Origin of the sequence: Natribacillus halophilus, assembly GCF_900100185.1 — a bacterium.
Lineage (GTDB): Bacteria > Bacillota > Bacilli > Bacillales > Marinococcaceae > Natribacillus > Natribacillus halophilus.
Map to the genome: position 1 here is coordinate 27,424 of NZ_FNEN01000006.1, position 53,201 is coordinate 80,624.

The following is a 53,201-nucleotide window of genomic DNA, read 5'->3' on the forward strand; positions in this document are numbered from 1 at the left end:
GGCTTACCCGCTCCTCTTTTGGGGGATGATTTCGGCGATTTCATACCTCGCGGGCTTGCCCGTTCCTCTTTTGGGGGATGATTTCGGTGATTTCGGCAAGCGACACCTCTCAGAAGGCGATGAGCTACATGAATGGTTTCACTCGACTCAAATGACACCGTTCGACAGCCGATCAGCTACCCGAATGGTTTCACCCAACTGGCCCCCACCCCCATTGAGGTACAACAACACGATTATCTCGGCGATCCCGCAAATATATCGGCGATCTCACCCCGACCCTCCCGCCCATGCTAATAAAAACACCCCAGCGGGGAGGCTGAGGCTTGTCTCTCTTAATCGATATGCGGATAATGACGCCCCTCGACATGATGTAAGTCCTCATCGTCATCATCATCGCGAATCAATTGTTTTATTTTCTCCACCACTTGCGGGGCGAGCTCGAGCAATTTCTCATAAAAATGGGTTTGGTTATCGAGATGAATCATTTTAACACCGGCTGTGCCGACGACGAGAAAAGCGATGGGGGTAATGGAGACACCTCCGCCACTGCCTCCGCCAAAGGGGAGACTTTCTTCGTCATCATAGTTTTCAGTTCGTTCCGTTACAATTTGGCTTCCGCCGGCGGCAAAGCCAAAACCTACTTTCGACACCGGGATAATCACACTGCCATCCGGAGTTTCGACAGGATCGCCGATGATCGTATTCACATCAACCATTTCTTTAATGTTTTCCATGGCTGTTTGCATTAAGCCTTGAATCGGATGCTCTGACATGAACGTTTATGCCTCCTTCGATACATTTCGATCCTCAGGTTTATGTTTAGACGCTGGTTCATCCTTTATTCGGGCGTGTATTAAAACCTGGATCAACGCACGCATAGCATTCCCGACAGAGAAAGTTACTATACAGGAAAGCGAGGTATGAAAAAAAGCAGCCTGAAACAAGGGCGTCACTTTTAAATCGGGCAAATGCCTGACGCTCATTTTCTCGGCAACAAGAGCGAACAAAGCGGATTTTCCCGTCCAGGCAACCCCCGAAAGGGTCCCTGTAGACGCGGCATCACCGGTTCCGATCACGGTTTCCCACCGGAATTCCCTGACACGGACGTTTTTCAGAAAGCGACGGAGGATTCGTGTGAAGCCAGCGACATGATGCAACGTCGTTTGCATGTATTCCCGTTGCTTTTCCACATCCTTCAGCGTCCCCTTCTTTTCTTGCTTCTTTTTTTTCTTTTTACTGAATAAGCCCGACGAATAAGCCTCATAATCCATGGAAAAAGAGTCTTCATCCATTTTCATCGTCGGTACTTCCCACTGCTTTTTAATGAGTCCCCGCAAAATGGAAACCGTCAAGCTCCCGTCATTATCTTGCCCCTGTTGTTGATAGCTAATGTGAACCCTCACACGAAGAAACAGGCACAAAATCAGTAAAAACGTAACGATGATGAAACCCACGAGCACCCATGTCATATAAATCACCGTTTTTATTTGCAGTATAGTCATTAGCGAGCGAGCCTAAACTATGCCGTATGGATTTGCCTTAATGAATCATACTAATAAAGCGGAAAGGAGGCAATACAGCCATGAACAAAAATGTAGGAACGCTCGACGCCATTATGCGCATTACGTGCGGTTTCACGGGGTTAGCCTGGGGGACATCGAAAATGAACAGGCATTCGGACCGGACGTTACCTGTGCTTGTTTCCTTTTATTCGGCAATGAAGGTAGCAGAAGGCATCACGCGCTATTGCCCGATGTTGGACATGCTCAATATGAACAGCGAGAAACTTTTGACGCAAGAGGACGCCAGCGATAACGAACAAAATCCCCACCCTTCTCCTTAAAAACACGAAACCGCGTGCCTTACGGCACGCGGTTCTCATCTTCTCCTGTTTCCTCTATACGATCGTCCCTGACGCTATTCTGGCGACGATCGAAGACGACCCTTGTGTCGGCAAGCATATCATGGACACCTGCTTTCTGCGGGTGAAAAGCTACGACGATGTACATAAGGTTGGTAAAGCCAAGCACGCGATGAATCATGCGTCCCGCCACTTCACGAAAGAAAACATCTCCCCATGTGAGCGGATTTCCGTCTTCCCTGCGTACACGGAGTCCAAAGATCATTTTCCCGAGCGTTTGCCCGATCAGTTTCGTCATGACCGCAAAATAAATATAAGCGACAATAGCGGTTAGGACGCCGACGACCGTGATCCCAAAAAATAATGTCGGAGAGGCATCCAGGAACATAAAAATGGGCCTGATAAACAAAGCATTCAGTGAAAAGACGATAATCAAGTCAACAATATAAGCCCAAAACCGCATCCAAAAGCCGGCATATATACTCATTTCAATGACTTGCGTCGGTTTGACTTCTTCACCTTGCTCCCGATGTTGCCCAAGCCCTTCTTCTCTTTCATCGTAAGGTATGTCCAAGATTCACCCCTCCTTTATTGTTCGTATAGGTACATTAATCTTGGTGAGCTCTCCCGTTGAAGCACGGACACGAGGTCTGATACGTCATCACCCCTGATCTCGTTGACGACACCACCTAATAACGATGCAAAGCCCGCTTCGGATTGATAGCGTACGACTTCAGGGTTGGAAAGCCCCAGGTTTTCCTGCATGGTTTCAAGGGTGTCGTCGAGACTGCCCACTCCATCAATGAGACCATTGTCCAGCGCTTGATTTCCCGTGTAAATGCTGCCATCCGCTAAATCTCTTACCTCATCTTCAGGCATATCGCGTCCTTCCACAATGACGTCCACGAATTCATCGAGCATTTCATCGGCCATATCCTGGAGCATAGCCTCTTCGTCATCTTCCATCTCACGGGTCGGACTCAGAATATCCTTATAGGGGCCTGTCGTAATGGTGTCATCTTCAATCCCAAGATCTTCAAGCAACTCGGAAAAATTCAGACCTCCAATGCCGCCCGACAGCACAACGCCAATCGATCCGGTCAATGTTGACGGATGAGCGGAAATGTAATCGGCGGGAGCGGCTACATAATAACCTCCGGAAGCGGCCATTCCGCCCATGGATATGTAGACATCCTTGTCGAATTCTTCTTGTGCGGTAGTCACTTTATCGTGAATTTCGTCACTTTCGATCAGCCCTCCGCCCGGGCTATCGACTTCGATAACGATCCCGTCAACCGTCTGATCTTCCATAGCGCCATCCAGCATATCCAGGAACTGCTGATGATTATAGTCTACAGGTGCAAAAGGGTTATCTTCCCCTAAATCCTGAATGGCTCCTTCTAATTCAAGAACGACAATCCGGCCGTCCGTCCCTGTCTCCTCAATTTCTTCCACATATGGCTCATCAACAGCTGCTCCTTCAAAGACCTCTCCAAAATCGGCGGTAGCGATGGTGGCAAACATGTTAAACATCAAGGCTATGCCCAATACGGCTACGGCTACAAGCAACGCCACCCAGCGTTTGACGTTCATGTCATTCCTCCTCTATGTATTCCCATAAATGTCCCATAAGTACGAATAAGTTCAACTGCCCATCAGAGAGGGAGAACCATCTCCGATGGACGTTTCATCTTATAGGAAATGACCTCGATTTATTGTCCCAGACCCTTCCTTAAAATGCAATCATTTCATTGGTCTCAGAGCAATTCCGCGAACGCCTCGTTCGACCGGTTCTCAGCGTCAATGACGAATGTTTCCCGGTTCGAGACGGCTGTGTTGATCTTCTCGTCCATGTCCAAAAACGATTCATAGAAGCGGGCTTTTTCTCTTTTCGGTTTCGTCTTTGATTCCGCGGGAAGGAAAATCGTGCAGCAGTCTTCATATGGCAATATCGAGGTTTCATACGTGCCGATTTGTTTGGCAATATCTGTCACCTCGACTTTGTCCATCGTAATTAACGGACGCAAGACCGGAGTATTTGCCACTTCCTCGATCGTGTGCATGCTCTCGAGCGTTTGTGACGACACTTGACCGAGGCTTTCACCGTTAACGATGGCAAGGGCTTCTTGTTCCCGGGCGACTTGTTCACTGATTCGCATCATTACGCGCCGCATAATCGTCATTTCATAGTTCATCGCGACCTCTTCGTGAATATATTGCTGTAGGTCGGTAAACGGAATGACATGCAGACGGACAGAACCACCGTAGTCCGCGAGCACGCGGCTTAAGTCGATCACTTTCTGCTTGGCCCGCTCATTTGTAAATGGCGGACTGTGAAAATGAATCGCTTCGATTTGTGTCCCTCGCTTTAAGGCGAGATAGCCGGAAACCGGACTATCAATCCCTCCCGAGAGCATAAGCATCACTTTTCCGGATGAACCAACCGGCAAACCACCGGGACCGGAAATTTTGCCGGCGCTAATATAAGTGCCTTGTTCCCGCACTTCCACGAGCAATTCCACATCCGGATTGTGAACATCGACAGTGATGCCCTCGCTGTTTTTTAAAACATAGCCTCCAACGTCATGATTCAATTGCTGCGAGCGGATGGGGAAAGATTTATAAGATCGACGGGCATTAACTTTAAACGTTTTTGCCGATTGGTTTTGATTCATCACCTCCAGGGCGGTTGCCTGGATATCAATAAGCTCATGGCTCGTTTTTAAGGCATAGGATAACGACACGATCCCGAAAATATGCCGGAGTTTTTTCATGATCGCTTCTGCGTCTTCATTATGAATGTCCACGATTAATCTTCCGGTCGTCCGCTTTGCTCGCGCCTGTGGAAAAGGTGCGAGGGCACGATTGATATTGCCTTTTAACGTCCGTTCAAATGTAGCGCGATTTTTTCCCTTCAACGCGATTTCACTGTAACGTACAAGGATATGGTCGACGTTCATGCTTTCACCTCTTTCACGCGGCGGATCTCCGGAACAACCTCGTCCAGCGCCTCCAGAAGTTGTTGTATATCGACTTCAGTCGTATTGTAACCCAGGCTGAAACGTAAGCCTGTCTCGGCGCGTTCCCCGGGACCAAACTGGGCATCGAGCACTTCGCTCGCCGTTTGCAGGCGTGCTGAACAGGCCGATTTCGAAGAGACATGGATATCTTTCTTCGAAAGCGCCTGGATGACAATTTCAGGACGAGTGCCCGAGATAGAAACGTTAATAATATGAGGGGCGCTTCCTTCTTCCGGTGTATTGATGAGCATGCCCTCCCGTTTTCGGAGCGCTTGCATGAGTTCATGTTTATGGGTTTGTAACGCTTGTTTGGCTTCTGAGTAACGCTCATAAGCCAGACGTAATGCTTTTGCGAATGCCACAATGCCTGGCAGATTCTCCGTCCCTGAACGCAGGTTCTGCTCCTGACCTCCCCCGTGGAGCAAAGGTTCAATCTGGACCCCTTCACGGATATAAAGCATTCCCGTGCCTTTAAGGCCATGGAACTTGTGTCCGGATAGCGTGCACAGGTCAATGCCACTGTTATGAAGGTGTAACGGCACTTTAGCCGCCCCTTGAACGTGATCCACGTGGAAACGAATTTTTTCCCGGGTTTTTAGCCATTCCCCGATTTTTTCTACAGGTTGAATCGCTCCCGTTTCATGATTTACATGCATAATGGATACGAGTATCGTCTCTTCGCGACTCGCATCTTTAACATCTTGCAAACTGACGAACCCGTCGTTATCCACAGGCAGGTACGTGACCTCAAATCCGTTTTTTTCCAAATAACGGCAAGTGTTCAGCACCGATGGATGCTCAACGGCGGTCGTAATAATATGATTGCCGCGCCTGCGACGAGCATAGGCAACCCCTTTAATCGCGAGATTATTCCCTTCCGTACCTCCGGATGTGAAGATCAGTTCATTTGCTTTTATATCCAATATGCCCGCGATCGACTGCCTCGCCTGGCGCAATAAATGCTCCGCTTCCGAACCGTAACCATGCAACGAAGACGGATTGCCAAAATAACGAAGAGCCGTTTTTTGATACGTTTCCAGCACTTCGGAAAAAGCTACAGTCGTCGCACTGTTATCTAAATAAATCATCGAGTCGTTCTCCTTATTATAAGGCTGATACGGCTTTATATTATAGCATACAGTGGAGCTTGACCAAAAATTAGGGACACCAACCGAAATCGTTAGTGCCCCAAGTCATCACCGAACCCTATCTCACTTTATCCAGAGCTACTTGCCGCTGGCTTCGCTTGCCCCATTCTAATTGCAAGTTAGTGAATGCATTCGGAACGAGCCGTTCAAAAGCTTGTGACGTATCGCGAATCGCGTCCTCGTAAAAACCATTTCTAAATTGTCTTTCAGCATCATTAAGAATGGGATTTAGTTCTTCGAATTCGCGACGGTAGCGATTGCCAAATTGCAATAGGCGTTCCGCCCAATTGGCTTCATCAATAATCTTATCGAGGGTATCAGCGGCTGCCTCCATTTGTTGTTGGCTCTGTTCAAGCGCATCCTGTATGCTCCTCATCTCCAGAGGCGTCATTTCCAACAACGCCGTCGCTTTTTCCAGTTCCTTGCCTGCCGCATCCAGCTGATCGACAAGCATTTCCGGGACGGCCGGAAGTTTGCTTTTTTGCATCTTATAATGGGTTTCCTTCAACCATACCCGCAACACTTTCAATTGTTCCATCGCGCGTCTTTCTTCTCCGCGCATTTCCTGAAGTCGCTCCAGCGATTCCGTGATGTTTTTTTCCGTCGCAGCCATTTGCTCATCCACATTTTTCACGGTCGTTTGTAAGTCCACATAAGATTGTTTGTGATCGACATAGAGGTCTTCCAGCACTTGCTGGTCCTTTTCGGCATCACCAATTTCTTTTTTTATCAACTCAAAATTTTCTTTGTCTTTATCAGAAAGATGATAATTGACTTCAATATTGGCTCGCTCCTGGTCTAAATTGGACATCGCATCAACAAGGGTTTTATGACGTGTCCTCAATGACTCCAGCCCTTTTTCCACTTCATGCTTTGCCTCGACTTCCTCTTCGATCGTCCGGTAATTTTGTTCGATCGTTTCCTTGATTTGCTGCAGCTTTTCACTGACATTATCCAGTTCCAGGGCGTTTACCTTTTTTTTCAGGTCTGCCAGTGATGCATCGATGTCCTTGAGATCATCATGAATGGTAAAATGTTGAAAAGAAAAGGCTTGCTCTTCCATCTCCCGTACTCCCGAGCGTAATTCCCGAACTTGTTTTGGAATCTCGACATCGATCTCATGTAAATATGCGGGAATGGTTTCAACTTGTCCCTGTAGCCGTTCCAACGTTTCCTGTAAAAATAACAAGCGTTCGCGCGCACGCATATAGTTGCCGCTTTCGGTCTCCTCATAGAACATATCCAGCTCTTCCTGGCTTTTTTTCAACGCTTCTTCCAGGGGAGCGGCCGCCTCACCTAGCGCTCGCCATTGGCGGGACAACAAGGAACGGACCTCTCTGTAAGTTTCCGTAACCTTTTCAATCTCCTCACGGTTCTTTTCTTCACTGTTGACGAGTTGCTCGACTTCATGGCGAATCTCGGATATTTCTTTCTCGATCTCCTTTAAACGATTCTCCGTCTCCAGAAGTTTATCTTTTGCGCGGCGAAACTGATATTTATTCGCGATTTCTTCAATGTCAAACAATTCCATTTCCATTTCCGGAAGGCGTTCATCAACGATCTCATCCCAGGCCTGACGCCATCTCTCAAATTTTTCTTCGGTTTCTCCGGAAATCGTCAATCCTTTCACGCGGCTGATTTCATCAGCGACAGGCGCACCCATAACCTCGCCTTTGCGCTGATCCAAATTGTCTACCCTTTGATAAATATGCCGACGATTAAATACCCCATAGGCAACGACCAAAGCAATAACCACAAAAATCGCGATGAAAAAATACACCATTATCCTCACTCCAGTTATCCGTAGCGTTCCTTTATATGTTTCGACTCTTCATAGGAAAAAATGTCATATATTCTATGATAACATGGATTTTGGGATAATAGTTACAAGTTTGGAGGCAAAAGATGAAAAACATTGAATTTGACGGCCACGTTCATACTCCTTATTGTCCACACGGAAGCCGTGAGACCCTTGATCGATACATTGAACAAGCGTTACTGCTGGGTTATAAAGGGATCAGTTTTTGTGAACACGCGCCGCTACCGGAGGGATTTACCGACCCGACACCTGCAAAAGACAGCGGGATGCCCTTCGCCGATCTGGACACTTATATCAGTGCGATCGTCGATGTACGACAGCGTTACCATAAAGATATCGATATTCATATCGGCCTGGAAGTTGATTTTATTGAGGGATACGAAGCAGAGACGAAGCGGTTGCTCGATGAGTATGGTCCTGCCCTTGATGACGCCATTCTCTCCGTCCATTTCATTTATACCCGGAACGCATATGGCCTCCTCGACTATAACCTGGAAACTTTTCAGTCTCTAGCGGAAAAATCAGGGGGAATCGAAGCTTTGGTCACCCGGTATTATGAAACGCTTCTCCTTTCCATTGCTGCTGACCTTGGAAAGTATAAGCCCCGGCGACTCGGGCACGTGAGTCTCGTGCGCAAATTTCAGAAAGAGGTTGCACTCCCCGATGATACACATTGGCTCCATGAAGTTCTGGCCGCAACAAAAAAAGAAGGGCTTTCCCTGGATATCAATGGCGCAGGCGTCGTTAAACCGATGTGCGGACAGCCTTATCCGCCCGTCGATATCACCCGAAAAGCGGCCGGAATGGGGATCCCGCTCGTGTATGGCTCCGATGCCCATCACCCGGACGGACTCGGGCAGGGAAGGGAAGAATTGCCGGAAATACTGTTTGACATTCGATAACCATCTGTGTTCCTGCGCGCGATAAGAAAACGCTCCAGCCTATAGGAGCGTTTTTATTTAGCAGATAAGAAAGGTATAAACCACTTTCTTATCCTGCATAAGTGCAACTAAGGCTTATCGCCTTAAAGGCTTGGCGATAAGCCAAGTTTTCTTTATTTCGGTTTTTCCGCTGCGACCATAAGGAACATCGGCCTTCGTTTTTCGTCTTTCATTTCGGGCACACGCTTTAACATTTCCTCGGAAGGAACTGGTTCACTGATGGCTTTAATACTAAAACCTGCAATATTTTACAACCTTTTCGCCCAAAAACATCGTTTCACGGACGTCTTCTGATTGATAATGATCGATGGGCCAATGAAGACGCTTCCCGTTTCCATCGTAATACCAATCTTGTTCGTGTCGTGCAGTAAAAATGGGGTGCTCCGCCGAGAAAATAAATGTTCCTCCGGGTGTTAGCCAATTATAGACTTTTTTGCTGATGGCTTTAAGCGATTTAACATAATGAAGCGCTAACGAACTCATCACCACATCAAATGCAGCGTCTGGATATGCAATGTCTTCAATGGCCATGTTTACATATGAAATAAAAGGGTCAGCTGTTTTTTCACGCGCTTTATGAAGCATTTTTTCGGATAGGTCCACACCAACCACATAACTTGCCTGCTTTTCACGGGCATATCGGCAATGCCAACCGAAACCGCAGCCCAAATCAAGCACCCTTTTATTTCGCAGCGCGGGCATCATTATTTTTAATTCGTGCCACTCTCCCGCGCCTTCCAACCCTTCGATGGAGCGTGGCATTTGCTCATACGCCTTCATCGGGTATACCTAAGACAGAGCAACCAATGACCCCGGAGATGACTGGGGTTCACAAATTTGCACCTCTACAAACTGGCGCACATGCTTCATATAATGATGTAAAAATGTTCGGTCCCGTGGCTCCAGATGAAAAACTTCCCGGATATGCTGTGCATGCAAAAACGGCATGGTGATCATTCCGCGTAAATGCAGGATCGCCCACTCTTTTCGCATTCCTTTGAAAACCCCTTCTTTTTTTCCTGCTTCCAACACTTGTGTGATTAGATGTTTTTCTTTCATATAATAACTTGCCATTACTTCGCGGACGAGAATGGAATCGAGCGTTAATTCCCGTAAAACGAGCCTCGCCATACGGTGATGCTCTTGCTGGAACTTGAGGGCTGCTTCAATAATCGCGAGTAACCTCTGGTAACTGCCCTCCGCGCTTTCGGACCCTTTTTCAAGTTCCTGTAAATATCCTTCCAGATAATCGTTGAGCAAGTGTTCCAGCATCCCTTTTTTTCCGCCAAAATAATAAGAAATCAACGCGACATTTACCCCTGCGCGATTGGCAATAGCCCGTACAGAAGTTCCGCTGTATCCTTTTGTCATAAACAGATCAATAGCTGCCTCGGCGACCTTGGTTTTCGTGCCGTAATTTACCGTCATCTTCGTCGCCTCCATTCTGTAATTAGCTTCTCCTTACTATTTTCGCTTCTTCCTTAAACGTTCCTGCCAATACTTCTCGACTTCTTATAAAGCTTTTCGCCATGTTATAATAAAGGCAGACATTGAATAGGGAAGAGGGCGTTATAAACATGTTTGAACCTGTCACTTACAGTAAAAATATGGAGAAAAAATACGAACAGTTATGTCAGCAAGCAGAAGCCCTGCTCGCTGATGAAAAGGATCAGGTCGCCAATTTAGCGAATATAGCCGCGCTGTTGAATCAATTTCTCGATCGCACCAATTGGGTAGGGTTTTATTTATACAAGGAAGGCGAACTCGTTCTCGGACCGTTCCAGGGGCTCCCCGCCTGCATCCGCATCCCGATCGGTCAGGGCGTTTGCGGCACAGCCGCCGAAACGAGAGAAACCCAGGTCGTGGAAAACGTACACGAATTTCCGGGGCATATCGCCTGCGATGCGGCCTCCCAGTCGGAAGTCGTCGTCCCGATCGTGATCGATGGCGAGTTGTTTGGCGTTCTCGACATTGATTCCCCCGACATCGGCCGTTTTACGGAAGAAGAAGGAAAATGGCTGAAAGCGTTTGTGGAGCGAATTGCGCCGTATATTCGGGGATGAACGCATTCAAAAAAATATACAAAAACGCGCGAACGCATGCTATACTATCCTCACAAGGGCTGTATCTGTAAGGAACGGCACCGATGTTAGTGGAACATGCAAAAAAAGCTTAACAGCTGCTTGGATCCCTAGAGGACTGGGACAGCGCGGAGATCACAAAGCTTTTTGTATGCGCTATCTTTCTGCCTTCATCCCTTGGAAGAAGGCTTTTTGCCGTTTCATGCGGTCTTTGAACACATGAAACTGGAGGGAAAGAATGTGAAAACGACAGCTACTTTTCGGAAAATGAAACAAGACGGGGATCCGATCGCTATGCTTACGGCCTATGACGCGCCTTCAGCCAGACTCGCGGAACGTGCGGGTGTTGACCTGCTCCTGGTCGGTGATTCGTTAGGCATGGTTGTGCTTGGGTATGACTCCACCATTCCGGTCACCGTCGATGATATGATGCTTCACACGAAAGCGGTGAAAAGAGGGGCACGCGACACATTCGTCGTCACTGATTTGCCTTTCTTTTCGTACCATGGGGATTTTTCCGAAACAACCGAAAACGTCAAGCGCCTTATACAGGAAGCAGGAGCCGATGCCGTTAAGCTTGAGGGCGGCATGGAAGCCGTTGAGACCGTCAGGCGATTGGTGCAAGCCGACGTTCCCGTTATGGGACATCTAGGTTTGACACCGCAATCCGTTGCCGTGCTTGGCGGCTATAAAGTGCAGGGCAAGGCGTCTGCTGAGGCTGAGACACTGATCAATGAAGCAAAGGCACTTGAAAAAGCCGGTACGTTTGCCATTGTGCTTGAATGCGTGCCGAAACAGCTCGGCGCTCTCGTAGCGGAACAGTTGAACATCCCGGTGATAGGCATTGGCGGTGGCGCTGACACCGACGGCCAGGTGCTCGTCTATCACGACGTCATTGGCTATGAATCTGACCACGTACCGAAGTTCGTAAAACAATACGCGAATATTTCGTCCCAGATTGAAGACGGGTTAGGGAATTATGTTAATGATGTGAAAGCCCGTTCGTTTCCTGAAGCGGGTAACACATTCACAATGAAAGATGATCAGCTTGAAAAACTGTACGATGCTCCCTTTGCAACGGAGGGACAATAATGTTCCGAACCATGATGAAAGGAAAACTGCATCGGGCGCGTGTCACAGAGGCAAATCTTGAATATGTGGGAAGCATTACCATCGATGAAGATTTACTGGATGCGGTAGACTTGTTGGAAAATGAAAAAGTCCAAATCGTCAACAATAATAACGGCGAACGTTTTGAAACGTATGTGATTAAAGGGGCGCGCGGCAAGCGCGGCATCTGTCTGAACGGCGCGGCTGCCAGGCTTGTGCAGCCCAGGGATATTGTTATTATTTTAACCTACGCCCTCTTGGCTGACGAAGCTGCAAAAAACCACAAACCGAAGGTTGCTATAATGAACGAAGAAAATAACATTGTGGAGATGCTCGAAACAGAACCCGCTTCCACAATGTTATGATCGGAAAACCCACCCGGCGCTCGGGTGGGTTTTTTAAACAGGATGTATCACATAAATATCGAAATCTGAACATAAATCGGAAGGGTTATCCTATGACGGTATATCAATGGATCATGGCAGCTTGTGCCTGCGGATCGTTAATCGTCGGTGTGCTGTCGCTCATCTTCTTTTATAAAAAGAAGTAACCTCCTTGAGTTTTGTACACAAAAAATTGCGGAGTTTAACTTCTTATTTTTTCGGTCATCGTCATGATCATTTGAAGGCATTTTCGTACCAGTGAAAGCATTTAATCCATTTGTCATGCCTCTTCCATATTCATCTTCCGTTCTCCCTTATAAATCAGTAAAAGGATTGTTAATTGTCATAAAATATACATATAAAGGCACTGAACATCCATTAAAAACCAGGAACTTTCGAACTATACTTAAGGTAGATACCAAAAAAGGGTGTGATCCTTGTGTTGGAAACCTTGGCAGTGGAAATGATGGATTTCACGGCTCCGTTTCTTTTGGGCGCTTTCCTTCTGTTGTTATTTGTCTTGTATATACTTCCCACGATTGTCACTTTTGCAAGAGGATTAGAAAAAAGGTTTCTATCGTCGCTCGACGTTTGTTGGTTGGGTAGTATCTTTTGTCTGGGCGGTAAGAGAAGGATGAAGCGAATGACTGATGTTTAAAATGGAGCAGCATGATCGAATGCTTGGCTCCATTTTTGTTTGTTGACGTTTAAGACCAATCATAGCGGGGTATACGTAACAAGATACTTATCTATTGAGGCAAAAGAAGGGAGGATCACTATGAACGAAAAACAGATTTTCCAGCAAGTCAACATGATCAGACAAAATACCTTGAAAGAACTCGAAGACTTGTCAGAGCAACAGGCCGATCAAATGCCTGCAGGGTTTCGCAATACGATCCGCTGGAACCTCGGTCACATCTATACGGTTCAAAATGCTCTACTCTCAAATTATGGCGGGAAAAATATTGAAACGCCTTCTCGCTACCCTGAACTGTTTGCCCCGGGGACAAGTCCTGCTGAGTGGGAAGGCGAAGTCCCGACACTCGATGAAATAAAACAACATCTTGAGGAACAGCCGGCCAAACTGAAGGAATCATTGTCCGGTCAGCTGGATGATGAAGCTGCAGAACCGTTTATGTCCCTGTCAACAGTCGGGGAGATTTTGAATTTCACCTTATATCATGAAGGCATGCACGTAGGCGTGATTAAGGGGATCAAAAAAGCGAACAGTGGGGCAGAGTGACAGATCTGCAGAGATAGAGGAATCACAGTAGATTCCTCTATGACACCTCTTTTAACCAATATGCGACCCCCATCGCGCAAAGAAATCATCCACTAATACCCCCCGCTTCCATCGTCTCCCGTAACAATCGCGATCCCCGAGCTCGTTCCAATCCGATCGCTTCCGGCTTCAATAAAGGCTTTTGCATCGTTCGCGTTTTTGACACCGCCGGAGGCTTTTAATTTCGCTTGATCGCCAACGATTTCTTTCATGAGCTTGATGTCGTCAAGGGTAGCCCCCGCGGTGTGAAAGCCGGTCGAGGTTTTGACATAATCCGCGCCTGCTTCCACGGCGAGGCGGGTGGCTGTTTTCTTTTCATCGTCGTTCAATCGACTCGTCTCAATGATGACTTTTACGAGTGCTCGTCCTGCGCTCGCTTTCACCACGGCTGCAATGTCTTCGCGTACGCCATCTCCATCACCCGACTTCAACGCGCCGGCATTGATCACCATGTCCACTTCCGTTGCGCCTTCTTCGAGCGCTTTTTCGGTTTCATAGACTTTGACAGCTGTCGTGTTCACACCATTCGGAAAACCGATGACCGTCGTTACACCTACGCCACTTCCTTCTAACGCTCGCACAACAGTCGTCACCCAATATGGCGGGATACAAACCGTCGCAAATTGATGTTTCCTAGCCTCATCGCATAATGCTAGAATATCATCTTTTGTGGCTTCCGGTTTCAACAATGTATGATCGATGTATTTCGATAGTTCGTTCATTTTTTCATCCCTTCTTTCTTTTGCTTGTATTTTACCACAGTTGACTTTGTTGCTCATTGTCTATACAATGTATGTTGTGTTAAAAGGCAGCAAAGGTGAACTTGCAGCGTGCACCCTTTCATTTTGTTCCTCGACTGCGGCTGAAATTCGAGGTGCATCCCGTAACTCCCGGCTGTCGGAGCGAAGATGTGTGAAAGCAAAATGAGCGTTGTAAGAGATTGCCTACCGTTGGTCTTTTTCACGCCTAACACGTGATAAAGGAGGAGCTATCATGGCTCGCTATACAGGTCCAACCTGGAAAAAATCCCGCCGTCTCGGCGTTTCGCTTAGCGGCACGGGAAAAGAACTGGAAAGACGCCCTTACCCGCCGGGTGAGCACGGCCCTACCCAACGAAAGAAACTATCGGAATATGGTCTGCAGCTTCGGGAAAAGCAGAAGCTTCGTTTTATGTACGGGCTCAATGAGCGTCAATTCGTCCGTACGTTTGAAAAAGCCGGTAAAATGAAAGGTGTTCACGGCGAGAACTTCATGATTTTGCTGGAAAGCCGCCTGGACAACCTTGTGTATCGTGCCGGCCTGGCACGCACACGCAAAGGTGCGCGCCAACTCGTGAACCATGGCCACATCACTGTGGATGGCGGCCGTGTAGACATCCCGTCTTATACGATGAAACCGGGACAGGTCTTAGGCGTACGTGAAAAATCGAAAAACATGAGCGTGATTGCAGATGCACGTGAAGCCCTGGCATTTACGCCGGAATATATCGATTTTGATGGCGACAAACTGGAAGGGTCGTTCACACGTTTGCCGGAACGCTCCGAACTGCCGTCTGAAATTACCGAAGCCCTCATCGTTGAGTGGTATTCGCGTTAATAAAAGAGACAAACAACCTCCGAAGCCGGAGGTTGTTTTTTTAATGGTTGCCGATTAATCACAAGCAGCCATCATCGCAAACGTCATTAAGTCTCCAACGCCGGATTATGAGGCCCTAACTTAACGTCGCGTAAGTCATTACGTCGGCAACCTACCCTTTTGATGACCTAACTCTTCTCCACCGAAGCCATTACGTCGACAACCTACCCTTTTGACGACCTAACTCTTCACCACCGAAGTCATTACGTCGCCAACAGCGACCTAACTCTCCACCCCTTGTTACTCAGACACGGTCAGTTTCGTAAACTTCCGTTTGCCGACTTGCACGATCATACCGTCTTCAACGTCGACCTCTGTTTTAATGTCATTAACCTTTTCTTCGTTTATCTTTACGCCGCCGTTTTGGATCATTTTCCGAGCCTCACCCTTTGATGGCTGCATGTCCAGTTCAACGAGCAAGTTGATCACGGGAACCGTCGCTTGCCCTTTCCACTCAACCTCCGGAATATCCTTGGGTAGCGCCCGTTCCCGGAAGACGGTTTGGAAATATCGCTGCGCATCGTCAGCTTCTTTTTCGCCGTGATACATCGCCACGAACTTGTGAGCCAATCGTTGCTTCGTATTCCGCGGATGTACGGTGCCATCTGCCAGGTCTTTTTCCAGCTGATCAATATCCGCAAGGGGAACATCGGTGGCCAGCTTGTAGTATTTAATCATGAGGTCATCCGGAATAGACATCGCTTTACCGAAGATTTCATTCGGTTCTTCATCAACACCGATGTAATTATCCAGTGACTTCGACATCTTGCGCTCGCCATCCAGGCCTTCGATCAGCGGCAAGGTGAGCGCAACCTGTTTTTCATGTCCATACGCCTCTTGAAGTTGCCGTCCCATGAGTAAGTTAAACGTTTGGTCCGTGCCCCCCACCTCGATATCGGTATCCATCGCTATGGAATCATAGCCTTGCATCAAGGGGTAGAAAAATTCATGCACCGAAATCGGCTGATTGGAGGTGTAGCGGTTATGAAAATCTTCACGTTCGAGCATACGCGCGACCGTCAGATTGCCGGCCAATTTGAGCACATCTTCGAACATTAATTGACTTAACCATTCCGAGTTGTAGTAAAGCGTGGCCTTGTCCATATCCAACACTTTTCCGTACTGTTCTACATACGTTTGCGCGTTCTCCGCCACTTGCTCCGAGGTTAAAACTTTACGCGTCTCACTTCTTCCGCTCGGGTCCCCGATTTTGCCGGTGAAGTCGCCGATAAGCATTTGGATTTCATGCCCAAACTCCTGGAATTGCCGTAATTTATGCAGGACGACCGTGTGCCCAACGTGGACATCAGGGGCTGACGGGTCCATGCCCAGCTTGATTTTCAACGGCTGGCCTGTGACGACGGCTTTTTTGATTTTTTCCCGAAAAGCGTCCTCGGGCACAATCTCCACGACCCCTCTTTGCAGAGCTTGAACTTGTCGATCAATTTCTTTTTCCTGCTCTGGTGTCGCTGTTATTTCTTCTGACATACTAACGCCTCCTCATAAAATTGTGCATAAAAAAATCCGCCCCCATAAAAAGGGACGAACGTGTCGCGGTACCACCCTTGTTGAAGACAATTGTCTTCCACCTCGGCTCTTTAACGCAGAGATACGTCACCTCTCAAGAGAAAACTCCGGCAATGTAATTCGTCGCCAATGACAGGATCGGCTCGCAGCACCCGCCGATTCTCTGGGCCTCAATCACAAACGACTACTTCGTTGCCTTCATTGTTTATCGGCATTATGAATGACTTTTTTATACCACAAAAAGAAATTAAAAGTCAACCGCATGAGCCTTTGCAAAAAGCGACAAAATAACAGGAGGAGGGAGGCCAATGAAGCGTCGTTTGCATCAATTAAACGCCTGGATGGAACGATGGGCGCAGACTAGACTCGTCCGCCGTCTGGATATGACCGGGCAGGTTCTTTGGAATTTATATTTGATTATAGCCCTGACGATCCTTATCGGCCTAACTTTCGTCGGCGCCACCGGTATCGGTTATTTTGTCTCCCTTGCAGAAAATGCTCCGACCTATTCAGCCGAAGACATGAAAACAGAGATTCACGACTATGAAGAAACGAGCGAGATATATTTTGACAATGATACCTATTTAGGGGAATTGCCATCAATTTTACACCGGCGGGAAGTTCCGCTTGATGACGTCTCCGATTACGTCACTCAGGCGATGATCGCCACCGAAGATGAATATTTTTATGAACATAGCGGCATTGTTCCGAAAGCGATCATGCGCGCCAGCTTTCAGGAAATCGCCGGGACAGGGAGACAAACGGGGGGAAGCACATTAACGCAACAGATCGTCAAAAACCAGCTGCTCTCCAATGAAGTCTCCTTTGACAGAAAAGCCCGGGAGATTATGGTCGCGCTCCGTTTGGAAAATTATATTGAAAAAGAAGAGATCCTGGAAGCTTACTTAAATATCGTTCCTTTTGGCAGAGATGCCTCCGGCACACAAATCGCCGGGATACAAACGGCCGCCCAGGGCGTTTTCGGTGTTGACGCCTCAGACCTTAACCTCCCGCAAGCGGCCTATCTCGCGGGAATGCCACAAAATCCCTTCAGTTATAGCCCTTTTAATCCCGACGGTAACGTCAGGGATAACTCAGCCGCCGGCATCAAGCGGATGGAAACCGTCCTCTCCCGCATGCATGAAAATGACATGATCGACGACGAGACTTACGAGGAAGCTCTTACCTACGATATTGAACAACATTTAACGGATAAATCAACCGGGAAGCGCAAAAGCCTGGATGATTACCCTTACCTCACCGATGAAACGGAACGAAGAGCGAGCCTTATTCTCCGTGATGTATTATTGGAGGAAAACAACGTAGATGTATCAACTCTGGACGATGAAACCCATGCAAATATGCTGGAGAGTTATTTGGAAGAGGCAAAAAATCAGCTTCGTCTCGGGGGGTACCGTATTCATACGACCATCGACCAAAACATCTATGATGCCATGAATGAAGCGATCGACAACGATAACCTTTTCGGTCCGGATCGCGGAGATAAACCGGAAGAAATCGGCGCGTCCTTGATCGATAACGAAACAGGCGCTGTACTCGGATTTGTAGGAGGACGGGATTTCGAACGCGAAAATTTAAACCACGCCACTCAGGGGCATCGCTCGATCGGGTCAACGATAAAACCGTTAATGCCTTACGGTTCCGCGCTGGAGCGCGGGGTTGTCCAACCGGCCTATCTCCTTCCGGATGTGCCGTCAACATACAGTGATGGAACCAAATTGACGAACTATAGAGACAGTTATCGCGGGTTTATGTCAGTGCGGGATGCCATAAAGGATTCGCAAAATGTACCTGCGATGAAAACCTTCCAGCAACTCGATCAAGAAGATGCGCACGCCGATTTGCTTGACATGGGCTTCTCCCTTCCCGATGAACATCTTTATGAAGCCACGGCTCTCGGAGCCATAGACGCGACAGTGGAAGAAAATACGAGTGCCATGTCTCTTTTCGGGAACGAGGGCACGAGGGCAGAATCTTATATGATTGAGCGGATTGAAACGCAAAATGGGGAGATTATCTATGAACACGAACCGGAAGCGGTAGACGTTTTTTCTCCGGAAACATCTTATCTCGCCATTGATATGTTACGGGATGTATTAAAGAGCGGAACCGCTCAATTTTTGCCGGCGATGATGAATGACAATGGCGATTGGGCGGGAAAAACCGGGACGAGCGACGATTATCATGATGCCTGGTTTATCGGTCTCAACCCGCGTGTGACATTAGGTGTATGGATAGGATATGACCAACCCCAGCCGATCGAAAGACAGTTTAATGGCCACACTTATAGTCAACGCGTACAAGGCCTATGGGCGACGATGATGAACGCGGCTGCTGATGCAAATAGTGGACGCATCTTTAGCGAAGATGATTTTAGCGCACCGGATGGCGTAGAACGGGAAACAATTTGCGGCATTAATGGCCTTTTGCCCTCAATAAAATGTCACGATGCAGGGCTGGTTAGTTCTGATCTTTTTAACGAAGAACACTTGCCTGCAGAAAAAGATGATTCCCGTGAAGAACGTTACGTCACGATTAGCGGGGTCAATTATCGCGCCCCGGAAGAGACGCCGACGGAATTCACAAAGGACGGCCTCGCCGTAGATACGCCATTTCTTGAGTACATCGACCTTAATGAATCTGATGGCCTGCTCGGTGATATCATTCTTGAACAGGAACCACCGGTCACCGCAGATCCTCCTGAAGCTGTTAGTGGTGTGTCCGCTAGTGAAAGCACGTTAAGCTGGGCAGAGCACCCCGACGCTAATATCATCGGATATCGCATTTATCAAAGTGACGGCAAGCAGGTAGCAAGCGTCACCGGTCATAAATCAACCACTTACCAAGGCATTGGTGAGGGTGAAAATTATTATGTGACCGCCGTGGATACACTCGGACGGGAATCCCCCCTTGCTTCCCAGTAAGTTTAGCAGCCGGATAGAAGGATTTATCAGCCATTCAGAAGATCTCGCAGAACCGCCGGACCATGCCGGCACGAGTCCAATTGATCGTTTGCCATCAGATAAGGTATAGTGTATACTATGTATAAGAAAAGCGTACATTTAAAAAGACCGTGGTGTAGATACGCCATCGGTCTCCAATAGAACAAGTCCTACCATGGGCTTTGTTCATCTTAGGAGATGAAGTAGCCACCCTTTTGGATTAGGGCCCAGGGGTGGTTACTTCTTTTTTTGATCGTCATGTTTCATCATCAAAACCACCAATGTGGCCACTGCCACACAAAGCATAGCTGTTTCAAAAGTGACTACCATGACCGCTCACCCTTAACAAACAGGGTGCCGATGGCACGAGGGTTTACGAGAGATGAACATCCACCCCTGGTCGGTTGTTCTATTGTCTCTATCATACCACACTTTTAGGCTCAAAGGTTGTCAGATGCAAAGCTGCCATGAGCACCGTCTGGTGATCGCTCCACTTGCAATTCGAAGAATCACCTATTACCCCCGAGTTGCATCGATCCCTAAGAAAAACCGATAAAGATCATGCCGCAGGCATAGTCCTTATCGGTCCAAAACATCATATCTTAATCAATCATCATCCATCGTCGACAAATCGCCGGTTGGCAAATCAAGTTCCCACGCTTTCAGGACACGGCGCATGATTTTACCGCTTCGGGTCTTCGGCAGTTTGTCTCTAATATCCATTTCCCGTGGGGCCGCGTGGGCGGCTAAGCCGTTTTTCACGAAGTTACGGATATCCTCTTTTAATTCATCCGTCTCTTCATATCCTTCACGCAGCGCGACAAAGGCCTTGATAATTTCACCGCGTACGGGATCCGGTTTGCCGATGACACCCGCTTCACCGACAGCCGGGTGTTCCACAAGCTTGCTTTCCACTTCAAATGGGCCTACGCGCTCTCCGGCCGTAAGGATGACATCATCGACCCGGCCCTGGAACCAATAGTAACCATCTTCGTCTTTATAGGCGGAATCCCCGGAGACATACCAGCCCGGAAATTCAAAATAACCCTGGTACTTTTCTTCGTTATTCCAGATGGTCCGCATCATCGCTGGCCAGCTCGTACGCAAGGCAAGATTCCCCATGCGATTCGGCGGCAGTTCGTTGCCCTGGTCATCCAGAATACCTGCTTCCACGCCCGGGATGGGCTTACCCATCGAACCAGGTTTTACCGTCAAGCTCGGAAAGTTCGTGATCATGATCGCACCCGTTTCCGTCATCCACCAGGAATCATGAATACGCAGACCATACACTTCATGACCCCACCGGACGACTTCAGGGTTTAACGGCTCGCCGACGCTGAGGATATGCCGCAGGCTTGAGAGATCATAATTCTTCACGATTTCGTCCCCGGCGCTCGCCAACATGCGAAGCGCGGTCGGTGCACTGTACCACACGGTAACATTGTATTTTTCCAATGTGCCGTACCAGGATTCGGGACTAAAGCGCCCGCCGCGAACGACGTTCGTCACACCATTGAGCCACGGAGCAAAGATACCGTAAGATGTCCCGGTGACCCAGCCCGGATCCGCCGTGCACCAATACACATCATCTTCTTTTAAGTCCAGCACCCATTTGCCCGTTTGATAATGCTGAATCATAGCCGCATGAACATGAAGAACCCCTTTTGGCGTTCCCGTTGAACCGGATGTATAGTGCAAAATAAGTCCATCCTCGCGGTCCACCCAGGTGATATCATGACTTTCGGAGGCCTGTTCCATCCGGCCTTTAAAGTCCAGCGTTTTCCCTTCTTCCTTGACATCGTCGCCCTGGATAAAGACTTTTTCCAACGCCGGCAGCTCTGAAACGGGGACACGACCGACAAGTTCGGGTGTCGTTACAATCGCTTTCGCTTCACTATTTTCCAGGCGATCCCTAACGGCGCCTTCCATAAAGGCTTCAAACAAAGGTCCGATGATCGCACCAATTTTTATGGCCCCGAGCGCAGCAAAATATAATTCCGGTGAACGCGACATAAAAATAAAGACACGGTCGCCTTTTTCAATGCCGGCTTCCTTGAAGACATTGGCCGCTTTATCGGACATTTTCTTCATCTCGGCAAAGGTGTAAGCTTCATCACGCTGATCATCGCTATAATATAAGGCAACTTGATCTTTTTTGCCGTCTTTTTCCGCAAAGCGATCGATCGCTTCATGAGCCATATTCACTTTCCCGGTTTTGTGAAAGGTAAAGGCCTCTTCAACCTCTGCCCAATCAAAATGTTTTACGGCTTCTTCATAATTTTTAAGGTTGTGGTCTCCACTTTTTGGTGGAAGCGATTGCAATTCCATGGGCTATCTTCCTTTCCTGCAAAAATGAAAGCTACTTTAAGTATACTAGTTTAAGGAATGCGAATCAATTTACAACTGTAAAGAATTCGTCACTTGAAAAAGAACATTTTTCCCATCATTTCTCACAATCATGTATAATGAAGATAGGTATCCCCATAAAGGTGGTTCATAACTTGATGAAACACATTAAAACGTATTATAGTGAAGAAATCGAGTCCGATGGCAAAAAGCTCTTGTTTGAAGGTCCTATCTCCGGTGAACAAATCAATCGCTATGATTTCCATGAAGGACTCGTCGCTTTTCGCCAACCCAGGGAACAAAAAAAGGCACTGGCGGAGATCGCTGATCTTCCCGAAGGCCGCATCAACGTCGCCGTCGATGACGGTATGATTATTGGGTACGTCACGTTTGTTTATCCTGACCCCCTGGAACGCTGGTCGGAAAGTCCATTGGACAACTTACTGGAACTCGGTGCCATCGAAGTGGCGTTCGAGTACCGTGGGCTCAACGTGGGTAGCCGCTTACTGGAATTATCGATGTACGACGATGCCATGGAAGACTATATCATTATCACCACTGAATATTATTGGCACTGGGATTTAAAGAATAGTGGCAAATCCGTGTGGGAGTATCGTAAAATCATGGAGAAAATGATGAATAAAGGCGGCCTGGAATGGATGGCTACGGATGACCCGGAAATTAGCTCCCATCCGGCGAATTGTTTATTGGTACGGATTGGAAGCCGCGTGCCCCTGGAGGACGTGCAAACCTTTGACAACGTACGCTTTATGGACCGCTTCATGATTTGAAAAAGAGAGGGGGCTTCCTCACAATGAATGCTGAAGATATCATGAGAAGAAACGCTCATCCGTTAAAGGGTGATGATACGATCGAAAGTGCGGTAGACCTCATGGAAAAAGAGCGCCTCCGCCATATCCCGATCATCGAAAATGATGATACCTTGATCGGCATTATCTCTGACCGGGATGTCCGTGATGCGAGATATTCCATTTTTAGCGACAAACGCCTTGATGACATATTACAAAAACCTCTGACAACCATTATGAAAACGGAAGTTTTCACCGTTCATCCCCTTGATTTTGTCGCGGATGTGGCCTCGATGCTGAGCGAAAAGCGCATCAACGCTGCCCCGGTAGCCGTTGACGATAAACTGATTGGCATGATTACCGGGCGGGACTTGCTTGATACGCTCGTTCAACTTATGGGGGCGGACCAACCCAGTTCGCAAATCGAGGTGAAAGTCTCCAATGTCAGCGGGCAGCTTGCGGATGTCGCGGCGGTATTCAAGGACCACGGCATCAATGTCACCAGCATGCTCATCTACCCCGATAAACAAATGGCGTACCAGATCCTCGCTTTTCGAATTCAGACGATGGATGCAAGAAAGGCGATCGCTTCCCTCGAGGACAAAGGTTACGAGATTGCCGGCCCGACCATGCCGGATATGGGAGGTCCTGCGTCTTCATGACACGACAACACGCGGCATTTATATTCAACGAAAAGCAATTGGCCTACAAGTTCAGTGACACCCATCCTTTCAGCCCGACGCGATTGCGGTTAACGGTTGATCTCTTAAAATCGCTAGGGGCATTATCAGCCGAAGAGATCATTTCACCGCGCAAGGCGACGGACGAAGAGATTGGCTTATTCCATGAAAAAAATTATATGGAAGCGGTAAAAAAAGGATCTGTCGGGCAATTACCGGCCGGAACAGCCGCCAACTATGGGCTTGGTACGGATGATACCCCTGTCTTTACAGATATGCACGAAGCTTCGGCTTTACTCGTTGGCGGCACGATACAAGCCGTTAATGAAGTCATGGAAGAACGATTCGAGCACGCAGCCAATCTGGGTGGCGGGCTTCATCACGGCTTCCGCGGGAAAGCGTCCGGCTTTTGCATTTATAACGATAGTGCCATCGCCATTCGCCATCTGCGGGAACATTATGATGCCCGTGTGCTTTACATCGACACCGATGCCCATCACGGAGACGGCGTCCAGTGGGCCTTTTACGATGATCCAAACGTGATGACCCTTTCCATTCACGAAACCGGACGATATTTGTTTCCCGGTACAGGGGCCATCACTGAAAAAGGAGCCGGGCAAGGATATGGCTTCACGTTTAACCTTCCCCTCGAGGCTTTTACTGAAGATGAATCTTTTCTCGCCTGCTATGAAATCGCTGTCAAGGAAATATGTGCGTTTTTCCAGCCGGATGTGATCGTTTCGCAAAACGGCGCCGACGCTCATTTTCTCGATCCACTTACACATTTGGCGACAACGCTTAAGACCTTTAAAATGATTCCCAAAATCGCCCACGATATGGCTCATCGCTATTGTAACGGCAAATGGATTGCCGTGGGCGGAGGCGGTTATGATATCTGGCGGGTCATCCCGCGCGCCTGGTCTTATGTTTGGCTGGAAATGAGTGACCAAACATCACTAGCCACAGGAGCGCTGCCCAATGAATGGCGAAAGCGCTGGAGTGACAAAGCCGTCGATCCCCTCCCTAAATACTGGGAAGAAGTTGAAAACACGGTTCCGGACATCCCCCGCCGTCCGGAAATTAATGAAAAAAATGCAGAAACCCTGGATAAATCCCTCTACTACATCCGCCGTGAAATGAAAGAAATGCAAAAATAGGCAGCTCCTCAAAAAGAGCTGCCTGCTCATTTTCGTCTTCAAAATCAGGATCTGTGATAAAGATAACGACACGACGGTTTTCCTGCATATTTTCAGATGAGTCATTGGATACGACCGGCTGTGTATCTCCATACCCTGTCGCCACGAAACGCGAGCGCTCAAGGTCGCCCTCCTCGGCAAAGTACCGAATCACACTGCTCGCACGGGCGGTTGATAACTCCCAGTTGGAAGGATACCTATAGGTATTAATCGGACGGTCATCGGTGTGACCCTCAACTTCTACTGTATAGGGCAATTCTTCCAGTATGGAAATCGTTTCATCCAGAAAAGGTTCAGCCTCATCGAGGATATAGGCTTCCCCCGTATCAAACAATAACCGATCCTGCAAAACAAGCTTAACACCACGTGCCTCGCGGGTAGCCGTAATCATATCTTCAAGCTCGTTACGCTCTATGTATCCTTCCACTTCTTCGACAAGAGCTTCCAGTTCATCTTCTTCAGCATCCGTGTCATGCCCCTGCCCATCATCAATATTCGCGGTTGATTCCTCCATATCTTCAGCGACAATGGATGGCGCCTGGTCCAATATATCCTGCCCCTGAAACGAATCGATGAGTTCCTGAAAGCGTTGGGCATCGACGACGGAAATGGAAAACAGCATAATGAAGAATACCAACATAATGAGCACCATATCCGAGAAGGTCGTCAGCCACTGTTTCTGGTTCGAATTATGCTTGGAAAATCTCCTCATTTTCATCGTATTTCCTCTCCCGACGCACGCCTTGAAGCCTATGGTCCCTGACTGACAAATGCCGCCGTTTCTTGAGCGACCTCGTATTCCGGCTTTCTTTTTTCACGTATGAATGCGCGGAGCTTCTCTTCCAATATCTGTGGGTTTTGTCCCGATTGGACGCCAATAACGCCCTCGATCATAATTTGATTGACGAAGGCTTCCGTTTCCGTCTTGTTTTCCAGTTTACCGGCGAGGGGGTTACAAAAAAGGCTGGCCAAGATCACTCCGTACAACGTCGTCAGCATCGCCAATGCCATACTCGGTCCAAGCGTGGCGGGATCATCGAGATCGTTGAGCATAATGACGAGAGCTACGAGTGTACCGACCATTCCCCATGCAGGCGCATAATCCCCTGCCCGTTCAATGACCCGGCGGCCGCGTCTATGACGTTCTTCCATGGAAACGACTTCTGCCATCAGGATGTCCTTGATCATTTCCGGTTCAAGACCATCGACCGCCAGACGGACGCCTTTTCGTATAAACGGATCCTCGACGTCCTCATCCAATTGAGGCTCCAGTGCCAATAACCCTTCTTTTCTCGCTTTTTTTGACAGCATCACAAAAGTTTCACTTAACGCCTGTAAATCATATTCATGTCGCCGAAACCCCTGTTTTACAATGGTAGGCAGCCGCATCAATTCCTTGCCGGAAAAATTGACGAGTAAAGCAGCGGCCACGCCACCGAAAACAATGAATACGGAAGCGAGCTGCATAAATAATATAACAGCATCCGTGCCCGCGTTAAGATAGATAGCCGAGCCGACGACCACCAGCCCAAGTATTAATCCTACGGGCGTTAACATGTCTAGTTTTTTCACCGGCAGCACCCCACCTGTCATGTTTCCCGTGAGGCTATCATGAGCTGTCCCTGATAACCTCCTCATGTCTCGTTGTGTTTCGGTATTCGATTCCGTGAGGAAGCACAACCGTCTGCTCCTCGATCTCCTCGCTGTCCATGTATTTGGTTAACAATCGCATGGAAACAGCCCCAATATCGTACATCGGTTGTACGACGGTCGTAAGAGTAGGACGAACCATCGTTGCTAACCGGGTGTTATCAAAACCGACGATCTCAACATCGTTCGGGATGTGTAGCCCTTGATCCTGCAAACCATGAATCACACCGAGCGCCATTTCATCTGTCGCCGCGAAGATAGCGGTCGGCTTGTTCTCAATGTTTAGCAAGTCCTGAACGGATGCCACCGCTGAATCATGGGAATAGTCACATACCGAAACCAACGATTCATCAAATGGAATATTGTTCGTCTGCAACGCTTGCTTGTACCCTTTGAACTTTTGATAGCCGTTTATCGGGTCTTCCAGCGTTCCCGAAACCATTCCGACATGAGTATGACCTTTTTTGAGCAAATAGTCGACCGCGTCAAAGGCCGCTTGGGCATAGTCAATATTCACCGATGGAAATTCCGTGTCTTCATGGTATGTTGCCGCCAACACGATCGGGACGTGGGAGCTTCTTAAATGGTCAGCGTGTTCATCGGTAATTTCCCCTCCCATGAACAAAATGCCGTCAACTTGCTTCTCCAATAACGTGTTGAGCAAATGTAATTCTTTCTCCTTGTTGTTATCGGAGTTACATAAAATAATATTATACTTGTACATCGTCGCGATATCTTCGATACCTCTTGCGAGTTCCGAGAAAAAAATGCTCGAAATATCGGGAATAATCACCCCGACGGTTGTCGTTTTCTTGCTTGCCAGTCCCCGGGCGACCGCATTCGGGCGATAATCCAATTTTTCAATCGCATTTAACACCTTTTTTCTTGTCGTCGGTTTCACATTGGGATTGCCGTTGACAACCCTGGAAACAGTTGCCATTGAAACTTTTGCTTCGTCGGCGACATCGTAAATCGTGGCACTCATAGGAAAAATCCTCCTTATATACCCTTTCATTTCTTTGCAATCGGATACCATCATCATACGATAATTGAAGGAGGTCCGCAATTCTTCCCTGTCTTTCATATCGACAGTTGCACTTTATTGTTTAATCTTTTTTCCAACAAAGCACGCGAACCCCCTTTTTATTATTTCCGTTCAACATCCATCACAAACATACCAGTGAAAACAACTCGATTTGACATTTTCTCCGTTTCCAGATATAAAAAAAACAGGGAATTGTGAGGTGATCATGATCGATATATCCGTGTTAATTACTTATTTTAATTCCATTATTACACTCATTTTAGGTTTTATCATTAACAACGTTTTTGACCGAAAACCATATAAATGGATCGTCGGGGCGGCTGCGACTGTTTTGTTTTTCTTGTTCATCGTCTTCATCAACGATCTGGATGTGTACAGCTGGTCAACATGGCTTTACTTACTCCTCTATTTCATAACGTTGTTGATCGGGATGATCGTGTCCATCGTTACACGAAAATATCGTTATCAGGACGAGGACGAATAAAAAACTGGCACCTTCACGTCATCGTGAAGGTGCCAGTTTATACACTCGTTATATTCTCGCTGTTTCTTCCACACCATCTTTGAGCAAATTCTCAGCACGCAAAGTGTTGATGAAGTTATCGAATTGCTCGATATCCATTTGTTGGGCGGAATCTGAAAGGGCCACGGCCGGATCGGGATGAACTTCTGACATAACAGCGTCTGCGCCAATAGCGAGCGCCGCTTTTGCTGCCGGCAATAACAAGTCTCTTCTTCCCGTTGAATGGGTAACATCCGCAAGCACCGGCAAATGCGTCTCCTGTTTCAAAATAGGAACGGCTGAAATGTCGAGCGTGTTGCGTGTGGCAGTTTCGTACGTGCGTATGCCCCGCTCGCAAAGCATGAGATTCGTATTTCCTCTGGACATGACATATTCTGCCGCATTCATGAATTCAGAGAGAGTGGCCGATAGTCCGCGCTTGAGAAGGACGGGCTTATCCGTTGCGCCAACTTCTTTCAATAGCTCAAAGTTTTGCATGTTACGGGCGCCGATTTGGATGACATCGAGGTACTCATCGGCGGCTTCTACATCCCCGGGTGTTACAATTTCGCTGATGACCGCCATATCGAAGCGTTCTCCCGCTTTTTTCAGGATTTTCAAGCCTTCAACACCCAGCCCCTGGAAATCATATGGAGACGATCTCGGTTTATAGGCACCGCCACGAAGCAGGTTCACGCCACGGTTTTTCAGCGCTTCCGCTACTGTGAAAACCTGTTCTTCACTTTCCACGGAACAAGGCCCCGCGATAAGACGCTGTTGTCCGTCACCGATGTGTTCCCCTTTGACATCCACAACGGTGTTATCCGGATGCTTCTTGCGTGAAACGAGTAACGCCTTTTGCTCGTCTTCTCCCATGAGCTCAAGGCTCGCTTTAAAAATTTGTTTGAATAAGTGCTGCAGGGTACTCGTTTTAAACGGGCCTTCATTCTCATCCGCGATCAGATCGAGCATCTTGCGCTCGCGGACAGGATCGAAGCGCTTCGTTCCTGATTTACTTTTGACGCCGCCTATTTGTTGCACGATTTCCGCGCGTTCGTTGATCAGCTTTAGGATTTCCATATTTTTTTCATCCAGGGAAGCCCTAAGCTGTTCTAACTCTTCGTTACTCACTGACATCCACTCCTCTAACTATTTATTCTCTTGATGATTTTAAGAATCATTATAACTGATTATATGCATAATGTCACGATGTTTTTCTTTATGTCTTAAACGCTTTTATGTGTTAAAGTTATTTTTCCTGTTATTTGGCCCCACACTCCGCAGCAATTCATCGCGATTGGAAAGGTAAAATCATTCCTGCCGCGGCCGTTGGAACGTAAGTCACGACGGGATGGCGGAAAAATTGCTCCAACCGTAGTCGTTGGAACGTCAACCGCCATTGAATAACTTAAAAAGTGCCCCAACTGACTGTTTTTTCCCACATCCCACCTCTCACTTCCTACATCCAGCCCACAAAGGCTTTCATCTCTGTCACCTCCCCCTCTTTTTTTACATTTAAAATAGCCCCCGCAGATCGCGAGGGCAATAGTTACCATATTATAGAACAGCTTTTTCAAGGGTTTGTTCCGTGATATCGCCGTGCGACGTGTGCCACTTCGCTTCATTGGAGGTTAATAGCAGCGCCTGTGGCGACTCATGCTTAACGTTCCAGTACGTGGCCACATACTCCGATAACGGGCGAGCATCCTGGACGTTTAAATAGTAGACCGGTACTTCCGGATGCTCGGTGGCAAATGCCTTGAATTCGTCAAAAGCGTTGGCGCTGATCGGGCAAGTTGTACTGTTTTTAAACAACAGCACTTCCCCGTGTTCTTCAATCGCATCCAGCAATTGTTGTTTTTCATTTACATGTTTCAAACATTTCCCTCCGTTTCCCTTAACGATTTCCGGTTTCTTCTTTTAAGTTGGCTGCCTCTTGTTTCACCGAGTCCTTAATATTCTCCTTGGATGATTCCACTTCATCCGATAAGTCGTTTGCGAGTTCTTCGGCTGATTTTTGGGCATCACTGACATCCTCCCTGATTTGACCGGCGGCATCCTTAATGCGATCGACCATTTGATTGGATTGCTCGGAAACGGACCTTGCCATATTTTGCGTTTTATCAAAAGCGGTATTGGCAAATTCACTTCCCTTCTCATATGCCGTGTTCGTCACTTCATACGTTTTGTCTTTCGCGGTTGCCGCTCCTTCACTGATATCGCTCCGTAGTTCCCTGCCGGACTTCGGTGCCAACAACAGGGCTGCTGAAGCACCTACAATTCCTCCGATAAACGTGCCGATGAGTAAATCTTTCGTATTCATATCTCCCATCATTAAACCCTCCTAAATGTAATTTCATTAATCAATATTTTCTTCTTTATTCCTGCGCTGTTTCCACTTGTCATAGAGATCGATGCAAGCGTTCCCCCACTGGACGACGCGTGCGACCTGTTCTGCATTCCGCTCTGCTTCCTGTGAAACCGTATGGGTGATATTTTGAATGGAATCGGATACCTGTTCCGTTGATTTGCCGAGATCTTCAGCGGTTGAAAACAATCCTTCCAGTGATTCTGACTTGGATTCAAAGTCTTCGGCAAGACGATTCGTCGTTTTCACGAGATTCTCAGTCTCGGTCGTAATGCCTTGCAGTTGTTTCTCTACAGCATCTGCCGTATTTCCCAGCTGTTTAACCACCCCCTGGGCAGACTTAAGCGTTTGTATGATATAAAAAATAAGGACTACGAGCGCAATCGCAACGATCGCAATGCTTATGTATACAATTGTCATATTTGGCGTGCACCTCCTTCGTGTTGTTTCTACCTTTCCCCGGACGATATTTTTTCAAACACCTTGTCCGAATTTCATATAAAAGAAGTGACGAGCGGCCGAAGTCAACTATCACTTCTTTTTTGCCTTCATTTCACGTCGTTGGCGGGCAACACTCTTCATAGGCTTTCTGGTACTTTTGAATGTCTCCGGCTCCCATAAACAGCAAGACACTCTCTTTATGGCCGGCGAGCGTTTCAACATCAGGTTCCCGCAGTAAACGAGCCCCGGGGATTAAATCCCTTAAGTCCTCGCTTGTCGTTTGTCCCTGGTGTTCTCTCGTCGATCCGAAAATCTCACACAAATACACGTGATCCGCACATTTTAAAACATCCGCGAATTCCTCAAGAAACGTCACCGTTCTCGTGAACGTGTGCGGTTGAAAGACTGTGACGAGGTCACGGTCGGGAAATTTCGCTCTTGCCGCTTCGATCGTTGCTTTAATCTCCGTGGGATGATGGGCGTAATCATCGACCAGCCGCTGTGATCCCCATTCTTTCTCGGTAAATCGCCTTTTTACGCCGGGAAAATTCGCCAATTGTTCTTTAATGGTGGCCTGGGGCATCTCTTCATAATGACAAAGGGCGATCACTGCGAGCGCGTTCAGTACGCTATGGTCACCAAAGCCGGGTATAGTGAACGTCCCATAATAATCCCCCCGAATGGTCACTTCAAACGTTGTGCCGTTTTCATCACTTGTAATATTTTCTGCGGTAAAGTCATGATTGCCTTCAATGCCGTAATAAACAATGGGAACGGGCGCATTCAACGTCTGCAAGTATTCATCGTCGCCACAGGCGATAATGGCTTTATTCACCTGGGCAGCCATTTCGTCGAAAGCGTCAACGACATCACCGATATCCTTAAAGTAATCCGGATGATCATATTCAATATTCGTTATAATCGCGTAATCCGGGTGATAGTTGAGGAAGTGCCGCCGGTATTCACAGGCTTCAAATACGAAAAAGGAACTGTCTTTTTCACCTTTTCCCGTGCCATCACCAATCAGGTAAGAAGTCGGCCGGTAGGAACCAAGTACATGGGAAAGCAACCCTGTCGTCGAGGTCTTTCCATGTGTTCCGGTAACGGCGATTGAGGTAAATCGTGAGGCTAACTCTCCCAAAAAAGTCGGATAGCCTTTGACGGCAAGGCCATGCGTTTTTGCTTCTTCAATTTCTTCATTGTCATCATTATAAGCCGCCGAAGCGACAATGGTATGCTCGGGGCTTACATTTTGTTTATGAAACGAATAAACGGGGATGCCTCGTTCTTCCAAAGGATTTTGTGTGAAAAAATATTTATCTACATCAGAACCTTGTACGGTTTCATCCATATCATGAAGAATTTGTGCCAATGCACTCATGCCGGACCCTTTTATGCCGATAAAGTGGTAACTAGTCATTACAGGGGACCTCCAAATCTAAATTGCCCTTTACAATCAATCATCTAAACGTTCGTTTATTATACCAAAAACGTCTACAAGAACAAAATACATGCACCCGACCATAACGCTTACACCATGCTATGCCCTGATAGCCCAAAAAGAGATTGTCTTGCAATGATTGATTAACATTGTCATTTTTTATCAACAAACGAGCGTCTGGCAGGCATCAAGAGTAATAGATACGCTCGAGTTTCGGATTTACGCGGAGTTCCCGTCCCTGCTTCGCTTCATGGTAGCCATTCAGCAATACATTATCCCCGGTAAAACTCATCGTTTTTGCCAACAGGCTACTTCCGACCCCATACGAGTCGACCGGCACATTGGCTTCTTCATAAGCCTGGATTCTTTCAGCTGTAAAGCCTCCGCTTACGGTAATTTTGACGTCATGAAAATTTTCCGCGTCCAATGCGTCCCGTAAAGCGATAATTAAAGGGGCATTTACACCGGTGGGATCAAAATCTCCCATTTTATCCGGATTTCTAAAAAAATACTGATCCACCATGCTTCCGGAGGTATCCACCCGCACAGAATCAAGCGTGCCTCTGAATTCACGGGCAACGCGCAATGAATCGGTAATCACATCGTTGTTATAATCCACTAGTGCCATTAAACGATCATTGGGATACATGTCCCTATAAGCGTGGCTCGCGGCCACGAGATCCCCGTGAAACATTTGGATAAGAGCGTGCGGCATCGTGCCTACGCCTTCTTTTCCCCACCATTCATTCATCGCATGGGTCGTTTGCGCCTGCGAACCCCCTATGTAGGCCGCATATCCGTCTCCGGCCTGCTGGGTAAAGTGGTCATCGCGATCCCCCATGAAAATAACCGGTTTTTGTTTCCCTGAGCTTCGGGCTGCCTTAACCACTCCGTATACATTCGTGGCAACAGACGTTCGACGGGCAAAGATGCCATCGATCACACCTTCCAAATACCCGAAGTGTTGATAGGGACCGGTAATAGTCAATACCGTTTCATAGGGTTCAATTTTATCCCCGTCCTCCAGGGAATGAATCTCCAGCTCTTCGGGATGATCGGCAAACGTCTGCACGAGGGAGATGACCTCGTCCGTGCCGCACAAAACCCCGTGCTTTTTTTGAAAAAATTGCATCGTTACGATGTCATTGGGCTTATGCTTCTTGATAATTTCTTTCGTTTTTAAAAAATAAACGGAGGAAAACCAACCTTCACCCACACGTTTATCAAACTTAAACGTTTTGTTTGTCAGCCGTTTGATCTTCCCCTGTAATTTTAAATCGATCTCTTTCATGTCCAGGCTCCTCGTCTAAAGTAAACTTGGCTTATCGCCAACATGATGTTGTTATCGTTATCATATTAGATCGTGTGCATTTTCACAAGCAAGAGGCAGCTTAACCATCAAATTGTTCGGAAAGTTGCTCGTCATTAACGAGCACGTCACGTGGTTTTGTTCCGGCCGCCCCGGACACAATCCCTTTGGCTTCCAACATATCCATCAATCTCGCAGCACGATTATAGCCGATGTGAAAGTGCCGTTGAATGAGTGACGTTGAAGCATTTCCCTGTTCCACGACAAAATAAGCAACCTCTTCCAATAACTCATCTTCCTCCGAACGATAAGCATCCTTCACGATTTCATTTTTTGTGAACAAGTAGTTTGGTTCCCTTTGCTGGCGCAAGAAGGTCGATACCTCATCGATTTCCTGATCGGAAACAAATGTCCCCTGTAAACGGACGACTTTCGCTGCGCCGTTTTCGCTTAATAACATATCTCCTTTCCCGATCAATCGCTCCGCTCCTCCAGTGTCCAAAATCGTTCGGGAATCCACCATGGAAGACACGGCAAAGGCGATGCGCGTCGGGATGTTGGCCTTGATCAAACCCGTGATGACGTCGACAGACGGCCGCTGCGTGGCCACGAGCAGATGGATGCCGCACGCTCTTGCCTTTTGTGCAATCCGGCTAATAGCGGCTTCCACATCCTGGGGGGCAACCATCATCAGATCGGCCAACTCGTCAATGACGATGACGAGATAGGACAGTTTTTCCTCTGCTTTTTTATTATATCCGCTTATATCCCGCACACCTGCTTCAGCGAAAAGTTGATAGCGCCTTTCCATTTCCGAGACAGCCCATTTCAACGTCATGGTCGCTTCTTTCGGATCGGTAACCACAGGCGCGGCGAGGTGGGGGATATCTTGATAAAAAGCCAGTTCTACGACTTTAGGATCGATAAGCAAAAGCTTTACATCCTCGGGGTCGGCCTTATACAACAGGCTGACGAGAATCGAGTTAATGCATACACTTTTCCCGGAACCGGTAGCCCCGGCAATCAGCCCGTGCGGCATGCTGCTGAGATCCATTATGATGGGGCTTCCGGTAATATCAAGACCTAAGGCAACAGCCAGGGGGCTTTTATGATTTTGAAAAGCCTCGTTTTCGAACAACTCGCGTAAAACGACAGGCTCGCGATTGTCTTTGGGGACTTCAATGCCGATGGCATTCTTGCCGGGAATCGGGGCTTCCATCCGTAAATCGGTGGCGGCCATCGCCAATTTCAAATCGTCACTCAGATTCGTCACTTTATTTACCTTAACCCCGGGAGCAGGTTGCACTTCAAAACGAATAATCGAAGGGCCTTCCGTCACTTTGGTCACCGTCGCGTTCACCTGAAATTGCTGCAAAGTTGCTTCCAGTTGATCACGTTGCGCTTGTAAAACGTTTTCATCAACATTGGTTGATTGAACCGGTGCGGTTAATAACGTAAGCGGCGGTGAGCCATAACTGCTGCCCTGTGATTGTGGCTGCGGTTCCTTTGTTCTCGGGGCCGTCTTTACATCGCGGACATCACTGGCCGGCTTTTCCGGTACCTTGGGTTGAGTTTTCGGCTTAGCTTCATGGTCGGTTTTCACCTGCCGATGCCGCTCCTCATTATTTGTCAGTGGAAATGGTATGACTTGGTCTGTCACCGTGGGTTTTGGGGGTTCTTCCACCGTTGTCTCCTGTTTAGAACTTTGCCGCTCTGGTCGTTTCCGTTTCACCGAAGGCTGTTGGTAGCCAAAGACTGGAGAAGGGATATGACTGGCCGCAAAATTTCGGTTAGTGAAGTATTCTTTCTTTTTTTCTTTCTGATTTTCTTTCCGAGGGGTTTCGGTTTCGGCCTTATTCTTTCCTGCATCCACTTCCGAAGAGCGTGGCCGATCTTCTTCTACATCCACCGGGAAGCGAAAATTCCCCTCCTTAGGATAACGATGTATTACCTTGGCCCCTGAAGCCGTTCTCGCAGGCGTGCGCGGGCGCCTTATATATGAATCTGCGTTCTTATTTTCATCTATTTGCTCGCCGAAAAAGTAGCGGGTGAGCTTTTTGTACATGTTCTTCCATTTTCTGGACATCAGCGATCACCTATTCCAACATTTTGAACCGCGTCTCTTACATTGTACAGTATGAGACACAGAAAACCATAGGGATCTTTTTCCCTATGGTTTGGTTCACTGATCTTTTTTCGGTTTTTTACGAGCGAGGATAAAAATCGGATCAAGTTTTCCGTCATCATAGATAAACGGAAGGGCCGTGATCGGCATCCGACCATCTCCGAAAAACTTGAACGTCATCTGCGCCAGAACATCATATCCTTCATCATTTTGAATGTCGGCGAGAATCAGAACGTCCTGGTGGGGGACAGCAAGGGCAAGTTCGCCTTCTACACTGGCGGCCATTTCTTTTACCCAGGCTTCATGTAAAATTCGGCTCGCGTCATAGCCATCATTCGTATTAACGAAGTAAAATCGGTTCCCCGCGACGTCGTCTGCTTTAAGTGGCGTTGCCAAGGAACGAACATTAAAGCGGGCCGCTTCCTTCATTTTTTGCTCACTTATGCCTTCATCCTCAAGCATCTGCTGATCGATGAGCGCATATGTCTTCCCTTGGTCAAGCGCATAATAAATCCGTGTTTCGGCCGTATGCTCGTCATATATTAATGTCCGGCCATCCTCCGTCTCGGTTGGAAAAGAGGTGGAACGGACGACCGGATAAATCATCTGTTCGCGACCGGAGAGGGATTTTTGCTTTTTCATGGCGTCGAACGTTTCCTGAATATAGGCGAGCGTTTCCGTAAATCCGTCCTCCCCTTTATTCTCATATTTCGATTCCAGGCGCGGGAGATCAAGGGTCAGTCCTTTGCCGATCTCCCCATGCTCAATTCGGATTTGTTCCTGTTCCTCATCATAATCAACCTTATGGTCCGAGAACGCTTGCCTCACCCGTTCCAATACTTTTGATTTTTTCGCCATCACTCACTACTCCTATCCCTGCTTTATGCTCATATCTCCGTCTTTAATGCGTCCGCTTTTTCGCAGTCCGCGATCGATAACATAGGTCAGTATACCCGGGAGCACGATATGAAAAACGAGAATGAGGATAAAAACGTGCATCGTAAAGCCCATCGTCGTAAACGTCATGATCTGCCCGACGAAACCGCTCGTCCCCATACCGGCGCCTTCCGCGTTACTCGCCATTTGGAAACCGATCACCGCGATCGGCGCTAGAATCATGCCGGCAATCGTCGGCGGCACGACGATCCACGGGTTGCGTACCATGTTGGGCACTTGCAGCATCGATGTCCCGACCCCGAGCGACACGAGGCCGCCCCAGCGATTCTCACGGAAACTGCTGATGGCAAAACCGACCATTTGCGCACTGCAACCGACTGTAGCGGCGCCGGCCGCCAAGCCGTCCAGTCCTAACATGATCGCGATCGCCGCGCTTGAAATCGGAAACGTGAGGGCCAGTCCCATCAAAGCCGAAACGAGAATGCTCATCGTGAATGGCTCTTGCTCCGTCGCCCAGTTGATGACGCCTCCAAAAGCCTCCAACCCGCTTCCAATCGCCGGTCCGATCGTCGAGGCGAGCACAAAACCTGTAGCTATCGTAACAAAAGGTGTTAAAAGAATGTCAAATCGCGTTTCCTTGGAGACTAATTTTCCACATTCCACGGAAATTAAAACCGCGATAAATGCACCCGCCGGGCCGCCCAACTCTTCGCCGGCAGCCCCGCTGACAACGGCAGAAAACATAACAAGCGGCGGTGCTTTAAGCGCATAAGCGACCGCCACCCCAATCGCGGGACCCAGGAGACTCATCGCAAGGGCGCCCATGTCTTCGAGGAAGCCACCGATAAAAACATGTTCCGGAATTTGCTCGCCAGCCGTTTGAATAATCAGCCCCACAATCAGTGAGGAGAATAATCCTAACGCCATATAACTTAAAGCCGTGATGATATATGTATGCCACGATAATTCGATGCCCTTCTTTTCCTGATACGCGCGCATATGGTAACCAGGCTCCTTTGAAACTCTTCGTTTGCTTTGTGTCAGGCAAAAATATACACTGGATGAAAGCACACTTTTACTATGATGGGGTGAATACAAAATGGAACTTAATGTTTACCTAGCCGGACAAATTCATGACGACTGGAGAGAAAATGTCAAGAATAAAGCGATGGCAAAAGAACTCCCGGTCCGCTTTTTCGAACCGATGACCAATCATGATCGTTCCGATAACATCGGCGAGGAAATTCTCGGCGAACAACCGAATGCTGTCTTTAAAGACGAGGCTGCCTCCGCGTTCAATAATCTCCGGACAAATGTGCTTATGCAAAAAGCCGACATCGTTCTCGCTTTATTTGGCGACCAGTACAAACAATGGAACGCGGCCATGGACGTAGGCGCGGCAACGGCTTTAAACAAACCACTCATTTTAGTCCGCCCGGAATCGTTACATCACCCGGCCAAGGAAATGGCCAAGCAAGCGCAAGTCGTCGTTGAAGATCTCGATCAGGCGATCGAAGCCCTCGCTTACATCTTTCAGAAAAATTAAGACAACTTATACGGTCAGCGGAGGGGTTCTTTTTCCCTCCGCTGAGTTCTGTTTAAGCTTGTCCATGGATAGCGTCCACAGTTGAGCGGTCGGCATTTCGAACGAGGGTCGTGATCAGTTCCTTGGCGGCCGCATAATCATCCACGTGAAGGATGGAAGCGCTCGTATGAATATAGCGGGCACAAACGCCGACAACCGCCGACGGCACGCCATCTCCCGAGGTATGAACCCTGCCGGCGTCCGTGCCTCCCGGAGAGATAAAATATTGATATGGAATATCTCCGCTCTCCGCGGTATCAAGCACAAAATCGCGCATCCCGCGATGGGTGATCATCGTCCCGTCATAAATACGTAGTAACGCTCCTTTTCCAAGCTCCCCAAACTCATCTTTGCGAGTGGTTGTGTCATTTGCCGGACTCGCGTCCATGGCAAAGAAAATATCCGGTTTTATCATTTGCGCGGATGTTTGTGCCCCACGCAGTCCTACTTCTTCCTGAACGGTGGCGCCAGAATACAGGGTATTTGGCAACGTTTCATTTTTCACTTCTTCGAGCAGTTCTATCGATAACCCGACCCCATAACGGTTGTCCCAGGCTTTGGCCATTATTTTTTTCTCATTCGCCAGCGGTGTGAAATCACACACCGGTACGATCGGTAACCCGGGATAAATACCCAACCGCTCGGCGTCTTCGGCGTCATCAGCGCCAATATCAATGTACATTTTATCAATAGACACCGGTTTCTTGCGGTCCGCTTCTTTAAGGAGGTGCGGAGGTGTAGAACCGATGACCCCGGGAACTGGCCCGTTATCGGTAATGATCGTAACTTGCTGCGCGAGCAACACCTGGCTCCACCAACCACCCAGCGTTTGAAATTTAACGAGGCCTTTTTTATTCACCGACGTCACCATAAAACCGACCTCATCCATATGGCCGGCCACCATAACTTTCGGATCCTGTGGGTGGCCTTTTTTTACGCCGAAAACACTTCCCAGCTTATCCTGGATCACTTCATCGGCATGCTTGTTGAGTTCCTGTTTCACATACGCACGCACTTGATGTTCATGACCCGGTGGCCCAGGCATCTCCGTCAACGTGCGAAACATATCTTTCGTTTGCTCATCCATCGTTTCCCCTCCACCATTTTTATTGTAGCGAATATTGTCGGACATTTCTACATTATCATTGCCTGAACGATTGGACAATTGATTCATATCCGCTATACTGGGGAGAGAATGCGTGAAAAGAAAAAAACGGAGTGATCATAATGAAAATCAGAGATTTAGTGATCGGCGTGACTGTCGGCTTTGCTGCGGGATATGCGGTCAAGGAAGCATGCACAAGCAAATCCGTCTCACCTGAAAAGGCGTTAAAAGAAGTCAAATCAAACGTCCAGAACAAAATCCCGGTGAACGGCTCCTGGATCCATATGAACCCGGAACACTATGAGAAAAATGATCTCGACTATGACGTTTATCGCGGCGGCCTCTCCAGTCATGAAGACGGCCAGACGAAGCAGCATGACTTCGTAGTAGACGCGAAAACCGGGACGATACTTGAATTGGACAAGCAACGCTAGAATGAATTAGACGGATCCTTCAGGGGATCCGTCTTAATTTTGCCGGATAATTTGGGGTTCGCTGATATATGTTCAGCTGATTGGTAAATATGCCTCCACTCGAAAAATCCGCTGCCCGCGTTCGGCAAATTTTTGCTCGTATTCGGTCCGCACATTATCCTCAGGTTCATTCTCGTGGAGATCGAGCGTTAAATTTCTCAGGTGATACCCGTTCTGCGAAAAGTACATCACGGAATAGGTAAAAAAATCTTCATTATCCGTTTTGAAATGAATGTCACCGGTCGGCGACAAAAGTCTCTCGTACAATCGTAAAAACGTCGGGTAAGTAAGCCGACGTTTTTCATGGCGCGTTTTTGGCCAGGGATCCGTAAAGTTCAAATAAATGCGATCGACTTCCCCGTCAGCAAAATAATCGCCAAGTTCAGCAACATCGCCATGAATAAACCGTAGATTATCCTGCTGATCATTCCGTTCAACCGCGTAAGACAGGACACTTTCGATCTTTTCCACACCAATAAAAGAAACAGCAGGGTGTTTTTCGGCCATCTCCGTTAAAAACTGACCCTTCCCGGTGCCCAGTTCTACATGCAGCGATTGTTTCCCGGCCCAGCGGCCGCGCAGTTCTTTCGGTCGCGGGGGTACTATCTCCGGCCGCTCACGCAGGATTTCTATAGCTCCGGGTCGCTTTCTTAATCTCATTTTTTCCTCCGTAATGGGGCATATCTTTTTTGGCGCCGCACACCCCATTTTGATCATTCTTTCATTTTGGGGGTCGCGGGAACGGCCAGCGCACCCCATTTTTGTCATTTTTCCATTTTAGGGGGCGCGGGAGTCGCCAGCGCACCCCATTTTTACCATTCAGCAAATTTGGGGGTCGCGGGTCGAAAACTTAGGCCAGGTTCTTCCCAACTAAGGCATCCAGATAGCTGAGCCATCCGTTAAGATGCTCGTCGTCTTCATGATCGCCTTCACTTAATAGCCACTCAACAGTGTGTAACACAGCATACCAATGCATCCTTCTGAGCAGATCATTGCTCAATTCAAACGTATACGCCTCCAGCCATTCCCCCCACTCTGTCTGCGGGACATACCAATAGAGAAGAATGCTTAAATCCAAGGCCGGATCCGCCACGGAAGCTCCGTCCCAATCGACAAGAAACAGTCCCTCTTTCTCGTCCATAATCCAATTGTTATGGTTGACATCACAATGACAAACGACAAATTGCTCGGGATAAACAGTCGATTTCCACGACTCCAGGAAGGCGAGGGCTTTGAATAATATCGGGGCTTCTCGTTCCATAGGCAACGAATATGTATACAGGCGCCTTAGCAACACCTCAGGTGTTTTCACTTCCGTTTCGATGCGTTTCAACATATCCAACAGTTCAGGAGATCGATGAATACGCCCCAGAAGTGACGCGACCTCGGGCTGCTTCATCTCCGAATGTTTCAGCTTGCGCCCGCTAATCCACTGTTGGGCCGTAATGACATCTCCATTGGTCAGTCGTTTTGTCCAAAGGAGTTTTGGAACGATCCCTTCAGCTGAGAGCACAGCTAAAAAAGGGGAAGAATTGCATTTTAGAAACAATTTTCGCTCGCCGTCGCGGGCTGAAAAAGCCTCACCCGTTGAGCCCCCTGCTGTCTCCAATTCCCAATCGCTTCCCAAAAGCATCTCTAAGCCCTTTTTTCGTTTTGCCTTTTTGTGAATATCCAAATATTCCATGGGCGGAGGTTCCTTTTTAATATTTGTATAGATTCGGTCTAAAGAAAACTTGGCTTATCGCCAAGCCTGGCTCTGCCATCGAAAATACATCATAGCAAATGGATGAAAGAGCAGTCAACGCGATACATATGTACGCTTATCGGCTCTGTTCTTCAGACGTTTCTACCATATGCCCTTTGCTATAAGCCCTCGTTTTCCCTTGTCCCAGCAAACATTCAGCAGCCTGAAACTGAATTTTTTTCATGGGAGAAGCATGCCTGCCGATATTATTCATCCATTGATCATAGCCGCGATGATCCACGATCGTCACATTATGGGCAAGTTCGGTATCGTCTACAATCGCAGCAGGCAAAAGGACCACTTTCTGAACAGGAAAATATATTCCATTGGCCTGGAAAATAGATTGAACCACATCTTCCATTCTTTTCACAGCGAGTAATGGGTTCAAGCGCTTATATTCTTTCTTCGACCTGAATTCACGCCAAAAGCGATTAGAACCCCCTTCAAACAACGTATGCGGCGGGGTTTCAACATACGTGACACAATAGATTTCTGAAGGAGAAAGCAAAAGAACATCCAATTGCACATCTGCTTGCTGGATCCTGAAAACAGGATAGTAAAAGACCATATAATTGTCCGGCAACAAACGCAAAAACTCACGCAAGCGGCTGTCATACCGATATTTACTGTCGAGTACAGATTCTTCTGACGAGGAAGATGATGCCCATTTCAGTTGCGATTGCATCCATTCATAGTAAAAGAAAGCAAGTAATGACTCGCGACTTTTTCCGACGAGATGATGGTTTTTGTCATCATGATCACTTTTTTCATCATTCGGTTGCCTTTTATAGATCCCGCTTACTTTCTGTAAGGCATATTGCCAAAAGGATTGCTGGACGTCAGCAAACCAATCTTCGTCATCGGGATATTCAGCGCCAACGCCTTGATTGGCTTCCGCCCACGCTCTTTGCAACTGCTGCCACCGCTCCCGCTTCAAACGTGTATACTGTGACGGGTACTGCTGAATATCAACCTCGTATCGAGAGACATAATCTTCGAGTTTCACAAGATGGGCCATACATCTCTTCCTCTCTAAATGCTTTTTAGACACTTTGCAGCGGAAAACGCGTGACGAACTGATACCGCGGCAACTGCCCTAAACGAACCGCGTACAGCCCGACTTCTTGCACTTGCCAATGAATGTCTTTCCAGTGCCTGGTTTCGCTTTGCAGTGTTTCTATTGGACATATTTCTTTATGTTTCCAACGTTTTGCGATCGTAATATGTGGCCTAAACGGCCGTTTCTCTTTTTTTAAACCAGCGTCAACGCACTTTTCCATCACCGCGGCCTGCAGGTCCATCAGCGATTGGATTTTTTTGACATCCGCAAATAACACACGTGGCCAATTTTCATTTCCAAACACGGCCACCCCGTTCAACTGTACGTCAAAAGCAGAAAAATGCCTAAGCATGGAGGGAAGATTCTTCTGCAACTGGGTTAACTGACCCTCGTCGACACCACCGAGAAAAAAGAGTGTGATATGATAATCGTCAACGTGTGTCATGGATTTGAAGTTTTGCAATTCGGGAAATGCCGTGAGTTCATGAAGCTGTTTTCGCACAGATTCTGGCACAGGAAGCGCCAAAAAATAATGCGTTTGCTCATCGACCATGTAGATCCCTCCGGTGATTATTAACTATATGATATCTCAATTCCTCGCCATATGGAATAGTCTTTCCTTCGTGATATAATCCCATTAGACATAAAAAATAGGAGATGAAGCCGTTGTCCGTTTATACGAATATCTCAGAGCTCGTCGGCGAAACCCCGTTGGTGCGGTTGAACAAACTCACCGATCAAAAGGGAGCCGACGTCTATTTAAAACTCGAATATCAAAATCCAAGCGGAAGCGTAAAAGACAGAGCTGCGCGGGAAATGATCGTCCAGGCGGAAGAGAGCGGTGCCATCAACGATACAACGACGATTATTGAACCAACATCCGGAAATACAGGTATCGGCCTGGCGATGAATGCCGCGGCCAGGGGCTATGCCTGCATTTTAACGATGCCGGACACGATGTCCCTCGAGCGGATCAACATTCTGAAAGCCTACGGCGCGCGAGTCGTCTTAACCCCGGGCGATAAAAAAATGCCGGGAGCGATAGAAAAGGCTCATGAATTGGCCGAAGAAATCCCGAACAGTTTTATTCCGATGCAATTCGAAAATGAAGCCAATCCTGATGCGCACCGAACATCTACGGCACAGGAAATCAAAACAGCCATGGACACATTGGACCGACCTTTAAAAGCTTTTGTCGCTGCATCCGGAACCGGAGGCACCATCACCGGAACCGGCGAAACGTTGCGATCTTATTATCCGGAGCTCGCGATTCGTGTCGTCGAACCTAAAGGCTCTCCGGTTCTCTCCGGCGGCAAACCGGGTCCGCATAAACTCGTCGGCACGTCCCCGGGCTTCGTTCCTCCGATTTTAAACGAAAACATTTATGACCACATTGACGCGATTAACGATGAGAATGCGTATGACACCGTTCACGCCCTCGCCCGTGAAGAAGGCATACTCGTCGGACCCTCCTCAGGCGCTGCTTGCTATTCCGCGCTGGAATTGGCCAAACAGTTTGAGCCCAACGACGTTGTGGTCGCCATTACGTGCGACTCGGGTGAACGCTATTTATCGACGGACTTATTTGGCTAGAGGTGGGAGGTGTGAAAAAGCGTGAGGGCGCTGATATATGTGCGAGGTCGCTGATATATTCATGAGCTCGCTGATAAACCCGTAAAATCGTTGATTTAATCGTAATGTCATCTCTCTAAAAGAATAGAACTCGCGTGAAAGGGACGGTGACAGGAATTTTGTACCTTTAAATGAAGGTGAGCAGCCCCAAGGGTATGATTTCAACGTTTTCATACCCCAAAGGCCGAGCGGGGCTCTCCGTGAGGGATGATATCTGCGTTTTCATACCCCAAAAGCCGAGCGGGGCTCTCCGTGAGGGATGATATCTGCGTTTTCATACCCCAAAGGCCGAGCGGAGCCCTCCGTGAGGGATGATATTCTGCGTTTTCATACCCCAAAAGCCGGGCGGGGCTCTCCGAATCAGTAAGGAAGTTCGAGAGATGACTACGCAAGAATTGGTTGATGAATTTGGCACTACTCAGCGCACCATCCAGTCCGTAGCCCGAGTCATGACAAATGGATCGCGAAAATTACTTCTAGCCCTATTCTCTCCAGGTAAGCTGTGCCTCTTTTATAGCCCCCGGGAAAATTAACAGGTGCTGTGTCGAAGGAGATATGATGCCAACTTTATCTCCTCTTTTCAAACGACTTGCTTTCATCAACCGTCACATTCCAGAACCATTTATTCCAATGTTTTTTTAAATACATAACTTGCTTTTTCATATGTCATTTTCTCTTCATAAAAGCGATGCGCATCATAACGTTGTAAACCTGATGAAAGAGCAACACTGTCATAATTATTCTCTAAGGCCCATTCATGAACGAACGAGAGAAGCTTTTCCCCATAACCTTTTGAACGTCTATGATTATCTGTAACTAAATCACACACCCAAACAAACCGTCCATAATATAGAGTGATCATAGGTTTAAATCCAGTAACAGCAACAATATCTCCCTGATCGTATAAAGCAAACAATCTGTACATATCTTTTTCCTTTGCCTCAACCACCAATTCCATGTATTCTTTTTCGTTAAGATGCGAGCGCAATTGCTTCATAATCGGGAATGCGCTGATAATTGCATCTTCTGTACCAAGTTCTGCAATCGTTAAAGTATCCATAGCCATCTCCTTTTGTTCATTTTGTTGTTCGCTCATCATCATCCTTAAACCACTTTTTAGCCGATTAATATGAGCCTGATGATACCTATTGTGGTCTGCAATATGCCATAGGCCCCAGCGAATGGTTGCTTGTTTCTCGTTCTCATGTCCGAAAGCGACCACTTTTTCTAAATCAGCGTCTCTAAGTTGTGTGCAAGTTTCTTGCAACATTTTTATAACGCCTTCATGGTTCGACAGCAAAGTATTCAAAGACTTGCCTTAACCATGGGAAGCTCACCATTTTTGTCTAATGCAGGTCCGTATTTTTCCTCTATAGAAGAGGGAAGTGATTGTCCTTTGATTCTATACACCCAATTAACATCAACATACGTGAGGTGGTTTATTAGCTGAGCAGCACTATTAAGGGTGTTATTTGGACCCTTGTAATCCACTTCTTCTTGTGACATGCCATTAGTAATTAATTGTAGTCGTTGGCTATTTTCTTTCACAGCCGAATATAATAATCCCACTATCGGTGACATGTCTCCATCACCTTGTAAATCGAAAAACATCAGTTAGATCCACCTTAAGTCATCACGCATTTTAGCCGTTCTACGCTATGAGCCTCCGCTTTTCTGCTCCACATCCCGGGAAATCGCTTCCAGTTCCTCCGCCGTGAGCGGGCGGTACTCCCCGGCTTCCAAATCATTATCCAACCGGACATCACTCATGCGCACCCGTTTAAGCGCTGTCACCCGACGGCCGATTGCTCCAAACAGCCGTTTTACGTGGTGATACTTCCCTTCGGTTATCGTCACATTCAAGCGGTATCCGTCCTCTGCCTGCTCAATCCCGGACATTTTCGTCGGCTTTGTTTCCGTGCCATCTTTCAGTTGCAATCCTTCCCGTACCTTTTGCAAATCTTCGTGATACGGCTCGGCATCCAACCAGACTTCATATTCTTTCTCGACCCCCAGGCGCGGGCTTGTCAACCTGTGCGCCCATGTGCCATCGGTCGTCAAAAAAAGTAGTCCGGTTGTATCTTTATCGAGTCGTCCAACAGGAAACAGTTCATTTTTTTTATCAGCAGCATCAATATCATCGAGCACGGTCGCATCCCGATCATCCGTTGTGGCGCTCACGCGCCCCTCTCGTTTATTCATCATAAAATAGACCGGTCCGGGATGATAATGAACGGTCTCGCCTCCTACCGTAACGGTATCTTCATGGATATTGATTTTCGCCGCTGCATCTGCAATCAGGCTGCCATTCACCTGTATCTCTTTTTTGCGTAGCAGTTTTTTCACATCTTTGCGGGAGCCGACGCCCGCGGCCGCGAGCCATTTATCAATCCGCCATCGTTCAGTCATCGTTTTTGCCTCCCCGCCATTCATTCAATACCTCTGTCGCAAAATGGCCATGGGTGCCATATTTATGGGCTTTCGCGATGCCGCCTGGAATGCTCGCGCTCACAGCTTCAATGACCTGATCGGCCACATGCTCTTGCTGCAAGCGCTGTTCCAACTTAAGCAATGCCCGCAAACTTTCTTCAGTAGCGATGGCATTCCCTTTTAAAATGCTCTCCTCATCGGCGATCATCGTGTCAAAAGCGCCGTCACACCAACGAATAAATGGTTCCCGACTTTCTTCTTTTTCAAACGCAAACGCTCCCTCGCCCATCGTTCGCAAGATGTCTGCGTGTCCCGCGAGTTTACAGGGGACAGCGATTTGATTGTTTTGCAGATAGTCGTTCATGTCTGCCTTCATCACTTTCGTCGCGCTATAAAAGAAGGAAGTGCCCTCCGTGAAACGCCCGCCCCAGCGCCGAAAAAAGTCTGCGTAAGCTTGCGCCGGCAAAGCGATCAACACTTGCGAATAACGGTGAAAATGCTCGGGTGATACATAGGTACAATCGGGATCTGCATCAACGACGGCCCGGGTGCGGTTGTAAACAGCTACGGTTGTATTTTTCCTCGCGACTACCCGCTGAATGATCGCATGGGCCAGTTTTCCATATCCGATAACAAGCATGAGGTTCACTCCCTAATCACTTACGCGTGAAATGCAACATTTTCTTCTTCCTGTTCCTGTATGTCTTTCGATTGCGGATGATGACGATCCTTATGATTTTGCAAGGAGATGTTGACAAGGATCGCCGCGCCGGCAAGCGATATGATTAAAGACGTTCCTCCATAGCTAATAAAAGGAAGCGGAATCCCGGTAATCGGCAGCATACCGCTCACGGCACCGGCGTTAAGGATAAATTGAAACAACAGTTGAAATACAATGCCGTAGGCAAGTAAAGAACCAAATAAATTTTTACAACGCGCACCAATGAGAAGGCCTCTAAATCCGATGATGAAGAAACAGAGAATGACAAAACCAATCCCCAGCCAGCCCGTCTCCTCGGCAATAATCGCCAGAATAAAATCCGTATGGGCTTCCGGCAAATAACCCAGCTTTTGCACGCTTTGCCCAAAGCCTGCTCCGGTCAAGCCACCGTGTGCGATCGATATGTAAGACTGGATCAGCTGTAAGCCAAAGCTATCATCGTAAGCAAAGGGATCACGAAAAGCAAGGATTCGGTTCACACGATAATCGGCCTGAAACACGAGGAATAACACGACAGCCGCCGAGAGTGTACCGAGAAAGGCAAGGTGCCGAAAACGCGCCCCCGACAAAAACACAATCACCCCGGTGACGAGCAAGATCAATACGGCAGTCCCTAAATCCGGCTGCAACAATATGAGCGTAAATAAACCGACGACGATAATGAGGGGCGGAGCCACCCCCGTGGCGAACTGATCGATATATTTTTGCTTTTGGGAATACACTTGCGCGAGGTAAATGATCACCCCGAGTTTGACCAATTCCGAAGGTTGCATGCTGATCCCGGCGATATTGACCCAGCGGGTTGCTTCATTGGCCGCGATGCCAAGGGCCAAAACGAGAACGAGCAAAACGATAGACAGGCCGATGATATATGGGCTTAATTTTTTATAATAATGGTAGCGAAAGTTCATGAGAACAGCGAAAACGAGAACCCCTAAGCCAAAATAGATCAGTTGTCTAAAGATAAAATATGTGGATGAATTAAACTGGTCAATAGAAAGTGGGTAGCTCGCGCTATAGACCATGATTAAGCCAAACAATGTCAATGCAAATACAGCGGAAATCAATATCCAATCAAAAGCCTTAATCCGTTCGCGCACCTTAAACACCCACTTTCTATCTTTTTCTCATAAAGGCAAAACGATTTCCGATTACTTTTTCTGCCAATCCGGTTCGAATAGCCAAAATCAGATAAACAAACATTCCAATCAACACACCGAATATTAAAATCGTCACAAATCCAGCCTGTCCGGAAGTGTCAAAGATGACCGCGCCGCCTTCTCTAACAATGTATACCGCGATAGCCATCACCGCCGTAAAGCCCATAATCATCGCCGCCTGTCGACCGATTTGCGTAAAGCGATAATCTGCAAACTTTCCTACGGCCCAGACGTTAAAGCCAATCGCCGCGGTATAACCGATAATCGTCGCACTCACCCCACCGAGGGCACCAAAACTGGCAATCAACCCATAATTAAGCCCGAGCTTAATGAAAAGGCCAATACAAAGGCCGGCCACGGCATATTTTTGCCGATTCATCCCCTGCAACATCGCCGCTGTGACAGCGAATATTGAAAACAGGATCGCCGCGGGCGCATAGTAACTCAAAACCATGCTGCCAATCCCGATATCCTGAAGTCCGTATAAGGAAGCAAAAGCCGGTGTTGCCAAAATCGCCAACCCAAAGGCGGCCGGGATCGTGAAAAAAAGAATGATCTGGAACGTCTTCGTAATCAGCCCATGCATCTTTTCCACATCACGATTCGTATTGGCTTCCGTAATCGCCGGAATCAGGTTTACTGCCATCGCTGTGGCGATCGCCACCGGAATCATAATCAAGGCATGGGTTGTCCGGGAAAATACACCGAACGCCGTTTCTGCTTCCCCGGCATTCGCGCCATATGCCGCCATGGCATCGTTAAATGTAAACATATCAATCACTTGAAAAAGCGGAATTGCCAAACCTACGAAAGATAACGGCAACGCATATACAATCAATTCCTTGTACATGGAAGTGAGCGACAACTGATGGTCTGTTTTACTTTCGCTAATCTGCTGCTGAATTCCTGCCTTTCGTTGCCTCCAAAAATAAAGAAGCACGAAAAGGGAGCTCAAACCACCGATAAAAGCCCCGAACGTTGCCAAGCCGACCGCCAATCCTAAAGACCCGCCAAAAACTTCCAGGACGATAAAAGCGGTCGCGAGAATAAACAGGATGCGAGCAACCTGCTCAATCACTTGGGAAACAGCGGTGGGGCCCATGGATTGAAACCCTTGAAAATAACCCCTGAGAACCGCCATCCCCGGAATGATCAAAAGGGCAATGCTCACCATGCGAATCGTAAAGACGACATCGCTATGGCTATTGCCTGAGGGATCCCCATTGCTCGGCAATACCCAGCCCGCGATCACGGGAGCCATGAGAAAAAGGACCAGAAACGCGATAAAACCTGTCGCCGTCATAAATACGAGACCGGATCGAAACAAACGCTGTCCCGTGTGGTAATCATCGAGGGCGTTGTATTTCGAGACAAATTTTGAAATCGCCATCGGCACACCCATGGTGGCCAGGCTTAGCAATAACTGATAGGGAAGATAGCCGTATTGATAGAGCGCGTTCCCCTGTTGTCCGACCAAAATCGTAAAAGGAAATATGTAAATCAGCCCGAGAAATCTCGAGATCATCGTCGCGCTCGTCAGCAGCATCGTGCCACGGACAAGTTTGGTATCTGCCATCAAAATCAACGCACCCTTCTTGCAACCGTACAACAGTCGTCTCTTGATTTTATCATAGGGAAAGGATGAAAACGAATGGCAAAATCGTGTCCGTATGGCCAAAAAGTCAAACGTCGGGGAGATATGTTAGAATGAAAGACATCCAACTAAGGGAGGTTGAAAAAATTGGAATATCGTTTTTTAGGAAACACTGGAGTAAAAGTCAGTGAAATCAGCCTGGGTAGTTGGCTTACTTATGGCGGCTATGTCGCAAAGGACGCGGCCGTCAATTCCATACACAAAGCTTATGACCTCGGCATCAATTTTTTCGATACCGCCAATGTCTACCGCCGCGGGGAAGCGGAGAAAGTCGTCGGCGAGGCATTGCGGGAATATCCACGCGAATCTTACGTCCTGGCAACAAAAGTGTTTAACCCTATGGGTGAAGGGCCCAACGACAGCGGCCTCTCGCGCAAGCACATTATGGAACAGGCCAACGCAAGTTTACAACGCCTGGGACTCGATTATGTTGACCTCTATTATTGCCATCGTTTCGACTCGGAAACCCCGTTGTATGAGACGTTGCGAGCCCTGGATGATTTAGTGCGGCAAGGGAAAGTGCTCTATATCGGCGTAAGCGAATGGTCTCCGGCGCAGATCGCGGAAGCCTTGCACATTGCCGATAAACGGTTACTGGACCGCCTCGTCGTCAATCAGCCCATTTATAATATGCTCAACCGCTACATTGAAAAAGAAATCATTCCTCAAGGGGAACAACACGGTGTTGGCCAAGTCGTCTTTTCACCGTTAGCCCAAGGCGTATTAAGCGGAAAGTATAAAAAAGGTGCAGAAATCCCTGAGAATAGCCGTGCGGCTGAAAATTACAAGATCATTTCCCGCTTCCTGAACGATGAATCCCTCGATAGGGTCGCGGAACTGCAGGATGTGGCAGCGAAGGAAGATCTATCGTTATCACAGTTGGCCATTGCCTGGATCTTGCGTCAGAATAACGTCTCCAGCGCTTTAATCGGAGCAAGCCGCCCCGAACAAGTGGAAGAGAATGTCAAAGCGAGCGGCGTAAAACTTTCAGCCGATTCGCTGGAACGGATCGAGACGATTTTGGAAGGTTAGGTTGAGTATCAGTTAGCCTTTATCTCCCGTGAGTGGACGGTCTCTCTCGGGAGATCTTTTTTGTGGCCATCATCCGTTTCTGACATACACCAAAATATAAGGAGCACAACCCATGGTGACCACAAAACCATCACTGTCTGCTCAGCCCATCGATACCTATGTGGACGAAGACTTGAATATCTTCATCTCTGATTGTCCAGCTAATGACATCATCACCCTTCGGGCAACGGCAAACGATGACGAAGGGAAATTGTTTGAATCGTATGCAAAGTTTCGGACAGACAGTTCAGGAAGAGTAAACGTATCTCAGGCACAACCTGTGGAAGGATGTTACGAAAAAGCTGACCCCCACGGCTTATTTTGGTCGATGCAGCGGGCAGGGTCCAAACTCGGCGATTATTTTCTGAAAAATGAAGCGACACCTCTGTCTGTGGAAATAAATCTCGAAATGAATGGACATACAATCGATACAGTCACCGTTCTTCGCCATTTCTATAAAAATGACATCAAAAGGGTTGTCGTAAAGGAGCACGAATGTATGGGCGTGCTGTTCCATCCGATTGATCAAGGTCCATGCCCGGGCATACTCCTTTTAGGGGGTTCGGATGGAGGCGTGTTAGAACAGGGAGCGGCACTGCTGGCGTCTCATGGATATTCCGTATTGTCTCTTGCTTATTTTGGTACTGAAGGTGTTCCGAAAAATCTGGAAAACATTCCTTTGGAATACTTTGAAAGCGCTACTGCTTGGCTAAAAAAACATACCTCAGTCAATGGCCGAGTATCAGTGATTGGCTTTTCGAGGGGAGGTGAGTTGGCACTTTTATTGGGAGCGACATTTGATGATTATCAGGCGATCATCGCCGGCGCTCCGAGCATGTATGTCACCGCCGGTTTGAGAAATAATACGTTCGCGCCGATTCCTTCATGGACTTATAGGCAAGAAACTCTGCCTTACATGAAGTTTTCATATCGTCCTTCGATTATTATCTCCATGTTGAAGCGTTGGCTCTTAAAAAGCCCTGTGTCATTTCAGGCCATCTGGAATCATACTTTACGTGATACAGATAAAATAAAAGATTCACGTATCCCGGTCGAAAACATAAATGCACCGGTTATGACGATAGCCGGCGGAGATGATCAACTCTGGCCTTCCGCTTATTACACTGAGGAAATAAAAACAACACTTGCGGTTGAAAATTCAGGGAATCAAAATGTCTACTTAACTTATGACAAAGCCGGTCATTTTTTATCCTTTCCGTACGCCCTGCCAAGCCTCCCCACAAACACTAACATGCACGTCGGTGGAGGTATGACGATGACCTTCGGCGGTACCAAATGGGCAAATGCGCAAGCCACATCAGAGTCTTGGCTTGAAATCCTTGCATTTTTGAAAACACATACGACGCAATAATTACAACGGTCGCCCTTCGCTTACCGCTTGTTTTAACTTTTGCTGCATTTCGCCGATGCCGCGACTCCCAAGTAGCGGCATCTCAATGTCATGGCCGGGCCCGAAACTTTTTTCAACGATGGGCTTGTATTTTTTCCCCGTAAGGACGACAAGATGTTGAAAGTCGTTCAGCCGTTTTCTTTGTACTTGTTCAGCTAAACTTTGCATTGGAATAATGTCATCACTTTTATGACTAAACGATAAGTTGTAGGGGCCGGGAACAGTATCCTCCGGCTGTAAAAACCCATGTTTCGCTGACAGAATCACCCACTGGGGATAAAACGTCTCTGCATACGCACGACACAAACGGTGAAATGTGCCAATGTAAGCATCACGGGCAAAGACGGGGCCAATCTCTCCTTCCCGGTCCCATATTTTTTTATTTCCACATGGGATAATGGCAAGTGTCGTCAAATAACCACCACGGTTTCGTCAAATTCCAAATAATAGTTACAGATGTGTCTGGGTATTGAGATTTCTCCAGATTAATTCGTTCTTCTGATCCCTCTCTGGGCGGATTCACTGGCGTTTGAGGGATCGCATCGCTCTTCTGATCCCTCTCGGACCGGATTCACT

52 protein-coding genes, 1 pseudogene and 1 other annotated feature are annotated in these 53,201 nt (G+C 47.8%); of the genes and pseudogenes, 17 read left to right on the forward strand and 36 right to left on the reverse strand.

What is annotated here, in order from left to right; genetic code table 11:
• Positions 1-332 precede the first annotated feature (332 nt).
• Both ytfJ and BLS58_RS08505 read right to left on the reverse strand, forming a co-directional pair.
• Positions 333-773 carry a GerW family sporulation protein gene (gene ytfJ / locus BLS58_RS08500; RefSeq protein WP_090397962.1) on the reverse strand — a complete coding sequence of 147 codons (441 nt, stop codon included), beginning with the start codon at positions 771-773 and terminating at the stop codon, positions 333-335.
• Between the two features lie 6 nt (positions 774-779).
• Entirely contained in the window at positions 780-1,502 is a 723-nt protein-coding gene (locus BLS58_RS08505; RefSeq protein WP_090397964.1) for a DUF2953 domain-containing protein, read from the reverse strand.
• A gap of 80 nt (positions 1,503-1,582) precedes the next feature.
• On the opposite strand from BLS58_RS08505, the gene BLS58_RS08510 reads away from it, so the two are divergent.
• Entirely contained in the window at positions 1,583-1,843 is a 261-nt protein-coding gene (locus BLS58_RS08510) for a YgaP family membrane protein (RefSeq protein WP_090397967.1), read from the forward strand.
• Positions 1,844-1,862: 19 nt separating this feature from the next.
• On the opposite strand, the gene BLS58_RS08515 is transcribed toward BLS58_RS08510, so the two are convergent.
• The 5 genes from BLS58_RS08515 to BLS58_RS08535 all read right to left on the reverse strand — a co-directional run bounded on the left by BLS58_RS08515 (position 1,863) and on the right by BLS58_RS08535 (position 7,812).
• The gene (locus BLS58_RS08515) at positions 1,863-2,435 is read right to left on the reverse strand and encodes an RDD family protein (protein WP_245723110.1); all 573 of its coding nucleotides are present in this window, start codon (positions 2,433-2,435) and stop codon (positions 1,863-1,865) included.
• 14 nt (positions 2,436-2,449) lie between these two features.
• On the reverse strand, positions 2,450-3,454 hold the full coding sequence (sppA, locus tag BLS58_RS08520; RefSeq protein ID WP_090397969.1) for a signal peptide peptidase SppA: 1,005 nt from the start codon (positions 3,452-3,454) through the stop codon (positions 2,450-2,452).
• 164 nt (positions 3,455-3,618) lie between these two features.
• The gene (gene thiI / locus BLS58_RS08525) at positions 3,619-4,821 is read right to left on the reverse strand and encodes a tRNA uracil 4-sulfurtransferase ThiI (protein WP_090397971.1); all 1,203 of its coding nucleotides are present in this window, start codon (positions 4,819-4,821) and stop codon (positions 3,619-3,621) included.
• The gene (locus tag BLS58_RS08530; protein ID WP_090397973.1) at positions 4,818-5,969 is read right to left on the reverse strand and encodes a cysteine desulfurase family protein; all 1,152 of its coding nucleotides are present in this window, start codon (positions 5,967-5,969) and stop codon (positions 4,818-4,820) included. Before BLS58_RS08530 ends, thiI begins: the two co-directional genes overlap by 4 nt.
• A gap of 118 nt (positions 5,970-6,087) precedes the next feature.
• Positions 6,088-7,812, reverse strand: coding sequence for a septation ring formation regulator EzrA (locus BLS58_RS08535; RefSeq protein WP_090397975.1), 1,725 nt, complete (start codon positions 7,810-7,812; stop codon positions 6,088-6,090).
• Positions 7,813-7,934: 122 nt separating this feature from the next.
• Here BLS58_RS08535 and hisJ point away from each other — a divergent pair, with 122 nt between their 5' ends.
• On the forward strand, positions 7,935-8,750 hold the full coding sequence (gene hisJ, locus BLS58_RS08540) for a histidinol-phosphatase HisJ (RefSeq protein WP_090397977.1): 816 nt from the start codon (positions 7,935-7,937) through the stop codon (positions 8,748-8,750).
• 152 nt (positions 8,751-8,902) lie between these two features.
• On the opposite strand, the pseudogene BLS58_RS08545 reads toward hisJ, so the two are convergent.
• Together BLS58_RS08545 and refZ are read right to left on the reverse strand one after the other, a co-directional pair.
• Positions 8,903-9,569 (reverse strand): annotated as a pseudogene (locus BLS58_RS08545) (class I SAM-dependent methyltransferase).
• A 9-nt stretch (positions 9,570-9,578) separates the two neighbouring features.
• Entirely contained in the window at positions 9,579-10,217 is a 639-nt protein-coding gene (refZ, locus tag BLS58_RS08550; RefSeq protein WP_090398195.1) for a forespore capture DNA-binding protein RefZ, read from the reverse strand.
• Between the two features lie 149 nt (positions 10,218-10,366).
• Here refZ and BLS58_RS08555 point away from each other — a divergent pair, with 149 nt between their 5' ends.
• The 4 genes from BLS58_RS08555 (at position 10,367) to BLS58_RS08580 (ending at position 13,606) form a co-directional block, all read left to right on the forward strand.
• Complete coding sequence (locus BLS58_RS08555) at positions 10,367-10,852, forward strand: GAF domain-containing protein (protein WP_090397978.1); 486 nt, start codon at positions 10,367-10,369, stop codon at positions 10,850-10,852.
• A gap of 258 nt (positions 10,853-11,110) precedes the next feature.
• Positions 11,111-11,962: a 3-methyl-2-oxobutanoate hydroxymethyltransferase gene (gene panB / locus BLS58_RS08560; protein ID WP_245723111.1), complete on the forward strand. Its 852-nt coding sequence runs from the start codon at positions 11,111-11,113 to the stop codon at positions 11,960-11,962.
• Positions 11,962-12,345: an aspartate 1-decarboxylase gene (gene panD / locus BLS58_RS08565; RefSeq protein ID WP_090397980.1), complete on the forward strand. Its 384-nt coding sequence runs from the start codon at positions 11,962-11,964 to the stop codon at positions 12,343-12,345. Before panB ends, panD begins: the two co-directional genes overlap by 1 nt.
• A 796-nt stretch (positions 12,346-13,141) precedes the next feature.
• Positions 13,142-13,606, forward strand: coding sequence for a DinB family protein (locus BLS58_RS08580; protein WP_090397987.1), 465 nt, complete (start codon positions 13,142-13,144; stop codon positions 13,604-13,606).
• Between the two features lie 92 nt (positions 13,607-13,698).
• On the opposite strand, the gene deoC is transcribed toward BLS58_RS08580, so the two are convergent.
• Positions 13,699-14,367 (reverse strand): deoxyribose-phosphate aldolase, encoded by a 669-nt coding sequence (gene deoC, locus BLS58_RS08585; RefSeq protein WP_090397989.1) that lies wholly within the window; start codon positions 14,365-14,367, stop codon positions 13,699-13,701.
• A 271-nt stretch (positions 14,368-14,638) separates the two neighbouring features.
• Between deoC and rpsD the strand changes: the two genes are divergently transcribed.
• Complete coding sequence (rpsD, locus tag BLS58_RS08590; RefSeq protein ID WP_090397990.1) at positions 14,639-15,241, forward strand: 30S ribosomal protein S4; 603 nt, start codon at positions 14,639-14,641, stop codon at positions 15,239-15,241.
• A gap of 279 nt (positions 15,242-15,520) precedes the next feature.
• Here the strand turns inward: rpsD and tyrS are convergent, their stop codons facing one another.
• The gene (gene tyrS, locus BLS58_RS08595) at positions 15,521-16,768 is read right to left on the reverse strand and encodes a tyrosine--tRNA ligase (protein WP_090397992.1); all 1,248 of its coding nucleotides are present in this window, start codon (positions 16,766-16,768) and stop codon (positions 15,521-15,523) included.
• 47 nt (positions 16,769-16,815) lie between these two features.
• Positions 16,816-17,018, reverse strand: a binding site (T-box leader).
• 97 nt (positions 17,019-17,115) lie between these two features.
• Here tyrS and BLS58_RS08600 point away from each other — a divergent pair.
• Complete coding sequence (locus BLS58_RS08600) at positions 17,116-19,752, forward strand: transglycosylase domain-containing protein (protein WP_090397994.1); 2,637 nt, start codon at positions 17,116-17,118, stop codon at positions 19,750-19,752.
• A gap of 624 nt (positions 19,753-20,376) precedes the next feature.
• On the opposite strand, the gene acsA is transcribed toward BLS58_RS08600, so the two are convergent.
• A complete protein-coding gene (acsA, locus tag BLS58_RS08605) occupies positions 20,377-22,098 on the reverse strand; it encodes an acetate--CoA ligase (RefSeq protein ID WP_090397996.1) in 1,722 nt (573 codons plus the stop codon).
• Between the two features lie 176 nt (positions 22,099-22,274).
• Between acsA and BLS58_RS08610 the strand changes: the two genes are divergently transcribed.
• The 3 genes from BLS58_RS08610 to BLS58_RS08620 are packed head-to-tail and all read left to right on the forward strand — an operon-like array spanning position 22,275 to position 24,762.
• A complete protein-coding gene (locus BLS58_RS08610; protein ID WP_090397998.1) occupies positions 22,275-22,907 on the forward strand; it encodes a GNAT family N-acetyltransferase in 633 nt (210 codons plus the stop codon).
• Positions 22,908-22,930: 23 nt separating this feature from the next.
• A complete protein-coding gene (locus BLS58_RS08615; protein WP_090398001.1) occupies positions 22,931-23,587 on the forward strand; it encodes a CBS and ACT domain-containing protein in 657 nt (218 codons plus the stop codon).
• A complete protein-coding gene (locus BLS58_RS08620) occupies positions 23,584-24,762 on the forward strand; it encodes an acetoin utilization protein AcuC (protein WP_090398003.1) in 1,179 nt (392 codons plus the stop codon). The genes BLS58_RS08615 and BLS58_RS08620 overlap by 4 nt, the downstream gene beginning before the upstream one ends.
• Here BLS58_RS08620 and motS read toward each other — a convergent pair.
• The 3 genes from motS to ccpA are packed head-to-tail and all read right to left on the reverse strand — an operon-like array spanning position 24,686 to position 27,436.
• Positions 24,686-25,519, reverse strand: a complete 834-nt coding sequence (gene motS / locus BLS58_RS08625) for a flagellar motor protein MotS (protein ID WP_090398005.1) — start codon at positions 25,517-25,519, stop codon at positions 24,686-24,688. The two genes, BLS58_RS08620 and motS, sit on opposite strands and share 77 nt — an antisense overlap.
• Before the next feature lie 32 nt (positions 25,520-25,551).
• Positions 25,552-26,373, reverse strand: a complete 822-nt coding sequence (locus BLS58_RS08630) for a MotA/TolQ/ExbB proton channel family protein (RefSeq protein WP_090398007.1) — start codon at positions 26,371-26,373, stop codon at positions 25,552-25,554.
• Between the two features lie 37 nt (positions 26,374-26,410).
• Positions 26,411-27,436, reverse strand: coding sequence for a catabolite control protein A (gene ccpA / locus BLS58_RS08635; protein ID WP_090398009.1), 1,026 nt, complete (start codon positions 27,434-27,436; stop codon positions 26,411-26,413).
• Between the two features lie 265 nt (positions 27,437-27,701).
• Between ccpA and BLS58_RS08640 the strand changes: the two genes are divergently transcribed.
• Entirely contained in the window at positions 27,702-27,980 is a 279-nt protein-coding gene (locus BLS58_RS08640; RefSeq protein WP_090398011.1) for a hypothetical protein, read from the forward strand.
• 48 nt (positions 27,981-28,028) lie between these two features.
• On the opposite strand, the gene BLS58_RS08645 is transcribed toward BLS58_RS08640, so the two are convergent.
• From BLS58_RS08645 to BLS58_RS08685, 9 genes are all read right to left on the reverse strand, one after another.
• A complete protein-coding gene (locus BLS58_RS08645) occupies positions 28,029-29,129 on the reverse strand; it encodes a bifunctional 3-deoxy-7-phosphoheptulonate synthase/chorismate mutase (RefSeq protein WP_090398013.1) in 1,101 nt (366 codons plus the stop codon).
• Positions 29,130-29,555: 426 nt separating this feature from the next.
• On the reverse strand, positions 29,556-29,876 hold the full coding sequence (gene ytxJ, locus BLS58_RS08650; RefSeq protein ID WP_090398015.1) for a bacillithiol system redox-active protein YtxJ: 321 nt from the start codon (positions 29,874-29,876) through the stop codon (positions 29,556-29,558).
• Between the two features lie 19 nt (positions 29,877-29,895).
• A complete protein-coding gene (locus BLS58_RS08655) occupies positions 29,896-30,330 on the reverse strand; it encodes a YtxH domain-containing protein (protein ID WP_090398017.1) in 435 nt (144 codons plus the stop codon).
• A 27-nt stretch (positions 30,331-30,357) separates the two neighbouring features.
• Entirely contained in the window at positions 30,358-30,786 is a 429-nt protein-coding gene (locus BLS58_RS08660; RefSeq protein ID WP_090398019.1) for a DUF948 domain-containing protein, read from the reverse strand.
• 133 nt (positions 30,787-30,919) lie between these two features.
• The gene (gene murC / locus BLS58_RS08665) at positions 30,920-32,227 is read right to left on the reverse strand and encodes a UDP-N-acetylmuramate--L-alanine ligase (RefSeq protein WP_090398021.1); all 1,308 of its coding nucleotides are present in this window, start codon (positions 32,225-32,227) and stop codon (positions 30,920-30,922) included.
• Between the two features lie 208 nt (positions 32,228-32,435).
• Complete coding sequence (locus tag BLS58_RS08670; RefSeq protein WP_090398023.1) at positions 32,436-33,539, reverse strand: nicotinate phosphoribosyltransferase; 1,104 nt, start codon at positions 33,537-33,539, stop codon at positions 32,436-32,438.
• A gap of 100 nt (positions 33,540-33,639) precedes the next feature.
• Positions 33,640-35,643: a DNA translocase FtsK gene (locus BLS58_RS08675; RefSeq protein WP_090398025.1), complete on the reverse strand. Its 2,004-nt coding sequence runs from the start codon at positions 35,641-35,643 to the stop codon at positions 33,640-33,642.
• Positions 35,644-35,739: 96 nt separating this feature from the next.
• On the reverse strand, positions 35,740-36,540 hold the full coding sequence (locus BLS58_RS08680; RefSeq protein WP_090398027.1) for a DUF1444 family protein: 801 nt from the start codon (positions 36,538-36,540) through the stop codon (positions 35,740-35,742).
• Between the two features lie 12 nt (positions 36,541-36,552).
• The gene (locus BLS58_RS08685) at positions 36,553-37,578 is read right to left on the reverse strand and encodes a PTS sugar transporter subunit IIC (protein ID WP_090398029.1); all 1,026 of its coding nucleotides are present in this window, start codon (positions 37,576-37,578) and stop codon (positions 36,553-36,555) included.
• 100 nt (positions 37,579-37,678) lie between these two features.
• On the opposite strand from BLS58_RS08685, the gene BLS58_RS08690 reads away from it, so the two are divergent.
• On the forward strand, positions 37,679-38,125 hold the full coding sequence (locus BLS58_RS08690; RefSeq protein WP_090398031.1) for a YtoQ family protein: 447 nt from the start codon (positions 37,679-37,681) through the stop codon (positions 38,123-38,125).
• A 52-nt stretch (positions 38,126-38,177) separates the two neighbouring features.
• Here the strand turns inward: BLS58_RS08690 and BLS58_RS08695 are convergent, their stop codons facing one another.
• Positions 38,178-39,251 carry a M42 family metallopeptidase gene (locus BLS58_RS08695; RefSeq protein WP_090398033.1) on the reverse strand — a complete coding sequence of 358 codons (1,074 nt, stop codon included), beginning with the start codon at positions 39,249-39,251 and terminating at the stop codon, positions 38,178-38,180.
• 140 nt (positions 39,252-39,391) lie between these two features.
• Between BLS58_RS08695 and BLS58_RS08700 the strand changes: the two genes are divergently transcribed.
• Entirely contained in the window at positions 39,392-39,703 is a 312-nt protein-coding gene (locus tag BLS58_RS08700) for a PepSY domain-containing protein (protein ID WP_090398035.1), read from the forward strand.
• 72 nt (positions 39,704-39,775) lie between these two features.
• On the opposite strand, the gene trmB is transcribed toward BLS58_RS08700, so the two are convergent.
• The 4 genes from trmB to thpR form a co-directional block, all read right to left on the reverse strand.
• Positions 39,776-40,402, reverse strand: coding sequence for a tRNA (guanosine(46)-N7)-methyltransferase TrmB (gene trmB, locus BLS58_RS08705; protein WP_090398037.1), 627 nt, complete (start codon positions 40,400-40,402; stop codon positions 39,776-39,778).
• Positions 40,403-40,592: 190 nt separating this feature from the next.
• A complete protein-coding gene (locus BLS58_RS08710; protein ID WP_245723112.1) occupies positions 40,593-41,426 on the reverse strand; it encodes a phosphotransferase family protein in 834 nt (277 codons plus the stop codon).
• Positions 41,427-41,562: 136 nt separating this feature from the next.
• Positions 41,563-42,504: a nuclease-related domain-containing protein gene (locus BLS58_RS08715; protein ID WP_090398039.1), complete on the reverse strand. Its 942-nt coding sequence runs from the start codon at positions 42,502-42,504 to the stop codon at positions 41,563-41,565.
• A gap of 25 nt (positions 42,505-42,529) precedes the next feature.
• Positions 42,530-43,099: an RNA 2',3'-cyclic phosphodiesterase gene (gene thpR / locus BLS58_RS08720; protein ID WP_090398041.1), complete on the reverse strand. Its 570-nt coding sequence runs from the start codon at positions 43,097-43,099 to the stop codon at positions 42,530-42,532.
• Between the two features lie 113 nt (positions 43,100-43,212).
• Between thpR and cysK the strand changes: the two genes are divergently transcribed.
• A complete protein-coding gene (cysK, locus tag BLS58_RS08725; protein WP_090398043.1) occupies positions 43,213-44,139 on the forward strand; it encodes a cysteine synthase A in 927 nt (308 codons plus the stop codon).
• Between the two features lie 661 nt (positions 44,140-44,800).
• Here cysK and BLS58_RS08730 read toward each other — a convergent pair.
• From BLS58_RS08730 to BLS58_RS08755, 6 genes are all read right to left on the reverse strand, one after another.
• Positions 44,801-45,238, reverse strand: coding sequence for a GNAT family N-acetyltransferase (locus BLS58_RS08730; RefSeq protein WP_090398201.1), 438 nt, complete (start codon positions 45,236-45,238; stop codon positions 44,801-44,803).
• A gap of 245 nt (positions 45,239-45,483) precedes the next feature.
• Entirely contained in the window at positions 45,484-45,789 is a 306-nt protein-coding gene (locus tag BLS58_RS18395) for a DinB family protein (protein ID WP_425433684.1), read from the reverse strand.
• A gap of 45 nt (positions 45,790-45,834) precedes the next feature.
• Positions 45,835-46,587, reverse strand: a complete 753-nt coding sequence (locus BLS58_RS08740; protein ID WP_176764678.1) for a pseudouridine synthase — start codon at positions 46,585-46,587, stop codon at positions 45,835-45,837.
• On the reverse strand, positions 46,580-47,248 hold the full coding sequence (locus BLS58_RS08745; RefSeq protein WP_090398047.1) for a hypothetical protein: 669 nt from the start codon (positions 47,246-47,248) through the stop codon (positions 46,580-46,582). The genes BLS58_RS08740 and BLS58_RS08745 overlap by 8 nt, the downstream gene beginning before the upstream one ends.
• A 20-nt stretch (positions 47,249-47,268) precedes the next feature.
• Positions 47,269-48,429 (reverse strand): putative lipid II flippase FtsW, encoded by a 1,161-nt coding sequence (gene ftsW, locus BLS58_RS08750; RefSeq protein ID WP_090398049.1) that lies wholly within the window; start codon positions 48,427-48,429, stop codon positions 47,269-47,271.
• 16 nt (positions 48,430-48,445) lie between these two features.
• On the reverse strand, positions 48,446-50,065 hold the full coding sequence (locus BLS58_RS08755) for a putative polysaccharide biosynthesis protein (protein ID WP_090398203.1): 1,620 nt from the start codon (positions 50,063-50,065) through the stop codon (positions 48,446-48,448).
• Between the two features lie 165 nt (positions 50,066-50,230).
• Between BLS58_RS08755 and BLS58_RS08760 the strand changes: the two genes are divergently transcribed.
• Both BLS58_RS08760 and BLS58_RS08765 read left to right on the forward strand, forming a co-directional pair.
• Positions 50,231-51,175 (forward strand): aldo/keto reductase family protein, encoded by a 945-nt coding sequence (locus BLS58_RS08760; RefSeq protein WP_090398051.1) that lies wholly within the window; start codon positions 50,231-50,233, stop codon positions 51,173-51,175.
• 112 nt (positions 51,176-51,287) lie between these two features.
• Positions 51,288-52,586, forward strand: coding sequence for an acyl-CoA thioesterase/bile acid-CoA:amino acid N-acyltransferase family protein (locus BLS58_RS08765; RefSeq protein WP_090398053.1), 1,299 nt, complete (start codon positions 51,288-51,290; stop codon positions 52,584-52,586).
• Here BLS58_RS08765 and BLS58_RS08770 read toward each other — a convergent pair whose 3' ends face one another.
• Positions 52,587-53,039 carry a DUF6884 domain-containing protein gene (locus BLS58_RS08770; RefSeq protein WP_090398055.1) on the reverse strand — a complete coding sequence of 151 codons (453 nt, stop codon included), beginning with the start codon at positions 53,037-53,039 and terminating at the stop codon, positions 52,587-52,589.
• Positions 53,040-53,201: the final 162 nt, after the last annotated feature.

Bases quoted from the DNA above. Each gene is read 5' to 3' on its own strand.
- BLS58_RS18395 (WP_425433684.1), bottom strand. From the start codon at position 45,789: ATGTTTTTCGATTTACAAGGTGATGGAGACATGTCACCGATAGTGGGA.
- BLS58_RS08680 (WP_090398027.1), bottom strand. From the start codon at position 36,540: ATGGCGAAAAAATCAAAAGTATTGGAACGGGTGAGGCAAGCGTTCTCG.
- BLS58_RS08640 (WP_090398011.1), top strand. From the start codon at position 27,702: ATGATCGATATATCCGTGTTAATTACTTATTTTAATTCCATTATTACA.
- BLS58_RS08610 (WP_090397998.1), top strand. From the start codon at position 22,275: ATGAAACACATTAAAACGTATTATAGTGAAGAAATCGAGTCCGATGGC.
- thpR (WP_090398041.1), bottom strand. From the start codon at position 43,099: ATGGTCGATGAGCAAACGCATTATTTTTTGGCGCTTCCTGTGCCAGAA.
- BLS58_RS08655 (WP_090398017.1), bottom strand. From the start codon at position 30,330: ATGGGAGATATGAATACGAAAGATTTACTCATCGGCACGTTTATCGGA.
- BLS58_RS08715 (WP_090398039.1), bottom strand. From the start codon at position 42,504: ATGGCCCATCTTGTGAAACTCGAAGATTATGTCTCTCGATACGAGGTT.
- rpsD (WP_090397990.1), top strand. From the start codon at position 14,639: ATGGCTCGCTATACAGGTCCAACCTGGAAAAAATCCCGCCGTCTCGGC.
- BLS58_RS08755 (WP_090398203.1), bottom strand. From the start codon at position 50,065: ATGGCAGATACCAAACTTGTCCGTGGCACGATGCTGCTGACGAGCGCG.
- BLS58_RS08600 (WP_090397994.1), top strand. From the start codon at position 17,116: ATGAAGCGTCGTTTGCATCAATTAAACGCCTGGATGGAACGATGGGCG.
- tyrS (WP_090397992.1), bottom strand. From the start codon at position 16,768: ATGTCAGAAGAAATAACAGCGACACCAGAGCAGGAAAAAGAAATTGAT.
- BLS58_RS08685 (WP_090398029.1), bottom strand. From the start codon at position 37,578: ATGCGCGCGTATCAGGAAAAGAAGGGCATCGAATTATCGTGGCATACA.
- motS (WP_090398005.1), bottom strand. From the start codon at position 25,519: ATGAAAATGAGGAGATTTTCCAAGCATAATTCGAACCAGAAACAGTGG.
- BLS58_RS08690 (WP_090398031.1), top strand. From the start codon at position 37,679: ATGGAACTTAATGTTTACCTAGCCGGACAAATTCATGACGACTGGAGA.
- hisJ (WP_090397977.1), top strand. From the start codon at position 7,935: ATGAAAAACATTGAATTTGACGGCCACGTTCATACTCCTTATTGTCCA.
- sppA (WP_090397969.1), bottom strand. From the start codon at position 3,454: ATGAACGTCAAACGCTGGGTGGCGTTGCTTGTAGCCGTAGCCGTATTG.
- trmB (WP_090398037.1), bottom strand. From the start codon at position 40,402: ATGAGATTAAGAAAGCGACCCGGAGCTATAGAAATCCTGCGTGAGCGG.
- ytfJ (WP_090397962.1), bottom strand. From the start codon at position 773: ATGTCAGAGCATCCGATTCAAGGCTTAATGCAAACAGCCATGGAAAAC.
- BLS58_RS08695 (WP_090398033.1), bottom strand. From the start codon at position 39,251: ATGGATGAGCAAACGAAAGATATGTTTCGCACGTTGACGGAGATGCCT.
- BLS58_RS08660 (WP_090398019.1), bottom strand. From the start codon at position 30,786: ATGACAATTGTATACATAAGCATTGCGATCGTTGCGATTGCGCTCGTA.
- refZ (WP_090398195.1), bottom strand. From the start codon at position 10,217: ATGACGGTAAATTACGGCACGAAAACCAAGGTCGCCGAGGCAGCTATT.
- BLS58_RS08745 (WP_090398047.1), bottom strand. From the start codon at position 47,248: ATGCTTGTTATCGGATATGGAAAACTGGCCCATGCGATCATTCAGCGG.
- BLS58_RS08675 (WP_090398025.1), bottom strand. From the start codon at position 35,643: ATGTCCAGAAAATGGAAGAACATGTACAAAAAGCTCACCCGCTACTTT.
- BLS58_RS08670 (WP_090398023.1), bottom strand. From the start codon at position 33,539: ATGAAAGAGATCGATTTAAAATTACAGGGGAAGATCAAACGGCTGACA.
- BLS58_RS08740 (WP_176764678.1), bottom strand. From the start codon at position 46,587: ATGACTGAACGATGGCGGATTGATAAATGGCTCGCGGCCGCGGGCGTC.
- BLS58_RS08530 (WP_090397973.1), bottom strand. From the start codon at position 5,969: ATGATTTATTTAGATAACAGTGCGACGACTGTAGCTTTTTCCGAAGTG.
- deoC (WP_090397989.1), bottom strand. From the start codon at position 14,367: ATGAACGAACTATCGAAATACATCGATCATACATTGTTGAAACCGGAA.
- BLS58_RS08505 (WP_090397964.1), bottom strand. From the start codon at position 1,502: ATGACTATACTGCAAATAAAAACGGTGATTTATATGACATGGGTGCTC.
- BLS58_RS08580 (WP_090397987.1), top strand. From the start codon at position 13,142: ATGAACGAAAAACAGATTTTCCAGCAAGTCAACATGATCAGACAAAAT.
- BLS58_RS08510 (WP_090397967.1), top strand. From the start codon at position 1,583: ATGAACAAAAATGTAGGAACGCTCGACGCCATTATGCGCATTACGTGC.
- BLS58_RS08620 (WP_090398003.1), top strand. From the start codon at position 23,584: ATGACACGACAACACGCGGCATTTATATTCAACGAAAAGCAATTGGCC.
- panD (WP_090397980.1), top strand. From the start codon at position 11,962: ATGTTCCGAACCATGATGAAAGGAAAACTGCATCGGGCGCGTGTCACA.
- BLS58_RS08710 (WP_245723112.1), bottom strand. From the start codon at position 41,426: ATGGAATATTTGGATATTCACAAAAAGGCAAAACGAAAAAAGGGCTTA.
- BLS58_RS08730 (WP_090398201.1), bottom strand. From the start codon at position 45,238: ATGGATACTTTAACGATTGCAGAACTTGGTACAGAAGATGCAATTATC.
- thiI (WP_090397971.1), bottom strand. From the start codon at position 4,821: ATGAACGTCGACCATATCCTTGTACGTTACAGTGAAATCGCGTTGAAG.
- BLS58_RS08535 (WP_090397975.1), bottom strand. From the start codon at position 7,812: ATGGTGTATTTTTTCATCGCGATTTTTGTGGTTATTGCTTTGGTCGTT.
- BLS58_RS08700 (WP_090398035.1), top strand. From the start codon at position 39,392: ATGAAAATCAGAGATTTAGTGATCGGCGTGACTGTCGGCTTTGCTGCG.
- ccpA (WP_090398009.1), bottom strand. From the start codon at position 27,436: ATGAGTGCCACGATTTACGATGTCGCCGACGAAGCAAAAGTTTCAATG.
- BLS58_RS08765 (WP_090398053.1), top strand. From the start codon at position 51,288: ATGGTGACCACAAAACCATCACTGTCTGCTCAGCCCATCGATACCTAT.
- acsA (WP_090397996.1), bottom strand. From the start codon at position 22,098: ATGGAATTGCAATCGCTTCCACCAAAAAGTGGAGACCACAACCTTAAA.
- BLS58_RS08555 (WP_090397978.1), top strand. From the start codon at position 10,367: ATGTTTGAACCTGTCACTTACAGTAAAAATATGGAGAAAAAATACGAA.
- murC (WP_090398021.1), bottom strand. From the start codon at position 32,227: ATGACTAGTTACCACTTTATCGGCATAAAAGGGTCCGGCATGAGTGCA.
- BLS58_RS08615 (WP_090398001.1), top strand. From the start codon at position 22,931: ATGAATGCTGAAGATATCATGAGAAGAAACGCTCATCCGTTAAAGGGT.